Below are 57,316 nucleotides of genomic sequence, written 5' to 3'. Positions count from 1 at the left end.
AAGCCTCGGCGCCGTATTCGGACCGGGGTCTGGTGTACGCGGGCTTCTCGCTCGGCGGATCGATCGCGCAGAACCTCGCGATGGGCGACGAGAAGGCGCGCGGGCTGCTGCTTCTGCACGGCACGTCCGACATCGCCGAGGGCGCGAGCGTGGACGAGCTGCCCGTACAACTGCATGTCGCGGACCCCGACCCCTTCGAGACACACGACTGGCTGAGCGCCTGGTATCTGCAGATGCAGCGGGCGGGCGCCGATGTGGAGATTTATCGCTATCCGGGCGCCGGGCATCTGTACACCGACCCCGAACTGCCCGACTACGACGGGCCGTCGGCGGAGCAGACCTGGCGGGTGGCGCTGGGCTTCCTGGAATCGCTCCACGAGGACTGACGGATGCTGCCCGCCGCGGGTGCGGCGGGCAGCCAGGGCGTGCTTGAGAGGCCTCAGCCCGCCCGGTAGGCGGTCCAGCTGTCCTTCATCCGCTGTACCTGGCCCGCGGTGAACTGGTACATGCAGGAGTCGTACGTGTAGTCCATGAAGTTGTGGATCGGGTCGGCTCCCGTGTTGCGGCTGCAGGAGTCACGGCCGGTCGGGCACTGGTACGCGGCGCTCTTCTCGGACGGGGTGTCGGTGACGTAGTCGCCCTGGCCGTTGCAGCCGCCCTGGAAGGTGTGGTAGAGCCCCATCCAGTGGCCGACCTCGTGGGTCGCGGTGTCGCCCTCGTCGTAGTTGGTGGCGGAGCCACCGGGCAGTGAGGTGTCGAGGACGACGACGCCGTCCATGCCCGGGCTGGAGTTGTACGAGCTCGGGAAGGTCGCCCAGCCGAGCAGGCCGCCGCTGAGGTTGGCGGTGTAGATGTTGAGGGCGCCCGCGCCGCCCTTGCGCAGCGCGGTCTTCATCGCCTTCTCGTTGGTCGAGCCGGAGGCCAGGTTGTACCAGGAGGCGTTGTCCGTGTAGTCCGTGGCGGCCAGCGAGAACTGGAAGGTGGAGTCGGTGTTCCCGGCGCCCTGGCCGGCGTACGCCGCGTTGAGGACCGCCATCTGGTTGCTGACGTCGGTCGCACTGAGCTTGCCGGTCGTTCCGCTGTGGACGACGTGGAAGTAGACCGGGATGGTGGTCGCAGCGGCCGTCGTGAACGCTCTGCCGGTGGCGCGGGCCTTGTCGAGTCTCTTGCGCATGTCCGCGTCCATGGCCTTGGCCTGAGTGGCGGTCACTTCGTTGGGCTCGTCCGCGTGCTGGCTTCCGGGCTTGGCCGCACGGGCGTTGGCGGAAACGCTCGCAGTGTCGGCGCACTCCTGCGCGGGGGTCTTGGCGGCGGCGATCCCGGCGGGTGCGGAGAGTGGGGAGAGCACGAGAGTTCCGGCCATGACCGCGGTACCGATAAATCGGTTGCGCAGACGGGGAGATATTCGGGCAAGCGTGGGCACGTTGACTCCTAGCGGGGGGTGGGCGGAGGTGACTTCCTCGCCACTGCCGGGAGGTTATGTGCGCATGACAGATCTCGATGAGAATCGATCAAGCCCAATCAATCCATAGATCAATTGGGACATCGGGGCGAAATCTTTCAGCCAGGTCCAGACTTTGAGATGGACCGGTAACACGTGGGGTTACCAAGGCGGGTGGTGTGTCCGGATTCGGATGGCGAATTAACACCACCCGCCTGGTGGCGTGATCTGTGCGTAACAGGTCGCCGAGTGGCTGGAATTCGACGGTCAGCGCACCGGCTGGTCGACCCGCTCGACGTGCTGCGTACCGGACAGGGTCCGGTAGGAGCGGGCCCACTTGGTGGTCGCGCCCTGCTGGGTCTTGTCGGAGATGACGTAGTAGTCCATCTGGGAGCGCTCGGCGGTGACGTCGAGGACGCCGTAGCCGTGGTTGTCCATGTCGATCCACTTCACATGGCGGTTGGCCGCCTTGACCGCCGCGGAGGCGATCAGCGAGACCGTGCCGGGTGCGACATGGAGGATGTCGTCGAGGTTGTCGGAGGTCACCGACGTCACGACGAACTCGGTCGCGGCCGACTGCGACAGCGGATACGTCGCCGCCTTGACCGGGACGTCGTTCGCCCACGCCATGTGGATGTCGCCGGTGAGGAAGACTGTGTTCTTGATGCCGCGCTGGGTCAGGTGCGCGAGCAGCTCCTTGCGGTCGTCCGTGTAGCCGTCCCACTGGTCGACGTTGACGGCGAGGCCCTCCTTGGGCAGGCCCAGCAACTCCGCGATCGGCTCCAGGAGATAGGCCGGTACGGAGCCGAAGGCCACCGGCGAGATCATCACCGAGGTGCCGACCAGCTTCCAGGAGGCGTCGGAAGCGGCCAGGCCGGACTTCAGCCAGTCCAGCTGGGCGCGGCCGGTGATGGACCGGTCCGGGTCGTCCACGCCGCCGTTGCCGACCTTCGACTGCTGCGAGCGGAAGGAGCGCAGGTCCAGCAGATGCAGATCGGCGAGCTTGCCGAAGCGCAGGCGGCGGTAGACCGTGCCCTCGGTCGACGCGCGTACGGGCATCCACTCGAAGTACGCCTGGCGCGCGGCCGCGGCGCGTGCCGCCCAGTCGCCCTCGGTGCCCGCCGTGTGGTTCTCCGCGCCGCCCGACCAGGCGTCGTTGGCGAACTCGTGGTCGTCCCAGATCGCGATCACCGGGTGCGCGGCGTGCAGCGTCTGCAGGTCGGCGTCCGTCTTGTACGTGGCGTGCCGGGTGCGGTAGTCGGCGAGCGTGATGATCTCGTTCTTCGGCGAGTGCTGGCGTACGACGTACTTCGGCTCGGGGTAGCCGCCGGTCGCGTACTCGTAGATGTAGTCGCCGAGATGGAGGATCGCGTCGAGGTCGGTACGGGCGGCGAGATGACGGTACGCCGAGAAGTAGCCGGCCTCCCAGTTGGCGCAGGAGACCACACCGAAGCGGACGCCGGGGGTCGTGGCGTCGGTGGCTGGGGTGGTGCGGGTGCGGCCGACGGGGGAGACGCTGCCTCCGGCCGTGAAGCGGAAGTAATAGGCGGTGGCCTGGCGCAGGCCCCTTACGTCCACCTTGACCGTGTGGTCGGAGGCGGCCTTCGAGGTCGTGGCGCCACTGGCGACGATCTTTGTGAAGGCCTTCTCCTCCGCGACCTCCCAACTCACCGCGGTGTCGGGCCCCTTGCCGGAACCGGGCACGGCGTCGGGAGTGGGAGTGATACGCGTCCACAGCAGCACGCCGTCGGGCAGGGGGTCCCCGGAGGCGATGCCGTGCAGGAAGGCCGGGGCTTCGGCGGCGGCGGCCGAAGCGGCGGAGGTGGCGACCGCGATGGCGGGCGCGGCGACGACAGCGGTGGCGGCGGCGGCCTTGACGACCGTGCGGCGGCTGGGAGTTGAGGAGAGTCTACTGGTCACGGCCGATCAGACTACTGATCGGTAGCTCGAATGGAAGAGCGAATGCGAGGGGGAATGGGGAAAGTTCGCCGGGTGGTGGGGCAGGGGTAACGGGGGCGTTGCCTGGAGGGTTGCCGTAGTCGGGCGAAGCGGTGTTTTTCCCCCACCCCGCCCTCCCCCGGACTCCGTCCGGGGGGACCCCCAACCTCCCCGTTCCTCAAACGCCGGAGGGGCTGAAATGTGCGGCCCTGCCGCACATTTCAGCCCCTCCGGGAGAGGTGCGGGGCAAAGCCCGCCGCAGGCGCACCCGCCCCGCCGCTTCGTTCAGCCCTGCAGTGCCTTCGCGAGCGCCGCGTTGTACTGCTCCACCGTCATCGGCGGGTTGTCCGTTCCCTCCGCCGTGACCTTCTTGCCGTTCATCTTCAGCGCCGGCGTGCCCTCGACCCCGCTCTTGCCGAACGCGTCCGACATCCTCATGGCCCAGGCGTCGAAGGTGCCGTCCTCCACGTTCTTCTTGAACTCGGCATTGCTCTTGAGTGCCGGGATCGTGTCGGCCACCTCAAGGAGGTACGAGTCCTTGGCGAACTTGTCGTCGGTCTCCTTGGGGTGCCACTTCGCCGAGTAGAGCGCGGCCTTGTACTCGGTGAAGGCCTCCGGGCTGACGTTGAGCGCCGCGCCCAGCGCGCTCAGCGCGTTCTTGGAGCCTTCGCCCGAGTCGGCGTTGTCGATGAACGTCGCGCCGACGTACTTCAGCTTGTACTTGCCCGCGTCGACGTCCTTCTTCACCGTCGGGCCGACCGCCTGCTCGAAGCTCGCGCAGACCGGGCAGCGCGAGTCCTCGTACAGCTCCAGCGTCTTCTTCGCGGACGCCTTGCCGATGACGACAGTCGTGCCGTTCTCGCCCGAGGTGTTCTTCGGCGCGGTGATGTTCTTCTCGTCCTTCGCCGACTCCCAGTGGCCCGGCTTGTTGGCCTGCATGATCGCGTAGCCGGCACCGCCCGCGATCGCGAGGACCACGATCGCCGAGCCGATGACGATGAGCTGGCGGCGGGTCTTTTCCTTCTTGGCCTGGCGCTCTCGCTCCTGGCGCAGCCGCTCGCGGGCCGCCGCCTTGCTGGCCTGGCTGTTACGTGCACTCATGCTGATTCACTCCGTGTGAGGTCGTACCCGTAAGAGGGATACGGAAAGGGGGGACTGCGGGCTCAGGCGAAGACTGCGGCCGAGCGCGGAGGTCCCCGTCGTCCGACGGAGTGCACCAGCAGGCGGGTGCCGGAGCTGCCGGGGCGGCTGAGCGCAGGGCGCACCGCGCGGCGTACGGACCGGTGTGCCGTGACCACCACCGCGGCCGCCAGCATCAGCGGCCGGAACGCGAACGCGCCCACCGCCCGTACAAGCCCAGCCAGCGCGGACTCGCCGCGCCGCAGCCAGGCCGCGGCCAGCAGCCCGACCGACAGATGCGCGGCGAGCAGCAGCCAGGGCAGGGCCGGGTTGGCGGAGTGCAGCAGGGCCGCCGCCGTGCCGTGGTCGGGGCCGCCGACACCGGGCAGCGCCGTGCCGACACTGCCGCCGCACAGCACATCGAAGCCCACCGAGCGCAGCGACCCGGCGACCGGGCCCCCGCCGGGGCCGTAACAGACGTCCTGGCCGGTGGTGAAGACGGTGTCCGCGGCCAGTTCCAGCGGGACGAGCAGGCTCGCGATCCGCCAGTAGCCGCGCTCCCGGCCGGTGAGGGCGTACACGACGGCGAAGACGCCCGCCGAAAGACCGGCGACGGTGGTCAGCGGCAGCGGCACCCGGGAGAGCAGCACATGGGACGCCGCGGACAGCGTCACGACCAGTGCCGTGAAGACCGCCGCCCGCAGCGCCCTGAGCTGCATCCCTGATACGTCCATCACCGGGAGTGTCCCATGCGTCCCCGTAAGGGACTCTTAAAGGGATCCGGCCGAAAGGATCCGGCCGACCTGAGGGTGTCTCTACAGTCCCGGGATACGACCGTTACGGAACAGGTCCACGAAGATCTGGTGGTCCGCCCGCGCCTGCGCGCCGTAGCTGTGCGCGAACTCGACCAGCAGCTCCGCAAAGCCCTCCTCGTCCGCCGCGATCGCCGCGTCGATGGCCCGCTCCGTGGAGAACGGCACCAGCGAGTGGCCGCTCTCGTCGTCCGCCGCGCCGTGCATCGTCGCCGTCGCCCGGCCGAGGTCGGCGACGACGGCCGCGATCTCCTCGGGGTCGTCGATGTCGGACCAGTCCAGGTCCACCGCGTACGGGGACACCTCGGCCACCAGCTGCCCGGCGCCGTCCAGCTCGGTCCAGCCCAGCCACGGGTCGGCGTGGTCCTGGAGCGCGCGCTGCGAGATCACCGTGCGGTGGCCCTCGTGCTGGAAGTACTCCCGCGCGGTCGCGTCGGTGATGTGGCGGGAGACCGCCGGAGTCTGCGCCTGCTTCATATAGATCACGACGTCGTTCTCCAGGGCGTCGCTGTTGCCCTCCAGCAGGATGTTGTACGAGGGCAGGCCCGCGGATCCGATACCGATGCCGCGCCGGCCCACGACATCCTTGACGCGGTACGAGTCGGGCCGGGTCAGGCTGGACTCGGGCAGCGTCTCCAGATAGCCGTCGAAGGCCGCGAGCACCTTGTAGCGGGTGGCCGCGTCGAGCTCGATCGAGCCGCCGCCGGGCGCGAACCGGCGCTCGAAGTCACGGATCTCGGTCATCGAGTCGAGCAGTTCGAAGCGGGTCAGCGAGCGGGCGTCGCGCAGGGCGTCCAGCAGTGGGCCCTCGGCGGTGTCCAGCGTGAAGGGCGGCACCTCGTCGTTCTTGGCGCCGGTGGCCAGGGCGTGGATGCGCTCGCGGTACGCGGCGGCGTAGACCCGCACCAGCTCGGTGATCTGCTCGTCGCTGAGCGCCTTGGTGTAGCCGATCAGCGCCAGCGACGCGGCCAGCCGCTTGAGGTCCCAGGTGAAGGGGCCGATGTACGCCTCGTCGAAGTCGTTGACGTTGAAGATCAGCCGGCCGTTGGCGTCCATGTACGTGCCGAAGTTCTCGGCGTGCAGATCGCCGTGGATCCACACCCGGCCGGTGCGGTCGTCGAGGAACGGGCCGCCGTGCTGCTCCCGCTCCAGGTCGTTGTAGAAGAGGCAGGCGGTGCCCCGGTAGAACGCGAACGCCGACGCGGCCATCTTCCGGAACTTGACCCGGAATGCGGCGGGATCGGCCGCCAGCAGCTGTCCGAAGGCTGTCTCGAAGACGGCGAGAATCTGCTCGCCGCGCTCTTCGGCTGTGACCTCGGCGGATCGCGGTACCGACATCGCTTGGTGCCTCCTGGTGCATGACAAAAGGGACGGGGTTCCGTCTCCTCCAACGCATGACCGTACTCGGGAGTGCCCGCGGACTGTCAGTGCCAGGACGTAGACTTCCACGCTGTTCCCCCAGACTGTCTGCAACCTGTCGCCCACCGTTATCCGGAGGCATTCCGCCGTGACCAAGCCGCCTTTCACGCACCTTCACGTCCACACCCAGTACTCGCTGCTGGACGGTGCCGCGCGGCTCAAGGACATGTTCGACGCCTGCAACGAGATGGGCATGACGCACATCGCCATGACCGACCATGGCAACCTCCACGGGGCGTACGACTTCTTCCACTCGGCGAAGAAGGCGGGCGTCACGCCCATCATCGGCATCGAGGCGTATGTCGCCCCCGAGTCCCGGCGGAACAAGCGCAAGATCCAGTGGGGCCAGCCCCACCAGAAGCGCGACGACGTCTCCGGTTCGGGTGGATACACCCACAAGACGATCTGGGCGGCCAGCAAGACCGGTCTGCACAATCTGTTCCGGCTCTCCTCGGACGCGTATGCCGAGGGCTGGCTGCAGAAGTGGCCGCGCATGGACAAGGAGACCATCGCCCAGTGGTCCGAGGGGCTCATCGCCTCCACCGGCTGCCCCTCCGGCGAGCTCCAGACCCGGCTGCGCCTCGGCCAGTTCGACGAGGCACTCAAGGCCGCGTCCGAGTACCAGGACATCTTCGGCAAGGACCGGTACTTCCTGGAGCTGATGGACCACGGCATCGAGATCGAGCGCCGGGTCCGCGACGGCCTGCTGGAGATCGGCAAGAAGCTCGGCATCCCGCCGATCGTCACCAACGACTCGCACTACACCTACGCCCACGAGGCCGGTGCCCACGACGCGCTGCTGTGCATCCAGACCGGCAAGAACCTCTCGGACCCGGACCGCTTCCGCTTCGACGGCACCGGCTACTACCTGAAGTCCACCGACGAGATGTACGCCGTGGACTCCTCGGACGCCTGGCAGGAGGGCTGCGCCAACACCCTGCTCGTCGCGCAGCAGATCGACACCGAGGGCTGGTTCGAAGAGCGCAACCTGATGCCGAAGTTCGAGGTCCCCGAGGGCTACACCGAGGTGACCTGGTTCCGCGAGGAGACCATGCGCGGCATGGCCCGGCGCTACCCCGGCGGCATCCCGGACGACCGGCTCAAGCAGGTCGAGTACGAGATGGGCATCATCATCGACATGGGCTTCCCGGGGTATTTCCTCGTGGTCGCCGACTTCATCATGTGGGCCAAGAACAACGGCATCGCGGTGGGCCCCGGCCGGGGCTCCGCGGCCGGCTCGATCGTCGCGTACGCCATGGGCATCACCGACCTCGACCCGATCGAGCACGGACTGATCTTCGAGCGGTTCCTCAACCCCGAGCGCATCTCCATGCCCGATGTCGACATCGACTTCGACGAGCGCCGGCGCGGTGAGGTCATCCGGTACGTCACGGAGAAGTACGGCGCCGACAAGGTCGCCATGATCGGGACGTACGGCAAGATCAAGGCGAAGAACGCCATCAAGGACTCCGCCCGGGTGCTCGGCTATCCGTACGCCATGGGCGACCGGCTCACCAAGGCGATGCCCGCCGACGTTCTCGGCAAGGGCATCGATCTCAACGGCATCACCGACCCCAAGCACCCGCGCTACAGCGAGGCGGGCGAGATCCGGGGGATGTACGAGAACGAGCCGGACGTGAAGAAGGTCATCGACACCGCCAAGGGCGTCGAGGGCCTGGTCCGCCAGATGGGTGTGCACGCCGCCGGCGTGATCATGTCCAGCGAGACCATCACCGACCATGTCCCGGTCTGGGTGCGGCCCTCGGACGGCGTGACCATCACGCAGTGGGACTACCCGAGCTGTGAGTCGCTCGGCCTGCTGAAGATGGACTTCCTGGGCCTGCGAAACCTCACCATCATGGACGACGCCGTCAAGATGGTGAAGGCCAACCGGGCAATCGATCTGGACCTGCTCGCCCTTCCGCTGGACGACCCCACGACGTACGAACTGCTCTGCCGCGGTGACACGCTCGGCGTCTTCCAGTTCGACGGCGGCCCGATGCGTTCGCTGCTGCGGCTGATGAAGCCCGACAACTTCGAGGACATTTCCGCCGTCTCGGCCCTGTACCGGCCGGGCCCGATGGGCATGAACTCGCACACGAACTACGCGCTCCGCAAGAACGGCCAGCAGGAGATCACGCCGATCCACCCGGAGCTGGAGGAGCCCCTCAAGGAGGTCCTCGGCCTCACCTACGGCCTGATCGTGTACCAGGAGCAGGTCCAGAAGGCCGCCCAGATCATCGCCGGGTACTCCCTCGGCGAGGCCGACATCCTGCGCCGCGTGATGGGCAAGAAGAAGCCCGAGGAGCTGGCGAAGAACTTCGGCATCTTCCAGGCCGGCGCCCGTAAGAACGGCTACTCCGACCAGGGGATCCAGGCCCTGTGGGACGTGCTGGTCCCCTTCGCCGGATACGCCTTCAACAAGGCGCACTCCTCCGCGTACGGCCTGGTCACCTACTGGACCGCGTATCTCAAGGCGAACTATCCGGCCGAGTACATGGCCGCGCTGCTCACCTCGGTGAAGGACGACAAGGACAAGTCGGCGGTCTATCTGAACGAGTGCCGCCGTATGGGCATCAAGGTGCTGCCGCCCAATGTGAACGAGTCTCAGTCGAACTTCGCCGCCCAGGGCGACGACGTGATCCTCTTCGGCCTCTCCGCCGTGCGCAACGTCGGTACGAACGTGGTGGACTCGATCATCCGCTGCCGCAAGTCCAAGGGGAAGTACTCCTCCTTCCCCGACTTCCTCGACAAGGTCGAGGCCGTCGTCTGCAACAAGCGGACCGTCGAGTCACTCATCAAGGCCGGCGCCTTCGACGAGATGGGCCACACCCGCAAGGGTCTGGTCGCCCACCACGAACCCATGATCGACAATGTGGTCGCGGTCAAGCGCAAGGAGGCCGAGGGGCAGTTCGACCTCTTCGGCGGGATGGGCGACGAGGCCACCGACGAGCCGGGCTTCGGGCTCGACGTCGAGTTCTCCGACATCGAGTGGGACAAGTCGTATCTGCTCGCGCAGGAGCGCGAGATGCTCGGCCTCTATGTCTCCGACCATCCGCTCTTCGGTATCGAGCACGTCCTGAGCGACAAGGCGGACGCCGCGATCTCCCAGCTCACCGGCGGTGAGCACGCGGACGGCGCGGTGGTCACCATCGGCGGCATCATCTCCGGCCTGCAGCGCAAGATGACCAAGCAGGGCAATGCCTGGGCGATCGCCACGGTCGAGGATCTGGCGGGCTCCATCGAGTGCATGTTCTTCCCGGCCACGTATCAGCTGGTGTCGACCCAGCTCGTCGAGGACACCGTGGTCTTCGTCAAGGGGCGGCTCGACAAGCGCGAGGACATCCCGCGGCTCGTCGCCATGGAGCTGATGGTCCCCGACGTATCGAACGCCGGGACCAACGCCCCCGTGGTGGTCACCATCCCGACGGTGAAGGTCACGCCGCCGATGGTCAGCAGGCTCGGCGAGATCCTCAGCCACCACAAGGGCAACACCGAGGTGCGGATCAAGCTTCAGGGCCCCCGCAAGACGACGGTGCTCCGGCTCGACCGGCACCGCGTCCAGGCGGACCCGGCGCTGTTCGGTGATCTCAAGGTGCTGCTCGGCCCGTCCTGCCTGGCCGGCTGAGGCTTTCCGCTCACCGCACCCGCCCAGGCAAGCACATGCCCACGCAAAGGGGCGCGCCCGTCGTCACGGGCGCGCCCCTTGTGGCTTTGCGGCCTGTCAGTTGTGGCCGAAGCGCCGCTGGTGCTTACGCGCAACATCCGCGGGGCTGCCCTGTGCCTGCGACTGGGGCTGCACATGCGACTCGTACGCGGTCGACTTGGCCTTCTCGCCACCACGCTCTGCGGCCGAAGCGCGGTCCTGTTGACCGCCCTGCTTGCGATTCTTGTTCTTGGCCATGGTGATACCTCCTGTGGGGGATCTCGGGGCCAGGGCCGCGACCAGATTCACATACCAGCCTAACCGTCGCATTTTGGATCACTACGGTGCGTAAAGGGCGCTTGCTCCAGCACAGGTTCGGGTTCCGCCACGCCGATGATCGAGTTCCGGCCGTTAACCCTCCCGTGGTCGGGCAGACTCGAAGGAAACCCGGAACAATCCCCGATCCGGACCCTTCCCCGATCCCGAAGTTCCCGAAAGAGGGTGGAACGCGTGGACCGCTGCGTTGTCCTGGTGGACGCCGGATATCTGCTGGGCGCCGCCGCGAGCCTGCTCGCCGGGGAACCGGCGCGTTCCAGAATCACCGTCGATCACGCCGCCCTCATCCTGGGCCTGCGCGAACTCGCCGAGGCCGATACGGAACGCCCGCTGCTGCGCATCTACTGGTTCGACGGCGCCCCCGACCGCGTACCGCAGCCCGAGCACCGGCGACTGCGCGTGATGCCGAGGGTGACGGTCCGGCTGGGCGCCCTGACCCGCAGCGACGGCCGCTGGGCGCAGAAGGGCGTCGATGCGGCCATGCACGCCGAACTCACCGAACTGGCCAGAAACCGCGCCTGCTCAGATGTGGTCCTGGTGACCGGGGACGGGGATCTGCTGCCCGGGCTGATGTCCGCCAAGGAGCACGGCGTCGCCGTCCACCTCTGGGCGGTGCAGGCCGCCGACGGCGACTACAACCAGTCGGAGGACCTGGTCGCCGAGGCCGACGAGCGCCGCGTGCTCGACCGCGCCTGGATCACCCGGGCGGTACGGGCCAAGGAGCTCACCGGTATCTGCGCCCCCTCACCCGCGCCCCGCCCCGAGATCGCGGCGATCCTCTCCGCGCCGCTGCCCGAGTCGGCGCTCGCGGCCTCGCAGGAGCGCGCCGCCGATGCCGCACGCAACGGCTCGGGGCCCACCCCCTCGGACAACGGCTCCGAGCCCGGCCCGGCCCCCGCCGCCGCCAAGGGTGTCCCCACCCCCAAGGACCTGGCGAGCCTGCGCGCCCCCGGCCAGAACTCCGCCCCCCACCCCGCGAGCGCAACGCTGCGCTGGTCCTCCGACAAGGGCTGGGTCGAGCGGCCCGGCGCCGGCACTGTGGGCGAGCCGCCCGAGACGGCTTCACTGCCGACGCTGGCCCAGCTCACCAGCGCCGAGCAGCGCTGGGCCGACCGCGAGGAGGACATCACCACGGTCGGCGGCGACCCCTTCGAGGTCGGACAGGTCTTCGCCCGGCGCTGGATGGAACGGCTGCCGGAGAGCGGCCATGTGCAGAAGCTGTCCACCATGTACCCGCGGATCCCGCACCGTATCGACGGCGAACTGCTGCGGTACGCGGCACGTTTCGGGCTTCTCGCGCACAAGGACGACCAGATCGACGAGCACGACCGCTATGCGATCCGGGCCGGGTTCTGGCGCGAGATCGACGTACGGGCGGCCGCGGAACACGCCCCCGCGGGGGAATAGCCCCGCCGACCCCTTAGGCTCGTCCCTTGTGAGTACGGTGTGCGCGGTGCGGGATCTGGTCAAGACGTACCCCGCCGCGCGCGCTCGCCGAGGCACCCCCGGGACACCCGAGGTGCGTGCCACGGACGGGATTTCGCTTCAGGTGCGGCGCGGCGAGATCTTCGGGCTGCTCGGACCCAACGGCGCGGGCAAGTCCACTCTCGTACGACAGCTCACCGGCCTGATGCGGCCGGACAGCGGCAGCATCGACGTGCTGGGCCACGATCTCGTACGCCACCCCGAACGGGCATCCAGGCTCATCGGCTATCTCGGGCAGGAATCCACCGCCCTCGACGAACTGACCGTCGCACTCGCCGCCGAGACGACCGGCCGGCTGCGCGGACTGCCCGCACGGCAGGCACGGGCCGAGCGGGACGCCGTACTGGAGGAGCTCGGGCTGACCGAGCTCGCCGCCCGTCCCCTGAAGAGACTCTCCGGCGGACAGCGGCGGCTGGCCTGCTTCGCGGCAACCCTGGTGGGTGAGCGGCCGGTCCTGGTACTGGACGAGCCGACCACCGGAATGGACCCCGTCGCACGGCGCGCGGTCTGGGCCGCCGTCGACCGGCGCCGGGCCGAGAACGGTGCGACCGTGCTGCTCGTCACCCACAACGTCATCGAGGCCGAGACCGTCCTCGACCGGGTCGCCGTGCTGGAACGCGGCCGGGTCATCGCCTGCGACACCCCGACAGGGCTCAAGGAACGGATCGCGGGCGAGGTGCGCGTCGAGCTGGTGTGGCGCGAGCGGGCGCCGCTGGACGTGCCCGAAGTCGCGGCGCTGCGCGCGTCCGCGCAGGAGTCCGGGCGCCGGTGGGTGCTCAGGCTCGCCCCGGACGAGGCACGAGCGGCGGTAGCCGCGGTCACCGGCGGCGCGGCGTTCGCCGCGCTCGACGACTTCACACTGGCCGCGCCCAGCCTGGAGGACGTGTACCTGGCGCTCGGCGGGAACGCGACGAAAGGGCTGGTCAAGGCGTGAGCACCGTGCCCGCGGAGGCGGTGTCCGGACATCCCGAACAGGCCCGGCAGGTCAGCGCCACGAGCGTGGCCCCGGCCGCGCTCGCTGCGCCCCTCGCGCCACGGGCGCGGCTGCTGCCCGCGCTCGGCGCCGTGTACCGTGCGCAGCTGTCACGGGCGCGGGTCGCCCGGATCCCGCTGCTCTTCGTGGCGACCTTCCAGTCGATCGGGATCATGGTCCTCATGCGCGGGGTCGTCGACGGGGGCGCGGAAGCGCGGGCCGTCGTCGCCGGATCGAGCGTTCTGGTCGTCGCGTTCGTCGCGCTCAACCTTCTCGCCCAGTACTTCGGACAGCTGCGGGCCGGCGGCGGCCTCGACCACTACGCCACGCTGCCGGTGCCGCCCGCGGCGGTGGTGCTCGGCGCGGCCGGTGCGTACGCCTCCTTCACCGTGCCCGGCACGGTCGTCACGGCGGTCACCGGCAGCGTCCTGTTCCAGCTGCCACTGACCCATCTCTGGGTGCTCGCCGCGGTCGTCCCGCTCGCCGGCGCGGCCCTCGCGGGCCTCGGCGCGGCGCTCGGACTGCTCGCACCGCGCCAGGAACTGGCCACGCTGCTGGGGCAGTTGGGCATGTCCGCGGCACTGCTCCTCGGTGTGCTGCCGGCCGGCCGGCTGCCCGGGCCGATCTCGTACGCCCGTGATCTGCTGCCGTCGACCTACGGTGTCGAGGCCCTCGCCCGGACCTTCGAGGCGCGCCCGGACTGGGCGGTCGTCGGACTGGATCTCGCCGTCTGCGCGGCCGTGGGTGTCGTCTCGCTGACGGTCGCCACATGGGCCTACCGGCGGGCGGCAGTCCGGTGAGGCACTGTCCCGGGACGCCTGGCACGATGGCGGTGTGACCGCACCTCTGACTCCGCCGCACCAGCCCCCGCACAACGACCCGTGGCAGAAGCCGCCCGCCGGGCCCGGCTTCTACGAGCCCGAGATGCAGGACGTCGCGGACCTGAAAAGGGACACGCGGGACGCGATCCTCGTCGTCGTCGCCCTGACGGTCCTGGGCGTCGCGCTCGGTCTGCTGTGGCTGTGGCTGGCGCCGCGGGTGCCGCTGATCTCCAGCGACAAGGCGGTCTTCCTCAAGGACACGGAGGGCGAGGAGGCGGTGGGCGCGGACGGCACGTTCGCGCTGCTGGCGCTCGGCTTCGGCGCGGTCAGCGCAGCCGCGGTCTTCTTCTTCCGCAGGCGCGGAGGCATCGCACTGGTGGTGGCCCTGGCTCTGGGTGGGCTGTTCGGCTCGCTGCTGGCCTGGGGGACAGGCGAGTGGTTCGGCCCGACGGACGATGTGGTCGCGCATGCGCGGGCGGTGGGGGAGGGCGTGACGTTCGACGCGCCGCTGGAGCTGAAGGCGCGGGGGGCGTTGCTGGCGTGGCCGGTGGCGGCGATGGTGGTTCACCTGGCGCTGACGGCCCTGTTCGGGCCGCGGGACCCGGAGCCGGATTGGCCCTCCGCCGCGTAGGGCCCGGGCCCGGACGCCTGACGCCTGCGGCGGGCCTGTTCCCCACCCCGCCCCTTCCCGAACTGGGGCTCCGCCCCAGACCCCGGTACGCGCTTCGCGCGTGTCCTCAAACGCCGGACGGGCTGAATTTCCGCGGGCGTTTGAGGAGCGGGGGTCCGGGGGCAGCGCACCCGGTTACGGGAAAGGGCGGGTAGGGGAACAAGCCCCGCCGCAGGCGGACCGTCACGCCGGCCGGCGGCCGTGGTTTGCGTGGTGCTTGCGGATGCGCCACTTCCTCTTGCGGGTGCGTTTGGACATGCCGTGTCCTCATTCCCGTAGGGGCGTCCCTACGGTCGTAGCCGAGGATCCGCGCCCCGTCGACCCCCTACGCCCGCCCGATCGGCGCCAGCACCGCCCCCGTCAGCGACGCCAGGTCCGACGGCGCGAGTTCGACCTCCAGGCCCCGGCGCCCCGCCGAGACGCAGATCGTCGCGTGGGCCGACGCCGACGCGTCGAGGACCGTGCGCAGGCGTTTGCGCTGGCCCAGGGGGGAGATGCCGCCGCGGACATAGCCCGTCGTGCGTTCCGCCGCCGCCGGGTCGGCCATCGTCGCCCGCTTCGCGCCCACCGCCGCCGCGAGCGCCTTGAGGTCGAGCTGGCCCGCCACCGGGACGATCGCCACCGTCAGTTCGCCGTCGACGTCCGCGACCAGGGTCTTGAAGACCCGGTCGGGAGGGACGCCGAGCGCCTCGGCCGCCTCGTCGCCGTACGACGGCGACGCGGGGTCGTGGTCGTACGCGTGCACCGTGAAGGCCGTGCCCGCCGCGGTCAGGGCGACCGTGGCGGGCGTGCCGCCGGAGGCGGCCGACTTCTTGGGCTTCTTCGCCACGCGGGCGGCTCCTGTCAGTTGGGGCTCGTCGGCGCCCGGGTCAGGTCGACCGCGGGCAGCGACGGCAGATGGCGGATCACCGCGGTCTCCGAGCGCAGCAGAGTCAGTTCCTCCCGCAGCCGTGTCGCGGTGTCGGGCGCTTGCAGCAGGCGCTGTTTCGCCGGGGTGTCCAGTACGGCCGCGGCCGCCACCAGATACGACACCACCGAGGGCTCGTCCGGCAGGTCCGCCCCCGTGGACAGCGAGCGCTCGCGCGCGCCGGCCAGCCGCTTCTGGTAGCTGCGGAAGGCGCGCAGGACACCTTCGGCAAGGGCCCCCGCGCCGTCCCCGGACTCCTCCGGGATTTCCTCCAGTTCGGCCGTCAGGTACGGGCCGCTCGCGTCGACCGAGAGAAGTTTGACCCGGGTCGTTCCGGTGGCCAGTACCTCGAAGCTGCCGTCGTCGCGCTCGCGGATCGTCGCCGCGTCGGCGATGCAGCCGACCCGGTGGAAGGCCTGGATCGGATCGTCGCCGAAGCCCGCAGCGGGACCGCGCTGGGGCAGCGCGGTCGGGTCGGGCATGCCGGGCGCGGTCGGCGCGACCTCGCGGCCGTCGCGGATGGCGACCACGGCGAAGCGGCGCGGCTCGGACTCGTCCGTCTTCGACAGCTCGCGCATCATGGCGCGATATCGCTCCTCGAACACGTTCAAGGGCAGGACGAGGCCCGGGAACAGTACCGAGTTCAGCGGGAAGAGGGGGAGACGTGCGGTGGTCACAGCGCTTAAGACTAATGGCCCAGAGACCTGCTTCGTCCGGCCCTGGGGCGCAGAGGGGTCATCGAGGCGATCTGGATCCGTACGCCGTCCCGTGTGTGAAGGAACTGGCCGAGCGGGTCATCGGTCACCGAGGTCCAGGGGAAGGACGTCGCATACGGCCCGATCAGCCGGAACTGCTCCAGTGCCTCCGCCCACCGGCCCCGCCCCACCAGCACGTACGCCAGCAGATTGCGCACCTCGGCCGGCCAGGGATCCCCGGCCGCGTAGTCCGCGGAGAGCGCGATCGCCAGATCCGCCGCCAGGTCGATGCGGTCGTCCTGCACGGAGGTGGTGTCCCCGGTGAGCAGCTGGGCGAAGGCAGCCCGTACCGGCAGCGCCCGCACCAGCGAGCCCGGCAGCGCGTCGGCCGCCGCCTGTTCGGCGAAGTCGAAGCACTCGCGGTGCGAGCCGTACCACTGCGCGGACAGGTACTGCAGGGCCGCGACATGACAGCCGTAGTGGTGCGAGGAACGGCGGATCGCCTGCTCCCACAGCAACTCGAAGGCCGTGTGCGTGGCATGGGTGCCGCGGGCGTGGTCGAGCGATATCCGCCACGGCACGGGGTCGTTCGGATCGCCCTTGGCCGCCGCGTCGATCAGGGGTCCGACCTCACGCAGCCGTTCGGTGCTCGCGGGTGACTCCCAGGCCCTGCGGACCGCGAGCTCGGCCTTGACGACGAGCCCGTCGGGATCGCGTGGCGCTGCGGCGAGCCATGTCGTGAGCCACTCCTCGCGGTTGTACGCGAAAGCCGCGAGCCGCGTCACGTACCGGTCGCGGTTCTCCCACTCGGCTGATTCGCGCGTGGTCGCCAGCAGCTTGGCGGCGGGTTCGTACTCCCCGAGCGCCGCAGCGACCAGTGCCGGGCTCAGCCGCTCGTCGGGGGCGTCGAGCAGCACCGCCTCGTCGGGCGCCAGGCCGTCGGCGAGCTGCGGCGTATGACGGATCATGCGCGCGGTGCGAATCAGGGCACGGAGCAATGACATGGTGCGGACCATTGAAAACTGCAGGTCAACAGGCGCGCCAGAGTCCAGCTGTGAAGAGTTCGTAGCGGCCGAATGGTTGTCCTGGCGAAAGCCAAGAGAGCGTAAAGAAAGTGCCTCAGCCGCGACGTAGAAGGCGGGACGCACCGGCCGCGACCGTCGTCGCCAGAATCCAGCCGAGCAGGATCAGCGCCGTCGATGTCCATTGCCAGGCGCCGTCAAGCCTCCAGTAGCTTTCCTGGCCGAGATCGATCACCGGGAGCAGCAGATCCAGAGCATAGAGCGCCGCGTTCCACTGCGGATGCTCGTCCGCCTTCAGCGGCGTCGGATCCACCTGCGCGAAGGCCACCGCTCCCGCCGCCCACAGCACCGCCATCCACAGGGCCGCCCGGCCGGGGCGGTAGCCGTAGGCCACGGTCCAGTCTTGGAGATAGCCCCAGAGCTTGGCGGCCAGCGGCAGCGTCTCGCGCCGGCGGCGCTGTTTGGCGAGCAGCACCTCGCGGGCGTCCGCGTCCTCGCCGCTGTTGCGCAGCACGGTCGCGAGACGTTCGTACGGCTCCGGCGAGTACTCCGGGGTCGCCGAGGCCACCCACTCCAGACGGCGGCTGAGCGGGAATTCCTCGTACGGGACGAGGTTCTCGTAGACGAATCCGCCCATCGCGAGGCCGCCGGGGCCCGGCCAGCTGGCCGCCAGGTCGACCAGCGTCACGATCTTCGCGCCGTTCAGCACGACGCGTCCCTCTTCCGGGCGCTCCGCGTTGAAGCGCAGCTCCGGGGTGACGATCCGGCGCAGCGACAGCTCCTCGCGCGCGTTCAGTACGAAGCGGGCCCGGTGCAGATCGACCGCGTCGCCGAAGCGCCCGTCATCCAGCCGCACCCCGCCGTGGCACCGGAAGGGCTGCAGCCGGGTGCCGCGTGTGGGTGTTCCGGCGCTGCCGATGCCGAAGGGGGGAGTGGCGCCCTGGTTGCCCGTGGACTCGCTCACCCACGCGCCGGTCAGATAGAGGGTCCGCTCCACGCTCAGCTGCGGGGCGTTGAGCGCGCGCCGCTCCCCGGCCGCGCGCAGCCGGCTGCCCCGCAGACTCAGCGAGACCCCGACCTTCGCACCGCGCAGACTGAACTCGCCGTACGTCTCGATCAGTTCGGCCTGTAAGTCCTGTGCGACCGACATGCCGTCCGCGGTGATCGCCCGGCCTCTGCGGTCCGGCCGGACATGGATCTGGTTGATCAGCAGATCGGTGCCGATCTGCGCGTCGGTCAGCCGTATGCCGTGCTCGATCCGGCAGCGCGGCAGATGCAGATCACCTTCGGTGCGCAGCCGGGCCGCCTCGATCCGGGGGATCGCGCAGCCGACCATGCGGACGGTGGTGAAGTGCGCCTCGGGCATCAGTACTTCGCTGTCGAAGCGACAGCCGTTCAGCTCGACATACGGTGCGATGCTGCCGCCCGCGAGCTTGAGCGTGCCGGTGATCTGGACGCCGCGGAGCTTGAGCGCGGCGACCCGGCCGGGCAGCGCGGGCGGACCGCTGAGCAGCAGCCGGGCGACGATGGACGCGCGGACGCTGCGTTCGGGGCCCCAGGGGCGGGGTGAGAAGGGATCGTTCAGCAGGGGGTTGGGATCGCTCAGGTCGTGCGTACTCCCGTTTCTGAAAGCGTTCCACATGTCCACTTCGGTCCGGCTCAGTCCGTCCGGAGGCCCGTCGTCCAGCGGCTCGGTCAATGCCGCTCCTTCGCTTGCTTGGTTCGTACAGCTGTTCTTCCCGCTGAGTGACGGACTGAACGCTAGTGGTCATGAACAACATCGGAAACCAGAGGGGTGGCGCGAAGTGCTTCCTCGAGGAGTGGCAGGTGGGCCCATATCAGCCAGTGATACGGGCGACCACCTGCCGAATCCGTTCTGAGAGAATTGGTTCCGTGATCTCACGAATCGATCTGCGCGGCGACGCCCTCCCCGAGGGGGCCGCTCTGCGTGACCTGCTGCCCCGTGCCGAGTTCGACGTGGAAGCCGCCCTGGAGAAGGTGCGGCCCATCTGCGAGGCCGTGCATCATCGGGGCACGTCGGCGCTGATCGACTACGCGGAGAAGTTCGACGGCGTGAAGCTGGAGCGGGTGCGGGTGCCCGCGGCCGCGCTGGCCGATGCCCTGGAGCGGCTGGACCCCGAGGTCAGAGCCGCCCTGGAGGAGTCGATCAGGCGCGCCAGGATCGTGCACCGCGCGCAGCGCCGGGACGCGCACACCACCCAGGTGGTCCCCGGCGGCACGGTGACCGAGAAGTGGGTCCCGGTCGAGCGCGTGGGTCTGTACGCACCCGGCGGCCGCTCGGTCTATCCCTCCTCCGTGATCATGAACGCCGTACCGGCGCAGGAGGCCGGTGTCGAGTCGATCGCGCTCTCCTCCCCGCCGCAGAAGCCCCGTTTTGAAGGAGATGCAGCTGGGGGGCTTCCGCACCCGACGATCCTCGCCGCCTGCGCGCTGCTCGGCGTCGACGAGGTGTACGCCGCGGGCGGCGCCCAGGCCGTCGCGATGTTCGCGTACGGCACCGAGGAGTGCGCCCCCGCGAACATGGTGACCGGCCCCGGCAATATCTGGGTCGCCGCCGCAAAGCGGTACTTCACCGGACGTATCGGCATCGACACCGAGGCCGGGCCGACCGAGATCGCGATCCTCGCCGACGAGAGCGCCGACCCGGTGCATGTCGCCGCCGACCTGATCAGCCAGGCCGAGCACGACCCGATGGCCGCCGCCGTGCTGGTCACCGACTCCACCGAGCTCGCGGACGCGGTCGAGAAGGAGCTGGAGCCGCAGATCGCGGCCACCAAGCACGTCGAGGACCGGATCGTCCCCGCGCTGAGCGGCAGGCAGTCCGCGATCGTCCTGGTCGACGGAGTCGAGGAGGGCCTGCGGGTCGTCAACGCGTACGGCGCCGAGCACCTGGAGATCCAGACAGCCGACGCCGCCGCGGTCGCGGCGAGGGTCCGCAACGCCGGCGCGATCTTCGTCGGCCCCTGGGCGCCGGTCTCGCTCGGCGACTACTGCGCCGGCTCGAACCATGTCCTGCCCACCGGCGGCTGCGCCTGCCACTCCTCCGGTCTCTCCGTCCAGTCCTTCCTGCGCGGCATCCACATCGTGGACTACACGCGAGACGCGCTCGCCGAGGTCACCCATCACGTCGTGACGCTCGCCGAGGCCGAGGACCTGCCCGCGCACGGCGCCGCCATGAAGGCAAGGTTCGGGTGGAAGGTGCCGAAGGAATGACCGGCATCGACGATCTGCCCATCAGGGACGAACTGCGCGGCAAGTCCCCTTACGGCGCACCGCAGTTGGACGTGCCCGTACAGCTGAACACCAACGAGAACCCGTACCCGCTGCCCGAGCCGCTGGTCCGGCGTATCGCCGAGCGCGTCACCGAGGCCGCCCGCGGGCTCAACCGCTACCCCGACCGGGACGCGGTGGAGCTGCGCACCGAACTGGCCGCGTATCTGACCCGGACCGGGGGGCACCGTGTCGGCATCGAGAACGTCTGGGCGGCCAACGGCTCCAACGAAGTCATCCAGCAACTGCTTCAGACCTTCGGCGGCCCGGGCCGTACCGCGATCGGTTTCGAGCCCTCGTACTCCATGCACGGGCTGATCTCGCGCGGCACCGGCACCGGCTGGATCTCGGGACCGCGCAACGACGACTTCACGATCGACCTCACGGCCGCCGGGAAGGCGATCGCCGAGAACCGGCCCGACGTCGTCTTCATCACCTCGCCCAACAACCCCACCGGCACGGCGGTCGATGCCGATACGGTCCTCGCGCTGTACGAGGCCGCCCTGGCGGCCAAGCCCTCGCTCGTGGTCATCGACGAGGCGTACGTCGAATTCAGCCACCGCCCCTCGCTGCTCCCGCTGATCGAGGGCAGGCCGAATCTCGTCGTCTCGCGCACCATGTCCAAGGCCTTCGGCGCGGCGGGTCTGCGCCTGGGCTATCTGGCCGCACACCCCGCGGTCGTCGACGCCGTCCAGCTGGTGCGCCTGCCGTACCACCTGTCCGCCGTCACCCAGGCCACCGCGCTCGCCGCGCTGGAGCACACCGATACGCTGCTCGGGTATGTCGAGCAGCTGAAGACCGAGCGGGACCGCCTGGTCGGCGAGCTGCGGGCGATCGGCTGGGAGGTCACCGAATCGGACGCCAACTTCGTCCAGTTCGGCCGCTTCGACGACGCGCACGCCGCCTGGCGGAAGATCCTCGACCGGGGTGTCCTGGTCCGTGACAACTCGGTGCCCGGGTGGCTGCGCGTCACCGCCGGCACCCCTGACGAGAACGACGCGTTCCTCGACGCGGTTCGTGAGCTGAAGAAGGAGTACGACGTATGACTCGCGAGGGTCGTGTTGGAAGAGCGGAACGCACCACCAAGGAGACGTCTGTCGTCGTCGAGATCGATCTCGACGGCCACGGAAAGGTCGATGTGTCGACCGGGGTCGGCTTCTACGACCACATGCTCGACCAGCTCGGCCGCCACGGCCTGTTCGACCTCACCGTGAAGACCGAGGGCGATCTGCACATCGACTCGCACCACACCATCGAGGACACCGCCCTCGCGCTGGGCGCCGCCTTCAAGCAGGCGCTCGGCGACAAGGTGGGGATTTATCGATTCGGCAACTGCACGGTGCCGCTGGACGAGTCCCTCGCCCAGGTCACCGTGGACCTGTCGGGCCGCCCGTACCTCGTGCACACCGAGCCCGAGAACATGGCGCCCATGATCGGCTCCTACGACACCACGATGACCCGGCACATCCTGGAGTCCTTCGTGGCGCAGGCGCAGATCGCCCTGCACGTCCACGTCCCGTACGGACGCAACGCGCACCACATCGTGGAGTGCCAGTTCAAGGCGCTGGCCCGAGCTCTGCGGTACGCCAGCGAGCGCGACCCGCGCGCCGCCGGCATCCTCCCCTCCACGAAGGGCGCGCTCTAACCCCATGACCGGCCTCTCCACCATCCTCATCGTCGTCGGGCTCTTCCTCGCCGGCGGTGTGTACTCCTTCTCCAAGCAGAAGATGCCCATGGGCCTGATCGTGCTCCTCGGCATCGGCTCGGTGATGTGTCTCGTCGCCGGTGTCCTGCGGATTCAGGGGATCTGGGAATGACAGCGAGCAAGAAAGTCGTCGTCTTCGACTACGGATTCGGTAATGTCCGCTCCGCCGAGCGGGCGCTGGCCCGCGTCGGCGCGGACGTCGAGATCACCCGCGATTTCGACAGGGCGATGAACGCCGACGGCCTCCTCGTGCCCGGCGTCGGCGCCTTCTCCGCCTGCATGGAGGGCCTGAAAAAGGCCCGCGGCGAGTGGATCGTCGGCCGCAGGCTCGCCGGCGGCCGGCCGGTCATGGGCATCTGCGTCGGTATGCAGATCCTCTTCGCGCGCGGCATCGAGCACGGAGTCGAGACCGAGGGCCTGGACGAGTGGCCCGGCACGGTCGGCCCGCTCAAGGCCCCGATCGTGCCCCACATGGGCTGGAACACCGTCGAGGCGGCCGCGGACAGCCAGCTCTTCGCCGGAGTCGACCCCGACGCCCGCTTCTACTTCGTCCACTCCTACGCCGTGCACGAGTGGGAACTGGAAGTCACCAACCCCGCCATCCGCGCGCCCCAGGTCACCTGGGCGACCCACGGCGAGCGCTTCGTTGCCGCAGTGGAGAACAGCGCGCTGTGGGCGACGCAGTTCCACCCCGAGAAGTCCGGCGACGCCGGCGCCCAGCTGCTGACCAACTGGATCGAGACGCTGTAATGCCGAAGCTTGAACTCCTTCCCGCAGTCGACGTCCGCGACGGCCAGGCCGTCCGCCTCGTCCATGGCGAGTCCGGTTCGGAGACCTCCTACGGCTCTCCCCTCGAAGCCGCCCTCGCCTGGCAGCGCGCGGGCGCCGAGTGGCTGCATCTCGTCGACCTGGACGCCGCCTTCGGCACCGGCGACAACCGCTCGCTGATCGCCGAGGTCGCCGGAGCGATGGACATCAAGGTCGAGCTGTCCGGTGGCATCCGCGACGACGCCTCGCTGGCGGCCGCGCTGGCCACCGGCTGCACCCGGGTCAACCTGGGCACGGCCGCGCTGGAGACCCCCGAGTGGGTCGCCAAGGTCATCGCCGAGCACGGCGACAAGATCGCGGTCGGCCTGGACGTGCGCGGCACGACGCTGCGCGGCCGCGGCTGGACCCGCGACGGCGGCGATCTGTACGAGACGCTCGCCCGGCTCGACTCCGAGGGCTGTGCCCGCTACGTCGTCACCGACATCGCCAAGGACGGCACCCTCCAGGGCCCCAACCTGGAGCTGCTGCGCAATGTCTGCGCGGTCACCGACAAGCCGGTCGTCGCCTCCGGCGGCGTCTCCTCGCTCGACGACCTGCGCGCGATCGCGGGTCTCGTTCCCGAGGGCGTCGAGGGCGCGATCGTCGGAAAGGCGCTGTACGCCAAGGCGTTCACCCTCGAAGAAGCCCTCGCGGCGGTGGCGGAATGACCGGCGTCGTACGCCGTGTCGCATCCGACGGCCCGTGGGAGGAAGCCTTCGGCTACTCCCGGGCCGTGGAACTGCCCAACGGCCTTGTCCTGGTGTCCGGTTGCACCTCCGTGGTCGACGGAGTGGTCCTCGACGGCTCTCCCTACGACCAGGCGATCACCGCTTTCGGTGTGGCCGTGGGCGCGCTGAGGGACCTCGGTCTCGACCGCGAGCACGTGGTGCGCACGCGGATGTACCTCTCCCACGCCCGGGACGTGGAGGAGATCGGCCGCGCCCACAGGGAGCTGTTCGGCACCGTCCGCCCCGCAGCGTCGATGCTCATCGTCTCCGGCTTCGTCGACCCCCGGCTGGTCGTCGAGGTCGAGGTCGAGGCGTACCGAGGAGGTGCCGCATGACACTCGCGGTCCGAGTCATTCCCTGCCTGGACGTGGACAACGGCCGGGTCGTCAAGGGCGTCAACTTCCAGAACCTGCGCGACGCGGGCGACCCCGTCGAGATGGCCAGGCTGTACGACGCCGAGGGCGCCGACGAACTGACCTTCCTCGACATCACCGCCTCCTCCGGCAACCGTGAGACGACGTACGACGTCGTGCGCCGCACCGCCGAGCAGGTCTTCATCCCGCTGACCGTGGGCGGCGGGGTGCGCAGCGCCGACGACGTGGACAAGCTGCTGCGCGCGGGCGCCGACAAGGTGGGCGTGAACACCGCGGCGATCGCCCGCCCCGAGCTGATCCGCGAGATCGCCGAGCGCTTCGGCCGCCAGGTCCTGGTGTTGTCGGTCGACGCCCGGCGCACGCCCCGGGGCAGCTTCGAGGTCACCACGCACGGCGGCCGTCAGGGCACCGGCATCGACGCCGTCGAATGGGCGCACCGGGCCGCCGAGTTGGGTGCGGGCGAGATCCTGCTCAACTCGATGGACGCCGACGGCACCAAGGACGGCTACGACACCGAGATGATCGCGGCGGTGCGGCGGCACGTCACGGTCCCGGTCATCGCGAGCGGCGGCGCGGGCAGGCTGGCGGACTTCCCGCCGGCGATCGCGGCGGGCGCGGACGCGGTCCTCGCGGCCTCGGTCTTCCACTTCGGCGATCTGCGGATATCCCAGGTCAAGGACACCCTGCGAGAGGCCGGTCACCCCGTCCGCTGAGCCGTGTCTACATCCCGAACGGCTTGATCTCGTGCAGCCGCGCGATCGCGTCCTTGTCGCCCTCCAGCTCCACCCGCGCCACGTCCTGCCGCCCGAACGCGAACAGCGTCAGCTCGCTGGGTTCCCCGGTCGCCGTCACCACCGGGGTGCCCCGCTGGGCGACCGCCGTCTGCCCGTCCGCCCGGCGCAGCACCAGTCCGACCGGCGACCTGCGGCCCAGCAGCCGGGCCCCCTTCTCCAGCCGGGACCACAGGGCGTTCTCGAAGACCTGGTCCAGCTGGCGCGGCGTCCAGTCCTCCTGCGCGCGCCGCACATCCTCGGTGTGGACGAAGAACTCGACGGTGTTCGCCGCCTCGTCCAGCTGCTTGATGCCGTACGGGGACATCCGCGGCGGTCCCGTACGGATGAGCTGGATCAGCTCCTCGTAAGGCTTCGCGGCGAATTCCGCCTGTACCCGTTCGAGGCGCGGCTTGAGCGCGCCGATCAGGATCCCGCCCGCGGCGTCCGCCCGCCGCTCACGCACCACTACATGGGCGGCCAGATCCCTGGCCGTCCAGCCCTCGCACAGGGTCGGGGCCTCGGGGCCCACCGATTCCAACAGGTCGGCGAGCAGAAGTCGTTCACGCTTCGCATGGGTCGACATGTCCGCCAGCGTACGGCGGCGGTGGTGGGTCCGCCCAGTGGACGCACCGCCCGTCGTACCCGCGCGGCACGGCACAATGGCCGTATGACCAGCAGTGTCCCCGCAAGCTCCCTCGATCCCGCCGTCGCCGCCCGCCTCAAGCGCGGCACCGACGGCCTGGTTCCGGCCATCGCCCAGCAGTACGACACGGGTGAGGTGCTGATGCTCGGCTGGATGGACGACGAGGCGCTGCATCGCACCCTGACCACCGGCCGCTGCACCTACTGGTCCCGCAGCCGCCAGGAGTACTGGGTCAAGGGCGACACCTCCGGCCATGTCCAGCACGTCAAGTCCGTCGCCCTCGACTGCGACGCGGACACGATCCTCGTCAAGGTCGACCAGGTGGGCGCCGCCTGCCACACCGGGGCCCGTACGTGCTTCGACACCGACGTTCTCCTGGACAAGTAAGGTCGGGCGCCATGGATCTTGAGACCTTCCGCAAGCTGGCCGCCGACCGCCGTGTCATCCCCGTCAGCCGCCGCCTCCTCGCGGACGGCGACACCCCGGTCGGGCTCTACCGCAAGCTCGCCGCCGAGCGGCCCGGGACCTTCCTCCTCGAATCCGCCGAGAACGGCCGCTCCTGGTCGCGCTACTCCTTCATCGGCGTACGCTCCGCCGCGACCCTCACCGAACGCGAAGGCTCCACCCACTGGCTCGGCACCCCGCCGGTCGGCGTCCCCGTCGACGGCGACCCGCTGCAGGCCCTGCGCACCACCGTCGAGACGCTGCACACCCCGCGCGACCTCGCGTCCGGCATGCCGCCCTTCACCGGCGGCATGGTCGGCTACCTCGGATACGACGTCGTCCGCAGGCTGGAGAAGATCGGCCCCGGCGAGCGCGACGACCTGAAGCTCCCCGAGCTGACCATGCTGCTCACCTCGGACCTCGCCGTACTCGACCACTGGGACGGCACCGTCCTGCTGATCGCCAACGCGATCAACCACAACGACCTCGACACCGGCGTCGACGAGGCGTACGCGGACGCCGTCGCCCGCCTCGACGCCATGGAGGACGACCTCGCCCGGCCGCTCGCCTCCGCACCCGCCGCGCTGCCGCCCTCCGAACTGCCCGAGTTCACCGTGCCGTGGGGCGGCAAGGACTACCAGGACGCCGTCGAGGACATCAAGGAGCGCATCCGGGCCGGCGAGGCCTTCCAGGTTGTGCCCTCCCAGCGCTTCGAAACTCCGTGCGGCGCAAGCGCGCTGGACGTCTACCGGGTCCTGCGGGCCACCAACCCCAGCCCGTACATGTACCTCTTCCGCTTCGACGGCTTCGACGTCGTCGGCTCCAGCCCCGAGGCCCTGGTCAAGGTCGCGGACGGGCACGCCATGGTCCACCCGATCGCCGGGACCCGGCCGCGCGGTACGACCCCGCAGGAGGACCAGGCACTGGCCGACGAGCTGATGGCCGACCCCAAGGAACGCGCCGAGCACCTGATGCTCGTCGACCTCGGCCGCAACGACCTGGGCCGGGTCTGCGAGCCCGGCAGCGTCGAGGTCGTCGACTTCATGACGATCGAGCGGTACTCCCACGTCATGCACATCGTCTCGACCGTGACGGGCCGGGTCGCCGAAGGCCGTACCGCCTTCGACGTGCTCACCGCCTGCTTCCCCGCGGGCACGCTCTCCGGCGCCCCCAAGCCGCGCGCGATGCAGATCATCGACGAGCTGGAGCCCTCGCGGCGCGGACTGTACGGCGGCTGCGTCGGCTATCTCGACTTCGCGGGCGACTCCGACACCGCGATCGCCATCCGCACCGCGCTGTTGCGCGACGGCACGGCATTCGTGCAGGCCGGAGCCGGTGTCGTCGCGGATTCGGATCCGGTGGGCGAGGACACCGAGTGCCGCAACAAGGCGGCCGCGGTGCTTCGCGCTGTCCATACCGCGAACCGCCTCACCAGGTGAACGGGCGGTAAGGGATAGTGGGGTATGTGAGTGCTGTACCCGTACCCCAGCCCCGTGCCGCAGCCGCATCCGCCGCCGACAGCAGCCGGCGCAGCCTCGCCGTGGCCCTGCTCCTCGGCGCCGTCGGCGCCACCGTCGTGCTGCTCTCCTCCGGCCGGATCTGGGCCGAGGGCCGGGCCGCCGTCGGCGGCGGCACCCTGCCGCTCAACGCCGAAGGCAGCGATGTCACCGGCGTCCCGACGGCCCTCGCCATCGTCGGCCTGGCCGCCCTTGTGGCCGTCTTCGCGGTCCGCCGCGCCGGCCGGCTGCTGGTCGCCGCCCTGCTCGCCCTCAGCGGCGCGGGCGCGGCGCTCGCCTCCTTCCTCGGTGCCTCCGACAGCGCGGCGCTCGACGAGAAGGCGGCGAGGACGACCGGTGACACGGCTGCCACGGTCGACGCTCTCACCCACACCGCCTGGCCCTATGTGACCGTGGCGGGCAGCCTGCTGATCCTGCTCGCGGGCCTGCTCGCGCTGCGGTACGGCAAGCAGTGGCCGGCCATGTCGGGCCGCTACGAGCGCGACGGCACCCCCCGGCCCCGCAAGGCCGCGGTCGTGGACCCGGACCGTCCCGAGGACCTGTGGAAGGCCCTGGACCGTGGCGAGGACCCGACGCGCTAGGTTCTGTCCGGTCGATCAGGCCGGATCAGTGAGCGGGGTCTGGCATGGGGCGTCGCAAGGCGGAGGATGGAGCCCACGCGGAGCGTAGGCGACTGACGACAACGCAGCGAGGTGCCGTGCCAGGGCACGCGAGCCCGGCAAGATCGACCGGACAGAGCCTCAGCGTGAGCCACCCCACGTCATCGCATGCTGTGGCGTACGGGACAATGAGTGACGAGCTTCGGCTCACCACAGCGCAACGACCCCAGAGCATCTGCAACGAGGAGCAACTCATGGCGGGCAGCAGCCACGGACACACCCCGGCCGCCTGGACCGGTGTCACCATCGCCTTCATCGGTTTCTGCATCGCAGGCGTCTTCATGGTGGCGGCCAACCCGGTCGGCTTCTGGGGCGGCATCGCCGTCGTCTTCCTCGGCGGCATCGTCGGTGGCGCCATGAAGGCCGCTGGCCTGGGCATGCCGAAGGAGACCGAGGCGCAGGCGCGGGCCAGGACGCAGTCGGTCACGGCCACGGCCACGGTCACGGCCACCGCGCAGCCTGCCACCGCGCAGACCTCCGCCTGAGACCGGCACACCACAGCTGAACGAGGAAGGCGCAGCCCGGCACAGCCGCGCTGCGCCTTCCCGTACGAACGGGCAGAATCACGGGGTGGACGCCATGCCTTCCTCGCCCTTCTCCGCCGGACCCGCACCCGGCCCGGCCCCGCTCGCGCGGCGCCTGGCCACGCCCGTGGCCACCCTCGCCGGGGTCGCTGCGGCCTTCGCGTACGTCGGCACGGTCGATCCCAACGAGCCGGGCCACTACCCGGTCTGCCCGCTGCTGCGCCTCACCGGAATCTACTGCCCCGGCTGCGGCGGGCTCCGCAGCGCGCACGCCTTCATCCACGGCGATCTGACCGGCGCTCTCGGCTCCAACGCCATGGCCGTCGCGGGCTACGGAATCTTCGCGGTGGTGTGGGTGATCTGGCTGATTCGCGCCGTACGCGGCGAGCGCATGCGGATCGCCGTCTCTCCCGTCTGGTGGTGGACGCTCGGCGGTGTACTGCTGGTCTTCAGCGTGGTCCGGAACCTTCCATTCGGTTCCGCGCTCGCTCCCTGATCGGGGACCGAAGTCCCAGGTAGTGGGACAGACGTCAACCGGATGCGAGCCCGGAGCCGTGCTGCGGATACCATCGAGATGGCTGATCCTGAACCATCATCACTGTCCCGGAAGGGGGCCGCTCGCGTGAGTGTGCTCGACGAGATCATCGAAGGCGTGCGCGCGGACCTCGCAGAGCGGCAGGCGCGCGTGAGCCTCGACGAGCTCAAGGAGCGCGCCGCCAAGGCTCCTGCGGCCAAGGACGGCGTCGCCGCGCTGCGCGGCGAGGGCGTCCATGTGATCTGCGAGGTCAAGCGCTCCAGCCCGTCGAAGGGCGCGCTCGCCGCGATCGCCGACCCGGCCGGACTCGCCGCCGACTACGAGGCGGGCGGCGCGGCCATCATCTCCGTACTGACCGAGCAGCGCCGCTTCGGAGGATCCCTCGCCGACCTCGAAGCAGTCCGCGCCAAGGTCGACATCCCCTTGCTGCGCAAGGACTTCATCGTCACGGCGTACCAGCTGTGGGAGGCGCGGGCGTACGGCGCCGACCTCGTGCTGCTGATCGTCGCCGCGCTGGAGCAGGAAGCCCTGGTCTCGCTGATCGAGCGGGCGGAGTCCATCGGGCTCACGCCGCTGGTCGAGGTCCACGACGAGGACGAGGTCGAGCGCGCGGTCGAGGCCGGAGCGAAGATCATCGGTGTCAACGCCCGCGATCTGAAGACGCTCCAGGTCGACCGCTCCACCTTCGAGCGGGTCGCCCCCGAGATCCCGGCGCACATCGTCAAGATCGCCGAGTCCGGTGTGCGCGGTCCGCACGACCTGATCGCCTACGCCAACGCCGGTGCCGACGCCGTTCTCGTCGGTGAGTCCCTGGTCACCGGCCGTGACCCCAAGTCGGCGGTCGCCGACCTGGTCGCCGCCGGAGCCCACCCCGCCCTGCGGCACGGGCGGAGCTGACCCAGCGATGACCGTCCGCCGCGCCTGCCGACCGACCACCCCGGGCCGCCGCCCGGGGCTGGCCGGTGCGCGCGCCGGACTGCCTGCGCGCGACCCGCACGCGCCGCTCGCCCGCGGCTGCAAGCCGCGCGGCTGCCGCGCGCCCGCCCGCCGGGTGCACGGCCGCCGGGTGCGGTACGTGATCGGCTCGGAGCCGGGCCAGGTCAACGGCATGCGATGGCGCGGGGCCCGCGCGCGCTAGGCGGTGCCGCTGCGCGGGGCTGTTCCCCTACCCGCCCCTTCCCGTAACCGGGGCTCTGCCCCCGGACCCCCGCGCCTCAATCGCCGGCGGGGCTGAATTATTCAGCCCGTCCGGCGTTTGAGGACATGCGGCCGAAGGTCGCATACGGGGGTCTGGGGGCTTGCCCCCAGTTCGGGAAAGGGCGGGTAGGGGAAAGCCCCCCGGCTCACCCCGGACGCGCGCATACCGTGTCCCTGCACACCAGACTTCTGGGGCATCAGCCCTGACAAGGAGCATGTCGCACATGTCCAGCGACTTCTTCATCCCGGACCCGGAGGGTCACGTCCCCAGCCCCCAGGGCTACTTCGGCGCCTTCGGCGGCAAGTTCATCCCCGAGGCCCTCGTCGCCGCCGTCGACGAGGTAGCCGTCGAGTACGACAAGGCCAAGGCCGACCCCGCCTTCGCCGCCGAGCTCAACGACCTGATGGTCAACTACACGGGCCGCCCCAGCGCGCTGACCGAGGTGCCCCGGTTCGCCGAGCACGCCGGCGGCGCCCGGGTCTTCCTCAAGCGGGAGGACCTCAACCACACCGGCTCGCACAAGATCAACAACGTGCTGGGCCAGGCGCTGCTCACCAAGCGGATGGGCAAGACCCGCGTCATCGCCGAGACCGGCGCGGGCCAGCACGGCGTCGCCACCGCGACCGCCTGCGCCCTCTTCGGCCTCGAGTGCACGATCTACATGGGCGAGATCGACACCCAGCGCCAGGCCCTGAACGTGGCCCGGATGCGGATGCTCGGCGCCGAGGTCATCCCCGTGACTTCGGGCAGCAGGACCCTGAAGGACGCCATCAACGAGGCGTTCCGCGACTGGGTCGCCAATGTGGACCGTACGCACTACCTCTTCGGCACGGTCGCCGGACCGCACCCCTTCCCCGCGATGGTCCGCGACTTCCACCGCGTCATCGGCGTGGAGGCCCGCCGCCAGATCCTTCAGCGGGCGGGACGGCTGCCGGACGCGGCCGTCGCCTGTGTCGGCGGCGGATCGAACGCGATCGGCCTGTTCCACGCCTTCCTCGCCGACGCGGATGTCCGTCTCGTCGGCTGCGAGCCCGCGGGCCACGGCATCGAGTCGGGGGAGCACGCGGCCACCCTGACCGCGGGCGAGCCGGGCATCCTGCACGGCTCAAGGTCGTACGTCCTGCAGGACGAGGAGGGCCAGATCACCGAGCCGTACTCGATCTCGGCCGGACTCGACTACCCGGGCATCGGCCCCGAGCACTCCTACCTCAAGGACAGCGGGCGCGCCGAGTACCGCGCGGTGACCGACGACGAGGCCATGCAGTCGCTGCGGCTGCTGTCGCGCACGGAGGGCATCATCCCGGCGATCGAGTCGGCGCACGCGCTGGCCGGAGCGCTGGAACTCGGCAAGGAGCTGGGCACGGACGGGCTGATCCTGGTCAATCTGTCCGGGCGCGGCGACAAGGACATGGACACCGCCGCCCGTTACTTCGGGCTGTACGACGGCGAGGGGGACGCGAAGTGAGCGGCAACATCGAGCTGTTGAACGACACCCTGGCGCATGCCAGGAACGAGAACCGGGCCGCGCTCATCGCGTACCTCCCGGCCGGCTTCCCGACCGTCGACGGCGGGATCGCGGCGGTCAAGGCCGCCCTCGACGGCGGCGCGGACATCGTCGAGGTCGGGCTGCCGCACAGCGACCCCGTCCTCGACGGCCCCGTCATCCAGACCGCCGACGACATCGCCCTGCGCGGCGGAGTCAAGATCGCCGATGTGATGCGTACGGTCCGCGAGGCGCACGAGGCCACCGGGAAGCCGGTCCTCGTCATGACGTACTGGAATCCGATCGACCGCTACGGCATCGAGCGTTTCACCACCGAGCTCGCCGAGGCGGGCGGCGCGGGCTGCATCCTGCCCGACCTGCCCGTCGAGGAGTCCGGTGTGTGGCGGGAGCACGCCGAGAAGCACGGCCTCGCCACGGTCTTCGTCGTCGCGCCCAGCAGCCAGGACGCCCGGCTCGCGAAGATCACGGCGGCCGGTTCCGGCTTTGTGTACGCAGCCTCGCTGATGGGCGTCACCGGCACCCGCGAGTCCGTGGGCGCACAGGCCCAGGACCTGGTGCGGCGCACCCGCGCCACCACCGAGCTGCCGGTCTGCGTGGGCCTCGGGGTCTCCAACCCCGAGCAAGCCGCCGAGGTCGCCTCCTTCGCCGACGGCGTCATCGTCGGGTCCGCCTTCGTCAAGCGGCTCCTCGACGCACCGGACGACGCCGAGGGCCTGGTCGCGGTACGGGAACTGGCTGCCGAGCTCGCCAAGGGCGTGCGCAGGGGCGCGTAGCTCGTACGAGTGGATCTGGGACCGGGGAGGCGTGCAGCGCCTCCCCGGTTCGTTTGCGGGATGTGAGCGAGAAGAACCAGGAACGGAAGCGGACCGCGCGAGAGCGGATCCAGCAGGAACGCGAGCAGGAGAAGGCGCGTGAGAAGCGCCGGCGGCTGCTGATCGTCTCGGCCGCGGTGGTGGGCGTCCTCGGCCTCGCCGCCGTGATCGGGGTGATCGCGGCCAATGCCGGGAAGAAGGACGGCGGCTCCGACGCCGGTCCGGCGCAGGCGCCCGCGGGCGTGCAGGGCAAGGACCAGCTCGCCATCCCGGTGGGCGCGAGCGACGCCCCCTCGACGCTCACGGTGTGGGAGGACTTCCGCTGCCCTGTCTGCGCCCAGTTGGAAAACGCCTTCCGGGACACGATCCACGAGCTGGAGGCGACAGGCCAGGTCAAGGTCGAGTACCACCTTGCGACCATCATCGACGGGAACCTGGGCGGCAGCGGCTCGCTGCGCGCCGGGAACGCCGCGGCCTGCGCCCAGGACGTCGGCAAGTTCGACGCGTACCACGACGTCCTCTACCAGAACCAGCCGCCCGAGACGGAGGACGGCTTCGGCGAGAACAGCAGGCTGATCGAGCTCGCCGGCAAGGTCGAGGGCCTCGACACCCCCGCTTTCCGCTCCTGCGTGGAGGACGGCACGCACGACACCTGGGTTGAGAAGTCGGCCACAGCGTTCAGGAACGGTGGCTTCAGCGGCACGCCGACCGTGCTGCTCAACGGGGAGAAGGTCTTCCCGGACAAGGGTGGCGAGCGGATCTCCCCGGCCAACCTGAAGAAGTGGGTCGCCGAGGCGAACAAGGGCAAGAAGCCGGGCACCCAGCGGTCCACACCGACACCGAGCGCTCCCGCCTCCTGACCGTTCGCGGCCCCCAGGGTCTGCCGCGACAGGGGCGGGGCTCGTTATCCAGACGTTGCCGGGTGGGTTGCCGTACGTCCCACCCGGCAGGGTAGCGTCGGTCCTGCCATGGAACTTGCCTACATTCCCAGCCCGTCGACCGGAGTGATCCATCTCGGACCGCTCCCGCTGCGCGGCTATGCGTTCTGCATCATCATCGGCGTCTTCGTGGCCGTCTGGTACGGCAACAAGCGGTGGGTCGCCCGGGGCGGCAAAGCCGGCACCGTGGCCGACATCGCCGTCTGGGCGGTGCCCTTCGGTCTCGTCGGCGGCCGGCTCTACCACGTGATCACCGACTACCAGCTGTACTTCAGCGAGGGTGAGAACTGGGTAGACGCCTTCAAGATCTGGGAGGGCGGCCTCGGCATCTGGGGCGCGATCGGCCTGGGCGCAGTCGGTGCCTGGATCGGCTGCCGCCGCCGCGGGATCCCTCTCCCGGCCTGGGCGGACGCCCTCGCACCCGCCGTCGCGTTCGCGCAGGCGATCGGCCGCTGGGGCAACTGGTTCAACCAGGAGCTGTACGGCAAGAAGACCGACCTGCCCTGGGCCCTCAAGATCACCGAGGGTACGAACCGTGAGGCGGGCCTGTACCACCCGACCTTCCTGTACGAGTCGCTGTGGTGCATCGGCGTCGCGCTGCTGGTCATCTGGGCCGACCGCCGCTTCAAGCTGGGCCACGGCCGGGCGTTCGCGCTGTATGTCGCGTCGTACTGCGTGGGCCGGGCCTGGATCGAGTACATGCGCGTCGACGAGGCGCACCACGTGCTGGGACTGCGCCTCAATGTGTGGACATCGATCGTCGTCTTCGTACTGGCGGTGACGTACATCGTGATCTCGGCGAGGGTGCGGCCGGGGCGCGAGGAGGTCGTCGAGCCGGACAGGCACGCGAAGACCGCTCCTGTCGCCGCTGATGACGCTCCGGGTGACGACGCTCCCGCCGATGGCGCTGCGGACGGTGACGCTGGGGACGCCGACCCTGCGGACGGTGACGAGAAGGCCGAGGCGGACGTGGACGCCGACGCGGCTTCCGCCGACGCGGAGTCGGCCAAGAAGGGCTGACCGCGGGGAAAACGCGCGACGAGGCCGCCGGGACCGAAAGGTTCCGGCGGCCTCGTCGCTTTCAGGAACTCCCTTCCCATGAGCCCTCGCGGCGGGCGAGAGCCAGCGTCCGCTGCGCAGCGGCCACGATCGCCGCGTCGACGAAGCGGCCGTCGGGCAGGGCGAGCGCGCCCCCGTCCGTCGCGGCCGCCTTGACGATCTCCTCCGCCGCCTCGATCTCCTCGGGCGTCGGGCGGAACGCCCGCTCGATGACGGGGAGTTGGCGGGGGTGGATGGCTGCCCGGCCCAGGAAGCCGAGGGCGCGGCCGTGGGTGCAGGAGGCGTAGAGGGCGTCGAGGTCGCGGATGTCGGGGAAGACGGACTGGGCCGGGGGCGCGAGACCGGCCGCGCGGGCGGCGACCACGATGCGGGTGCGCGGCCAGTCGAGGGAGGTGCCGTCCCGTACTCCGAGGTCCGCGCGGAGGTCGGCCTCGCCGATGGCGATGCCGTGGACGGCCGGATGGGCGGTGGCGATCGCGTACGCGTGCTCGATGGCGAGAGCCGATTCGAGGAGCGGATAGAGGGGGACGCCCGGGGCGCGGGCCGCGATCCGCCGGATGTCAGTGGCGTGTGCGACCTTGGGAATACGCAGAGCACAGAGGCCCGGAAGTGCGATCAGGGCCTCGATGTCATGGGGGGTGTTGATGCGGACATGGACAGGAAGCCTCTGGGGGGAAGCGAGAAGTTCGGCGGTGGCGGCCAGCGCGTAGTGCTTGCGGTCGGGAGCCACGGCGTCCTCGAGGTCGACGATCACCACGTCGGCGCCGGAGGCGAGTGCCTTGTGCACGACTTCGGGGCGGTCCCCGGGTGCGTACAGATAGGTGAGCGGGGTGGTCATAGGGCGCCCTGGGTGCGGAGTGCGGCGATATCGGCCCGGGACAGGCCGAGTTCGGTGAGGACGGCATCCGTGTCGGCGCCGTGCGGTCGGCCCGCCCAGCGGATGGCGCCGGGGGTCTCGGAGAGCCGGAAGAGGACGTTCTGCATACGGAGGGGGCCGAGCTCGGGGTCGGGGACCTCGGTGATGGTGTCCAGCGCCTGGTACTGGGGGTCTTCCATGACGTCCCGGACGTCGTAGATCGGGGCGATCGCGGCTTCGGCCTTCTCGAAGGCGGCCATGGCCTCGGCGCGGGTGCGCCGGGCGATCCAGCCGCCGACCGCCGCGTCGAGTACGTCGCCGTGCTCGGCTCGTCCGCTGCCGGTGCCGAACCACGGCTCGTCGATCAGATCCGGGCGGCCGACGAGATGCATGACGCGTTCGGCGATGGACTGCGCGGAGGTGGACACGGCCAGCCAGGATCCGTCGGCGGTGCGATAGGTGTTGCGGGGGGCGTTGTTGAGGGAGCGGTTGCCGGTGCGGGTCTGTACGTAACCGAGCTGGTCGTACCAGAGCGGCTGCGGGCCGAGGACCGTCAGGATCGGCTCGATGATCGCCATGTCGACGACCTGGCCACGGCCTGTGAAGGTGCGGGCGGCGAGTGCGGTCATGACGGCGTACGAGGTGGCGAGCGCGGCGATCGAGTCGGCAAGTCCGAACGGAGGGAGGGTCGGCGGACCGTCGGGTTCGCCCGTGATGGAGGCGAAGCCGCTCATCGCCTCGGCGAGGGTGCCGAAGCCGGGGCGGTGGGAGTACGGGCCGAACTGCCCGAAGCCGGTGACGCGGGTCAGGACGATACGGGGGTTGGCGCTGCTCAGCTCGTCCCAGCCGAGCTGCCACTTCTCCAGGGTGCCGGGGCGGAAGTTCTCGATGATGACATCGGCGGTGGTCGCGAGGCTCAGGAGGGTCGCGCGGCCGCCGGGGGTGGACAGATCGAGGGTGATGGTGCGCTTGTTGCGGCCGAGCAGCTTCCACCACAGGCCGACGCCGTCCTTGTCGGGGCCATGGCCCCGGGAGGGGTCGGGGCGGGTGGGGTGCTCGACCTTGATGACCTCCGCGCCGAAGTCGCCGAGCATGGTGGCGGCGAGCGGGCCCGCGAAGAGAGTGGCCAGGTCGAGGACGCGCAGCCCCTGAAGGGGGGAGGGAGCCGGGGGCTTTGGCTGTGCGGTCATGAGGCGTCGATCTCGGGGCGGTACGGCATGGAGGTGGAGGCTCCGGGGCGCTGGACGCACAGGGCGGCGGCCGCGGACGCCCAGGCGAGGGCCTGCTCCATGGGCTTGCCCTCGCCGAGTGCGACGGCCAGCGCGCCGACGAAGGTGTCACCGGCGCCGGTGGTGTCGACGGCGGTGACCTTGGGGGCGGGGACGGTGAACGGCGTCGTTCCCCGGCTCGCGTACAGGCTGCCCGCCGAGCCGAGGGTGATCACCACCTCGGGGACCTGCCGCAGCAGGGCCTCGGCCGCGGCGTGCGGGTCGGCGACGCCGGTGAGCGTGGCCGCCTCGTGCTCATTGGGCACCAACAGGTCGGTGGCGGCGAGCAGTTCGGGAGGCAGGGGCTGGGTGGGGGAAGGGGTGAGCACGGTCCGTACACCGTGGCGGCGTGCGGCTTCGGCGCCGTCGAGCACGGCGCTGAGGGGGAGTTCGAGCTGGAGGAGGAGCGTGTCGGCGGTGGCGATGAGGGCCTCGTCGCCGGGGGCGAGGGAGGTGACGGTGCCGTTCGCACCGGGGATCACGACGATCGAATTGCCGCCTTCGTCGTCGACGACGATGTGGGCGGTGCCGGAGGGGCCCTCGGCGGTGCGCAGGAGATCGGTGTCGACGCCGGAGGAGACGAGGGTGTGCCGCAGGCGCCCGCCGAACTCGTCCGAACCGACCGCGCCGATCATCGCGACATCGCCGCCGGCGCGGGCGGCGGCCACGGCCTGGTTGGCGCCCTTGCCGCCGGGGATCGTGCGGAACTCCCGTCCCGTGACGGTCTCCCCGCGCTTGGGTGCGTTGGCGACGTAGGCCACGAGGTCCATGTTGGTGCTGCCGAGCACCGCGATGACGGTCATGGGCGGAGTACCTCCTGGTGAGTGAGGTGGGCAAGGGTGTCGAAGCCGATGCCGTCGAAACCGGCGACGGAGGTGGCGAGACGGTTCTTGAGCGGGGCGGTCCAGCGGCCGGGGATGGCGTCGGGGCGGCCGGCGAGCAGGCCCGCGAGGGACCCGGCGGTCGCGCCGTTGGAGTCGGTGTCCCATCCGCCGGAGACGGCACGGCAGATGGAGCCGCTGAAGTCGCCGTCGGCGTGGGTGAGGGCGGCCGCGAGGAGGGCGGTGTTGGGGACGGCGTGGACCCAGTGGTAGTGGCCGAGTGCGGCGTGGAGATGGTCCATGACGGTATCGAAGTCCGGTTCGGCGCGGGCGGTGTCGATGCCGAACCGTACGGCCCGTGAGAGGCGGGAGCGCGGGGGAACGACGGTGAGCCCGGCGGCGAGGGCGTCGTGCACACCGGCTGTGCCGCCGGCCGCGGTGGCCAGGGCGGCGGCGATGAACATCGCACTGTAGACGCCGTTCGCGGTGTGGGTGAGGCAGGCGTCCCGGTGGGCCTGCGCGGCGGCGGCCGCGGGGTCGCCGGGGTGTGTCCAGCCGTGGATGTCGGCACGGATGGCGGCGCCGATCCACTCCCGGAAGGGGTTGCGGCGGGCGGCGGTGAGCGGGGGTTCGACGCCGGAGAGGAGATTGCGGTACGCGATGCGCTCGGCGGTGAAGGTGCGGCCGGCCGGGAGTTCGTCGAGCCACAGCTGTGCGAGCTCGGCGGTGGTGAACGCCTTTCCGTGGCGCTGGAGGAGAAGGAGGTTCAGCAGCGGGTAGTTGAGGTCGTCGTCCTCGGGCATGCCGTCGATGTTCTCGGCGAGCGAGGTGGCGGCGGACCGGCGGTTCCAGGGGTGGGCGGCGGCGAGTTCAGGGGGGAGGCCCTTGGCTGTGAACCACGTGGTGAGGGGCCAGTTGCCGGTGGCGCGGGCGAGGGCTCGGATGCCGTCGAGCGGGAGCTTTTCGACGGGCTTGCCGAGGAGACAGCCGACGGCGCGGCCGAGCCAGGCGGCGTGGAGTGCGTCCGCCCCAGGGGTGGGACGCGTCGAGGGCGGGGCGGGCCAGGCGGGGCAGGCGGCGGTGATCAGCGTCAGGGGTGTGGGCTCGTACTCCGTCAACGGGGAGGGAAGCAGGGCCAGTTCGTCCAGCAGCTCGTGCGCCAGGGCGCGCAGGTGCGGGGGCGCGGGGGTGGGGGACGCTCCGGCGCGGGGTGGGGCCAGGGGGCCGCCCGCCCGGAGCCAGCGGCTGCGGATGTCCCGTGCGTCGCGGCCGTCCTCCTCCGCCTGGCGCAGTTCGTGGCCGAGCAGGTCCTCCGGCTGGACCCAGGTGAGGCGCAGGCCCGTCATGGCAGGTCCGTCAGGCGGGCGAACGCCGACTCGTGGGCCCGGCGGCGCTCGCGGTCGCGGGTGAAGATCTCCCGGGCTACCGCGGCCAGCTCCCGCGCCGGGGCGTGCAGGTCGATGCGGCTGGCCTCGGCCACCGTCTTCGCCCAGTCGCTCGGCACCGCGGACTCCCCGTGGAGCGCGCCCGCGATGGCACCGGCCATGGAGGCGATCGAGTCGCAGTCGCGCCCGTAGTTGACGGCGCCGAGGACCGTACGGCGGTAGTCGCCGCCGCCGACCATCAGCATGCCCAGGGCGATGGGCAGTTCCTCGATGGAGTGCAGCCGCGAAGGGCGGCGGGCGGCGAGGGAGGGGGAGCGGTAGTCCGGGCCGACCGTGTCGAAAGGAGCGACCGCGGCGCGCAGTGGAGCCAGTGCCGACTCGAAGTCCGAGTACTGGGCGGCGACTTCGGCGACCGACTCGATCGCCGCCTGCGTACCGTCCTTGGCGAGGGCGAGCGCGGTGTCGATCACCGTGGTGGGGGTGGCGTCCGGGTGGCAGGCCGCCGCGACCGCCGCGGCGAAGACGCCCGCCGCCTCCCGGCCGTAGGAGGACTGGTGGGCGCCGGCGATGTCGACGGCCTCGGCGTAGGCGGCCGTCGGATGGGCCGCGTTGACCAGGCCCACCGGAGCCATGTACATCGCCGCGCCGCAGTTGACGATGTTGCCGACGCCTGCCTCGCGCGGGTCGTTGTGGCCGTAGTGAAGGCGGGTCACCATCCACTTCTCGGCCAGGAACACGCGGTGCAGGGGCAGCGCCTCAGCCTCCAGCTCCGGGATCCAGCGGGGGGTCGAGATCAGGTCCGGGACCAGCTGGTCGGCGACGGCGTACGCGTCGAGATGGTCGCGGACGGTCGCGTACACGCGGACCAGGGCGTGCGTCATCAGGGTGTCGTCGGTGATGTGCCCGTCGCCCTTGTGGTACGGCGCGATGGGGCGGGCGGTGCGCCATTCGTCGCCGTGCCACGGGCCGACGATGCCATGGACGCGGCCGCCGTGCCGCTCCACGATCTGCTCGGGGGAGTAGCCCTCGACCGGGCCGCCGAGCGCGTCACCGACCGCCGCGCCGATCAGGCTGCCCGTGATCCGGTCATCGAGTGTGAGCGTCTCGAGTGTCGTCGTCATGTCGGAATTGTCCACCCGGGGCGGTCAGTTCCGTGTGTGCGAGCAGCCCGGCGAGTTCGACGAGATCCGTCCCGGCGAGGCGGGGGAGAGCGCAGCCGGCGAGGGTCCGGCAGGCGTCGCGCCAGGTGGCCGGGACGGAGTCACCGCCGCCGAGCGCGCCGGTCAGCGCACCGGCGAGGGCAGGGGCGGAGTCGGCGACACGCGACAGACAGGCGGCGGCGGGCACGGCCTCGGCGACCCGGCCGCGGGCGGCCACTGCCAGGGCGAGGGCGACGGGGACGGTCTCGGCGGCTGCGATGCCGTAGCTGTAGACGTGGTCGACGATCTGGTGCTCCAGGAGGGGCACGAGTTCGAAGGCGCCCGTCGCGTGGCGGGCGAGCTTGACGGCGTGGTGGGCGTTGCGGCCGATCTCGGTGGCGTCGGGGAGCTCGGCGAGTGCGGCGTCGACGGCGGCGTCGACGGATGCCCCGCCGAGCGCGGCGGCGACGGCCGCGGCCATGGCGCGGGCGCCGTGCACTCCGTCGCCGTCCTGGGTGTAGCGCGCGTCGAACTCGGCGAGCTCGGCGGCCGCGGCCGGGTCCCCGGGGTGGACAACGGCGAGGACCGAGGCGCGTACGCAGGCGGCGTCGTCGAAGTAGTGCGGGTTGTCGTGGCCGGTGGCGGGCGGACGCAGTCCGGTGGCGAGATTGCCGAGTCCGGCGCGTACGGAGATACGGGCGCGGAGGGGGAGCACGGCGGACTCGACCTCGGGGGCGCGGTCGGCGGCCGCGGCGACCTCGCTGGCGAGCGAGTTCCAGGCGAGATCGACGGCGGCCCGCATCCGGCGGCCGGGGGCGAGCCCCGCGAAGAGGTCCCCGGCGGCGGTGAGCACGGTCTCGGCGGCGAAGGCGGCCCATTCGGCGTCGTCGGAAGGGCCGAGGCGGAGGGGTTCGGGAGGCTGGTTGAGGGCGATGGGTACGGGGAGGGTGGTGGTGGCGTTCTGCTCGGCGAAGGTATCGAGTTCACGGGTGAGCCGCCGGGTCCACTCGGGCATCCGCGCGGCCCGATGCCGCGCGGCGGGCCACCCGGCGGCGTCCCCGGCGGCGAGTCCGAGGAGCAGCCCTTCGATGGGCCGGGCCGGGGGCCTTTCCCGCACCCCGTCCCTTCCCGGCTGCGACAGGTGCGCCTCCGCCGCGCGGGCGGGCAGGCCCACGGGCCCCCGATGGGTGCTCGCGGCGCCGCCCGAGCGGGCCGGGGCGTCGGCCGGTGCTTCACGCAAGGCCTGCAGACCGGCCGGGCTGGCCGGTGCGCTGCTTGCCGCTTCGGGCGAGCGGACTGCGCTGTCCGCGGGCGCAGGCGATGCTGCGCCCGACCGGAGCGCTTCCGGGGCTGCCGGTGCCCGGCCCGAGGCGATGCCAGGCGCTTCGCGCGAGCCGCCCGCGGCGGCCGGCGCGGTGGTGCCGCCTGTCGCGCCGATTGGCGCTTGGCGCGGGCGGGCGGGGTCGTCCACGGTGGGCGCCGTGGCCGCGCCGTGCGGACCGGCCAGGGCCGTCGTACCGCCGGAGCCGCCCCGCCCGACCGCGGTGTCGCACCGCGCCTCACCGGGTCCCGGCGGACCGGCGGGGGCCGTCGTGGCACAGGAGCCGCCGGGCCCGGCCCCCGCAGTCGCGCCGCAGCCCGTGCCGCCCAGGTCGCCCGCGGCCGGTGGCCCGCCCTCCGCCGTCATCGCGTCACCTGGGCGTCGTCGTCCGGCGTCAGAAGTTCCGCGATGTCCAGGACGTGGTAGCCCCTCATCGACGGGAGGCAGCTCCCGCGGACCGGGCCGATCGCCGAGGACCACGCCGGGGGGATGGCCGACGCTCCCGACAGGGCGCCGGCAAGGGCGCCCGCCACCGCCGCCGTCGTGTCCGCGTCGCGGCCCATGTTGACCGCGGTCAGGACCGACGTACGGAAGTCTCCCCGGGCCGCCGCGAACGCGCCGAAGGCCAGGCCCACCGCCTCCGGGGCCAGGTCCGTCCACGGGTAGCCGCCGATCACCACCGCCGAGCGGACGGAGCGTTCCATCGCCAGGGTGTCCGCGTGGGTGCGCTGGGCCGCCACCACAGCGCGGCGCAGGGAGCGGGCCGTCCAGGAGTCCATGGGGACGACGGACAGCGCGGCGCCGATCACCGAGGCCGGGCCGCCGCCCGCCATCGCGGCCGCCACACCCGCCGCCACCGCCTGGCCGCCGTAGATGCCCTCGCCGTCGTGGCTGACGCAGCCGTCGATCGCGACCAGTCGCGCCGCCTCGGCCGGGTGGCCCGCCGCGAAGACCCCGAACGGCGCCGCACGCATCGCCAGGCCGTCGCTCCATGCGTGCCGGTGCTGGGCCGAGATGGGGGCGGCGAGCCCGCGCCTGAGATTTTCCAGGGTGCCGCGTTCACTGAAACCCGCACCCCGGAACGGGCCTTCGTCCAGATCCGCGATCCAGTGGTGCCACGCGTTCTCGACGTGCGCGACGGTCAGCGCCGAGCCGTGCCGGGCCAGCAGCAGTCCCGAGAAGATCGCGTACTCCGTGTCGTCCGTGCCTGCTGGGTCGTCGCTCACGAAGCCTTCGATACGCCCCCATCTGCGGCGGATCTCGGACGGCCGCATGTTCTCGGCGGGTGCGCCGAGCGCATCGCCCACCGCGAGGCCCAGCAGCGCACCACAGGCCCGATCGCGCAGAAGCGAGGCATTACCGGCCGGATCAACGGGATTGCATGCAATCAACTCCATGGGGCGGGCCCCTTTCGCGCGCACCGAGCCTGTTCCTGCATCTGTGCCACGCGCGGCGCGCGACGAGTCTGAGAAACATCCCTGTCACCCGCTCGATGTCACCCGCCGGACTCCAGGTAAGTACGGCCTGCCTTGCTGGCGCGGCCCTTACATCGTGCGTATTTTCGAGGGTGTCGGAGGGGGCACGGACCATCAAGTCCGCTGCCGGAAAAGGGGAGAACTGTGTCCATCATCGAAACCGGGGCGACGCTTCACGCGGCGCACCGCGACAACCACACCCACCGTGACGTCAACGGCGGCTGGCTGCGACCCGCGGTCTTCGGTGCGATGGACGGACTCGTGTCCAACCTCGCCCTCATGACCGGTGTGGCCGGCAGCGTGGTGTCCCAGCAGACGATCGTCATCACCGGTCTCGCGGGTCTCGCCGCCGGCGCGTTCTCCATGGCCGCCGGCGAGTACACCTCCGTCGCCTCGCAGCGTGAGCTCGTGGAGGCCGAACTCGACGTCGAGCGGCGGGAGTTGCGTAAGCACCCCGTCGACGAGATGGAGGAGCTGGCCGCCCTCTACGTCGCCCGTGGCGTCGAGCCCGCGCTCGCCCGCGAGGTGGCGATGCAGCTCTCCAGGGACCCCGAGCAGGCGCTGGAGATCCACGCCCGCGAGGAGCTCGGCATCGACCCGGACGACCTGCCGTCGCCGACCGTCGCCGCGGTCTCGTCCTTCGGCTCGTTCGCTCTGGGCGCGCTGCTGCCCGTACTGCCCTACCTCCTCGGAGCGACTGCCCTGTGGCCCGCGCTGCTGCTCGCGCTCGTCGGGCTCTTCGCCTGCGGCGCCCTCGTCGCCCGCGTCACCGCGCGCAACTGGTGGTACAGCGGACTGCGCCAGCTGGTCCTGGGCGGAGCGGCCGCCGCTCTCACCTATGGACTCGGCGCGCTCCTCGGCGCGGCAATCTGAGGCGCCCCGAATCTGACGCGCCCCGCTCCTCGGCTCCCCACCGGCTCCTCCGCCACCACCCGGCCCGCGTGCGCCCCGGCGCCCGCGGGCCAAAAGTTGTGACGTACGCCCTCTACGAAAACCGCCGCAGGTGCGACACTATGCATGGCGCTACATAAGTTGCCGTTACTCCGCGGTTTCGAGCCCTTAACCACCGGGCATGAGCCGTAGGCGCGGCGGGCAATGAAGCCTGCTCTGCGAAGGGTCCACTGACACCGATCTGTCCGTGTGTGACCCACCTCCACCGCCTTGGGCGGTGTCCGCATGTTGGAATGACCTATCCACTTTCCGAGAAGCACTCCATCATGTAACCTGCACGAAATTTCGCAGAGGGCCAACGTCGTCCCTCGGCAGTGAACATGCCACGACGACGACGGGAGAGCCGATGCGTTCCGACGCCTGGTCGCCCATGGACGGTCGCCCCGCCCCTCAGGGGATGTACGACCCCCGTAACGAACACGACGCCTGCGGCGTCGGGTTCGTGGCCACCCTCACCGGTGTTGCCAGCCATGAGCTGGTAGAACAGGCGCTGACCGTCCTGCGGAATCTTGAGCACCGCGGCGCCACAGGCTCCGAGCCCGACTCCGGCGACGGAGCGGGCATCCTGCTCCAGGTCCCGGACGCCTTCCTCCGCGAGGCCGCGGATTTCGAGCTCCCCGAGGCCGGCTCGTACGCCGTCGGCATCGCCTTCCTGCCCGCGCAGGACAGTGACGACGCCGTCTCACGGATTGAGACGATCGCCGCCGAAGAAGACCTGAACGTCCTCGGCTGGCGCGAGGTCCCCGTCACTCCGGACCTCCTCGGCAGCGGCGCCCGCGCCACCATGCCGGCCTTCCGCCAGCTCTTCGTGAGCGACGGCACCAGCACGGGCATCGAGCTCGACCGCAAGGCCTTCGTGCTGCGCAAGCGCGCCGAGCGCGAGGCCGGCGTCTACTTCCCCTCGCTCTCCGCCCGGACGATCGTCTACAAGGGCATGCTCACGACCGGGCAGCTGGAGCCCTTCTTCCCGGACCTCTCCGACCGGCGCTGCGCCACGACCGTCGCGCTCGTCCACTCGCGGTTCTCGACGAACACCTTCCCGAGCTGGCCGCTCGCCCACCCGTACCGTTTCGTCGCGCACAACGGCGAGATCAACACGGTCAAGGGCAACCGCAACTGGATGCGCGCCCGCGAGTCGCAGCTCGTCTCCGACCTCTTCGGCTCCGAGAAGCTGGAGCGGATCTTCCCGGTCTGTACGCCGGACGCCTCCGACTCCGCCTCCTTCGACGAGGTGCTGGAGCTCCTCCACCTCGGTGGCCGCTCGCTGCCCCACTCGGTGCTGATGATGGTCCCCGAGGCGTGGGAGAACCACGACTCCATGGACCCGGCCCGGCGCGCCTTCTACCAGTACCACTCCACGATGATGGAGCCCTGGGACGGCCCGGCCTGCGTCACCTTCACCGACGGCACCCAGGTCGGCGCGGTCCTGGACCGCAACGGACTGCGCCCCGGCCGCTACTGGGTCACCGACGACGGACTCGTGGTCCTCTCCTCCGAGGTCGGCGTCCTGGACATCGACCCCGCCAAGGTCGTCCGCAAGGGCCGCCTCCAGCCCGGCAAGATGTTCCTCGTCGACACCGCCGAGCACCGCATCATCGAGGACGACGAGATCAAGTCCTCGCTCGCCGCCGAGAAGCCGTACCGCGAGTGGCTGGAGGCCGGTGAGATCGAGCTCGAGGACCTGCCCGAGCGCGAGCACATCGTCCACACCCACGCCTCGGTCACCCGCCGCCAGCAGACCTTCGGCTACACCGAGGAGGAGCTGCGCGTCATCCTCGCGCCCATGGCCAGGACCGGCGGCGAGCCTCTCGGCTCCATGGGCACGGACTCGCCGATCGCGGCCCTGTCCGAGCGCCCCCGGCTGCTCTTCGACTACTTCACCCAGCTGTTCGCGCAGGTCACCAACCCGCCGCTGGACGCCATCCGCGAGGAGCTCGTCACCTCGCTGCACTCCTCGCTGGGCCCGCAGGGCAATCTCCTGGAGCCGACCGCGGCCTCCTGCCGCAGCGTCACCCTGCCCTTCCCGGTGATCGACAACGACGAGCTGGCCAAGCTCATCCACGTCAACGCCGACGGCGACATGCCCGGCATGACCGCCGCGACGCTCTCCGGCCTCTACCGCGTGAGCGGCGGCGGCGACGCCCTCGCGGCCCGTATCGAGGCGATCTGCGCCGAGGCCGACGCCGCCATCGAGGACGGCGCCCGGCTGATCGTCCTGTCCGACCGGCACTCCGACGCCGAGCACGCGCCGATCCCGTCGCTGCTGCTCACCTCGGCCGTGCACCACCACCTCATCCGCACCAAGCAGCGCACCCAGGTGGGGCTGCTGGTCGAGGCCGGTGACGTCCGTGAGGTGCACCACGTCGCGCTCCTCATCGGCTACGGCGCTGCCGCCGTCAACCCGTACCTCGCGATGGAGTCGGTCGAGGACCTGGTCCGCGCCGGCACCTTCATCGAGGGCATGGAGCCCGAGCAGGCCATCCGCAACCTGATCTACGCGCTGGGCAAGGGCGTCCTGAAGGTCATGTCCAAGATGGGCATCTCAACCGTCGCCTCCTACCGCGGCGCGCAGGTCTTCGAGGCCGTCGGCCTCGACGAGGCCTTCGTCGAGAAGTACTTCAACGGCACCGCCACGAAGATCGGCGGCGCCGGTCTCGACGTCGTCGCCAAGGAGGTCGCGGCCAGGCACGCCAAGGCCTACCCCGCCTCCGGCATCGCCGCCTCGCACCGCGCGCTGGAGATCGGCGGCGAGTACCAGTGGCGCCGTGAGGGCGAGCCGCACCTGTTCGACCCGGAGACGGTCTTCCGGCTGCAGCACGCCACGCGCACCAAGCGGTACGACGTCTTCAAGAAGTACACGGACCGGGTGAACGAGCAGTCCGAGCGGCTGATGACGCTGCGCGGCCTCTTCGGCTTCAGGTCCGAGGCCCGGCAGCCGATCTCCATCGACGAGGTCGAGCCGGTCAGCGACATCGTCAAGCGCTTCTCCACCGGCGCGATGAGCTACGGATCCATCTCCCGCGAGGCGCACGAGACCCTCGCCATCGCCATGAACCAGCTGGGCGGCAAGTCCAACACCGGTGAGGGCGGCGAGGACGCGGACCGTCTGTACGACCCCGAGCGCCGCTCCTCCATCAAGCAGGTAGCCTCCGGCCGCTTCGGTGTGACCTCCGAGTACCTGGTCAACGCGGACGACATCCAGATCAAGATGGCGCAGGGCGCCAAGCCCGGCGAGGGCGGCCAGCTGCCCGGCCACAAGGTCTACCCGTGGGTCGCCAAGACCCGGCACTCCACCCCGGGCGTCGGCCTCATCTCCCCGCCGCCGCACCACGACATCTACTCCATCGAGGACCTGGCTCAGCTGATCCACGACCTCAAGAACGCCAACCCCCTCGCGCGAATCCACGTGAAGCTGGTGTCGGAGGTCGGTGTCGGCACGGTCGCCGCGGGCGTCTCCAAGGCGCACGCGGACGTCGTCCTCATCTCCGGCCACGACGGCGGCACGGGCGCATCCCCGCTCACCTCGCTGAAGCACGCGGGCGGCCCCTGGGAGCTCGGCCTCGCCGAGACCCAGCAGACCCTGCTGCTCAACGGACTGCGCGACCGCATCGTCGTGCAGACCGACGGCCAGCTGAAGACCGGCCGCGACGTCGTCATCGCCGCGCTGCTCGGCGCCGAGGAGTTCGGTTTCGCGACCGCGCCGCTCGTCGTCTCCGGCTGCATCATGATGCGCGTCTGCCACCTGGACACCTGCCCGGTCGGTATCGCCACCCAGAACCCGGTGCTGCGCGACCGCTTCTCCGGCAAGGCCGAATACGTCGTCAACTTCTTCGAGTTCATCGCCCAGGAGGTCCGCGAGCTCCTCGCCGAGCTGGGCTTCCGTACGATCGAGGAGGCCGTCGGCCACGCCGAGCTGCTCGACACGGACCGGGCCGTGGACCACTGGAAGGCGCAGGGACTCGACCTCAAGCCCCTCTTCTACGTCCCCGAACTGCCGGACGGCGCCGTGCGCCACCAGCTGATCGAGCAGGACCACGGTCTGGAGAAGGCCCTCGACAAGGAGCTGATCCAGCTCGCCGCCGAGGCGCTGAACGCGGACTCCGCCGAGGCCGCCCAGCCGGTCCGCGCGCAGATCGCGATCCGCAACATCAACCGGACCGTCGGCACGATGCTCGGTTACGAGGTGACGCGGAAGTTCGGCGGTGCGGGCCTGCCCGACGACACCATCGACATCACCTTCACCGGCTCGGCCGGCCAGTCCTTCGGAGCGTTCCTCCCACGCGGTGTGACGCTGCGGCTGGAGGGCGACGCCAACGACTACGTCGGCAAGGGCCTCTCCGGCGGCCGCGTCGTCGTCCGCCCGGACCGGGGCGCCGACCACCTCGCCGAGTACTCCACCATCGCGGGCAACACCATCGCGTACGGTGCGACCGGCGGCGAGCTGTTCCTGCGCGGCCGCACCGGCGAGCGCTTCTGCGTCCGCAACTCCGGTGCCACGGTCGTCTCTGAGGGCGTGGGCGACCACGGCTGCGAGTACATGACCGGCGGTCGCGCGGTGGTTCTCGGTGAGACGGGACGTAACTTCGCGGCCGGCATGTCCGGCGGTGTCGCCTACGTCATCGACCTCGACCGGGACAACGTCAACTCCGGGAACCTGCAGGCGATCGAGTCGCTCACCGAGTCCGACAGGCTGTGGCTGCACGATGTCGTGCGCCGCCACGAGGAGGAGACGGGCTCGACCGTCGCGTCGAAGCTGCTGGCCGAGTGGTCCGTCGCGGTGGACCGCTTCAGCAAGATCATCCCGACCACGTACAAGGCAGTGCTCGCCGCCAAGGACGCCGCTGAGCTCGCCGGTCTCTCCGAGCAGGAGACCACCGAGAAGATGATGGAGGCGGCGACCAATGGCTGACCCCAAGGGCTTCCTGACCACCGGCCGTGAGGTCGCCAAGACCCGTCCGGTGGGCGAGCGGCTGAAGGACTGGAACGAGGTCTACGTTCCGGGCTCGCTGCTGCCGATCATCAGCAAGCAGGCCGGACGCTGCATGGACTGCGGCATTCCGTTCTGCCACAACGGCTGTCCGCTCGGGAACCTGATCCCCGAGTGGAACGACTACGCCTACCGCGAGGACTGGCAGGCGGCGTCCGAGCGGCTGCACGCCACGAACAACTTCCCGGAGTTCACCGGCCGCCTGTGCCCCGCTCCGTGCGAGTCGGCCTGCGTCCTCGGCATCAACCAGCCCGCCGTCACCATCAAGAACGTCGAAGTCTCCATCATCGACAAGGCCTGGGACACGGGCGACGTCAGGCCGCAGGCGCCGGACCGCCTCTCCGGCAAGACGGTCGCCGTCATCGGCTCGGGCCCGGCGGGCCTGGCCGCCGCCCAGCAGCTGACCCGGGCGGGCCACACCGTCGCCGTGTACGAGCGCGCGGACCGCATCGGCGGACTGCTGCGGTACGGCATCCCCGAGTTCAAGATGGAGAAGGTGCACATCAACCGCCGCATCGAGCAGATGCGCGCGGAGGGCACCAAGTTCCGTACCGAGGTCGAGATCGGCCGCGACATCGACGCGGCGAAGCTGCGGCGGCGCTACGACGCGGTGGTCATCGCCGCAGGTGCGACCGTCTCGCGCGACCTGCCCGTGCCGGGCCGTGAGCTGAGCGGCATCCACTTCGCGATGGAGTATCTGCCGCTCGCCAACAAGGTGCAGGAGGGCGACTTCGTCGCCCCGCCGATCACCGCGGAGGGCAAGCACGTCGTCGTCATCGGCGGCGGCGACACGGGCGCGGACTGCGTGGGCACGGCACACCGCCAGGGCGCGGCCTCGGTCACCCAGCTGGAGATCATGCCAAGGCCGGGCGACGAGCGTGCGGCGGGTCAGCCGTGGCCGACCTTCCCGATGCTCTACAAGGTGACCTCGGCGCACGAGGAGGGCGGCGAGCGGGTCTACTCCGTCTCGACGACGCACTTCGAGGGCGACGAGGACGGCAACGTCCAGTACCTGCACCTCATCGAGGTGGAGTTCGTCGACGGCAAGCTGACCCAGAAGCCGGGCACGGAGCGCAGGATTCCTGCGCAGCTGGTCACCCTGGCGATGGGCTTCACGGGCACGGACCGGGCGAACGGCCTGGTCGAGCAGTTCGGCCTGGAGCTCGACGAGCGGGGCAACGTCGCGCGGGACGCGGACTTCGCGACGAACGTCGACGGTGTGTTCGTCGCGGGCGACGCCGGCCGGGGCCAGTCGCTGATCGTGTGGGCGATCGCCGAGGGCCGCTCGGCGGCGCGTGGTGTGGACCGCTTCCTGACGGGGGCGAGTGAGCTTCCGGCTCCGATCCGTCCGACGGACCGTGCGCTGACGGTCTGATCTCCACCTGAAGAGACGTCCCGTACAAAGGCGTACGGAACTGACTGCGGCGCCTGCCCTGTCCCCGACCGGACAATGGGTGGGCGCCGCGGTGTGTCTCCACGACGGGGAGCGGGCCCGGAGGGCTCCCCGCCCTCAAGGACTCATGTAAACGAATGCAAGTCTTGCAGTAGCCTTGCGGTCATGGCGAAACGACTGGTCGAGGTGGCGGAATACGCCGGGGTGAGTGAGGCGACGGTCAGTCGCGTCCTCAACGGGAAGCCGGGGGTCGCGGAGTCGACCCGGGCCGCGGTGCTGAGCGCGTGCGACGTCCTCGGGTACGAGCGGCCCCGGCAGCTGAGGGAACGGGGCAATCGCCTGGTCGGGCTGGTGGCCCCGGATCTGACCAACCCCGTGTTCCCGGCGTTCTCCGAGGTCATCGGCTCCACCCTGGCGCAGCGGGGGTTCACGCCCGTGCTGTGCACCCGCACCTTCGGGGGTGTGTCCGAGAGCGACTATGTGGACCTGCTGCTGGAGCACCAGATCTCCGGCGCGGTGTTCGTCTGCGGCCTCCACTCGCACATCAAGGCGGACCACAGTCACTACGAACGGCTGCTGGAGCGCGGACTGCCCGTCATCGGGGTGAACGGGATGGCGGAGGGGCTGAGTTTCCCGTCCGTGTCGACCGACGACGGGATGGCGGCCGAGCTGGCGGTACGTCATCTGGCCTCCCTGGGGCACCGGCGCATCGGGCTGGCGCTGGGGGAGTACGACGATCATGTGCCCGCCGTCCGCAAGAAGACGGCGTTCATCACGGCGATGCGCGAGCTTTGCGGCGTGCGGGACCCCGAGCCATTCGTCACGCACACGATGTACTCGCTGGAGGGCGGCGCCGCGGCAGCGCAAAGACTCATTCAGCAGGGCGTCACGGCCGTGGTGTCCGGCAGCGACCTCATGGCCCTCGGTGCCGTCCGGGCGTTGCAGCGCATGGGACTCGACGTGCCGGGCGACGTCTCCGTCGTGGGGTTCGACGACTCGACGTTCATGCCGCTGGCCAACCCCCCGCTGACCACGCTGCGCCAGCCGGTCGAGGCGATGGGCAGGGCCGCGGTGTCACTGCTGGCGAGCCGGATCGCCGGCAAGAGCAACAGCAACAGCAACGAGGAGCTCCTGTTCGAGCCCGAACTGGTGGTGCGGAGCAGCACCGCGGTCGCGCGCGGCTAGCGAAGTCAGTGGTGGGACCACCCCACCGGAAGAGAAGGCGGCGTCCTCCGGGACGTCGCCTTTTGCATGGAGGTCATCACAAATGACGGCTGCTTACATAGAAAATGTTAAATGACTTGCGAGTATCTGTAGACTCCCTTGCGCCTCGCTGTTTAGTCTCACTGCACCTTGGCGGAGGACGACCGCCGGGAGCCGCACAAAGGAGATCAACATGAGGCACCTGCTGCTGAGAGCCTGCGTGGTGAGCACGGCTGCGGCCGTTCTGGCCGCATGCGGGAGCGGGGGTACCCAGGAGCGAACCGCGGGCGGAAACAGCATGGACAGCTTCAAGGGCCGCGGACCCATCACCCTGGCGGGCGGCAAGGACAACACGGGTGTCCTCGCCAAGATGCTCGACAAGTGGAACAAGAGCCACCGCAAGGAGCAGGTGCGTTTCATCGAACTGCCCGACAACGCCGACGACCAGCGCCAGCGGATGATCCAGAACGCTGAGCTGAAGTCCGGCGAGTTCTCCGTCCTGAGCCTCGACGTCGTGTGGACGGCCGAGTTCGCCGCCAACCGCTGGGTGGCCGAGCTGCCCAAGGACAGGTTCGAGGCCGGCAAGTACCTGGGGCCCACGCTGGAAGGCGCCTCCTACCTCGGCCGCCTCTATGCCGCACCGTGGACCTCCGACGGCGGCTTGCTGTACTACCGCTCCGACCTGCTGAAGCAGGTGGGCGCCCAGCCCCCGCGCACCTGGGCGGAGATGGAGCAGACCTGCCAGAAGGTCCTGGCGCTTCCGCAGGGCAAGGGCATGTCCTGCTACGCGGGCCAGTTCGACAAGTACGAGGGCCTGACGGTCAACTTCTCCGAGATGATCGACGGCGCGGGTGGCTCCGTCGTCGACAAGGACGGCAAGCCGACCGTCGACTCACCCGAGGCGCTCAAGGGCCTCAGCTTCTTCACGGACGCCTACAAGAGTGGCCTGATACCGAAGAAGGCCATCACCTTCAAGGAGGAGGAGGGCCGGCAGGCGTTCCAGCAGAGCCGGCTCGTCTTCCACCGGCAGTGGCCCTACCAGTGGTCCCTGGCCAACGCCAAGGACGGCTCCTCCAAGGTCGCGGGCAAGTTCGGGGTCGCCCCGCTGCCGGGCCTGAACGGACCGGGCGTCTCCAGCCTGGGCGGACACAACTTGGCGGTCAGCAGGTTCGCCGAAAACAAAGCCACGGCCCTCGACTTCATCACCTTCATCACCAGCGAGCAGTCCCAGCGCGAGAATCTGCTGCTCAGCTCCAACGCGCCGACCATCGCGTCCCTGTACGACGACCCGGCGATGATCGCGAAGTACCCGTACCTGCCGGTGCTCAAGAGCTCGATCCTGGGCGCAGCACCCCGGCCGCGCGTGGTGCGCTACGGAGACGCGACGGCGGCGATCCAGGGCGCGGCGTACCGGGCACTGCAAGGCGGCACACCGCCGGCGGCGGTACTGAAGGAGCTCCAGGAACGCCTGGAGAAGATCGCGAAGCCGTGACCCGGCTCCGCGCGGAGCCGCCCCTGACACGGCTCCGCGCGGTTCCTTCGCCTGCCCTTTCCCCGCCCCGCTGAGGTGACCTCCGATGTCCAGCCTGACGGCACCGCAACGCCCTGCCACCCTGGCGCCCAAGGCGCCCCCCGCCCCCGGCCCGTCCCGAAAACGCGGCACAGGCCGGCTTGCCGCACTGCTTGTGTCCCCAACGCTCCTGGTTCTCGCACTGGTTGCCGGATACCCGGTGCTGGCGGCCTTCCGCGAGTCCCTGTTCAGTGAGAAGCCGGGCCTGGACAGCTCCGGATTCGTCACGGAGGGCGAGCAGTTCACCGGCCTGACGCACTACACGGAGATCTTCGGCGGGGAGGCGGGCAAACAGTTCTGGAACGCCTTCTCCAACACCACGCTCTTCACTGTCACGACCGTGCTCATCGAGACCGTGCTCGGCGTGGCGATGGCCTTGGTGATGAACCGCGCGGTACGCGGCAGAGCCCTGGTCCGGGCCGGCGTACTGGTGCCCTGGGCCATCCCCACCGTGGTCTCCGCCCTGCTGTGGCAGTGGATCTTCCAGGCCGACGGTGCGGCAAACGCCCTGCTGGGGCAGGAGATCCTGTGGACCACGGACGGGATCCAGGCGGCCGTTGCGGTGATCGTGGCTGACACCTGGAAGACCGCGCCGTTCGTAGGGCTGCTGGTACTGGCCGGTCTCCAGCTGATCCCGGGAGAGGTGTACGAGGCGGCGCGCGTGGACGGCGCGAACCGCCTGCAGGAGTTCCTCCGCATCACCCTTCCCATGATCAGGCCGGTGCTGCTGGTGGCAGTGCTGTTCCGGCTGCTGGACGCGCTGCGCATGTTCGACCTGCCGTACGTCCTCGTCGGCGCGCACAAGGAGTCGGTGGAGACGCTGTCGATGCTGGCGTTCGACGAGGCGGCCAACACCCGTTACGGGCCTGCCTCCGCCTACGCGGTGATCCTCTTCCTCTATGTCGCCGTGGTCGCCTTCGTCTTCGTCAGGCTCCTGGGCGCCGACGTGTTCTCCGAGCAGCGGGCCACGAAGCGCGACCGCCGCGCCCGGCGGGCAACGACGAAGGGAGCGACGGCATGAGCGCCACCTCGACCACCGTACGGATTCGGCCCCGGCGACGATTCACCACACCGGCCGTGCTCGCCTTCACCGGCGTCGCCGCGATCATGACCTACTGTCTGGCGCCGTTCTACTGGATGGTCGTCTCCAGCCTGAGGCGCAGCTCCGATCTGTTCGACAAGACCCCGATCCCCTCGCCGTGGTCGCTGGAGAACTACCGAGCGGTGCTGAGGCCGGGGACGGGCTTCGGGCGGGCGCTGCTCAACAGCCTGCTGGTGGCCGGCATCACCACGGTGCTCACCCTGGTGATCGCGGTGTTCACCGCCTACGCACTGGCCAGGCTGGAGTTCCGCTTCAAGAACGCAGTGCTGGCCGTGATCATCGCGACTTCCATGTTCCCGGGGATCGCCCTGGTCGTGCCGATGCTGAAGCTGTTCTCCGGCACGCTGCACTGGGTCAACACCTACCAGGCGATGATCGTGCCGTCGATGTCGTTCGCACTGCCGCTGGCCGTGTGGAACCTGACCGCGTTCTTCAAGCAGCTTCCGCGCGAACTGGAACAGGCCGCGATGGTGGACGGTTGTACTCCAGGACAGGCGTTCCGCAAGGTCATCATGCCGCTGACCGCGCCAGGCGTGTTCACCACCGCGATCCTCACGTTCATCGCCGCGTGGAACGAGTTCATCATCGCCGTCTCGATGGTGAACAAGAACTCGATGCAGACCGCCACGGTCGCGATCTCCCGCTTCGGAGGGTCGACCGGGTTCGACATCCCCTACGGCACCAAGATGGCGGCCGGCGTCGTCGTCACGGTGCCGCTGGTGGTCCTCGTACTGATCTTCCAGCGAAGGATCATCGCGGGACTCACCGCGGGCGCCGTCAAGTAACCGGCCCCCGCCCGCCCCTCACCTACGTTCTTTCGAGGAGAAACACCGTGGCTCCTGCCCGGACCCCCGCCAACTGGTGGCGCGACGCCGTCATCTACGAGGTGTACATCCGCAGCTTCGCCGACGGCAACGGCGACGGTGTCGGTGACATCGCCGGCCTGCGCCGGCGCCTTCCCCACCTCGCCCGGCTCGGCGTGGACGCGCTCTGGCTCAGCCCCTGGTACCCGTCCCCCATGGCCGACGGAGGCTACGACGTCGCCGACTACCGGGACATCGACCCGGCCTTCGGCACCCTGGACGACGCACAGGCCCTGGTGGACGAGGCGCACGCGCACGGGCTGCGCGTCCTCATCGACATCGTGCCGAACCACACGTCGTCCGAGCACGCGTGGTTCCGCGAGGCACTGGCCGGCGGCCCCTCGTCACCGGCCAGGGACCGCTACATCGTCCGGCCCGGTCGAGGCCCCAGCGGCGACCTGCCGCCCAACGACTGGAGCAGCGTGTTCGGCGGCCCCGCCTGGACACGGATCACCGAGCCCGACGGCTCACCCGGGCCGTGGTACCTGCACCTTTTCGCACCCGAGCAGCCGGACCTCGACTGGGACAACGCCGAGGTGCGCGCCGAGTTCGAGTCGATCCTGCGCTTCTGGTTCGACCGTGGCATCGACGGGGTGCGCATCGATGTGGCGCACGGCCTGGTCAAGGCGCCGGGGCTGCCGGACCTCGGCTCGCTCGACGCCAAGCTCCTCGACGGAGTGGGCGCCGGTGACCACCCGCACTGGGACCGCGACGAAGTCCACGAGATCTTTCAGGGGTGGCGCGCTGTCGCCGACGCGTACGGCGAGACCCGTGCCTTCGTCGCGGAGGCATGGGCAGGCACTCCGGAGCGGCTGGCCCGCTATGTCCGCCCGGACGAGCTCCACACCGCGTTCAACTTCGACTATCTGATGGCTCCCTGGCGGGCAGGCCACCTGCGCCGGGTGATCGACGAGTCGCTTACCGCGCTCGGCGCGGTGGGTGCGCCCGCCACCTGGGTGCTGTCCAACCACGATGTCGCCCGGCATGTCTCCCGCTACGCCAGGCCGCAGCCCGAGGGGCAGCAGCGCTCGCTGTCCCAACTGGACCGGTCGGCCGACCTGGAGCTGGGCACCCGCCGGGCCCGCGCCGCCGCCCTGCTCACGCTCGCCCTGCCGGGGGGTGCCTATCTGTACCAGGGCGAGGAGCTGGGCCTGTGGGAGGTCGAGGATCTGCCGGAGGACGTACTCCAGGACCCCACGTGGGAGCGCTCCGGCCACACCGACCGAGGGCGTGACGGCTGTCGTGTCCCGCTGCCGTGGAGCGGTGACTGCCCGCCGTTCGGCTTCAGCCCCGACGCCACCACCGCGGCGCCGTGGCTGCCTCAGCCGGAGGCGTGGAAGTCCCTGACCGCGGAGGTTCAGGACGGCGACCCCGCCTCCATGCTGAACCTCTACCGGTCGGCGCTGAGCGCGCGCCGGAGCAACCCCGCCCTCGGCGACGGCACGCTGACCTGGGAGAGCGCCCCGGACAGCGACGTTCTCTCGTTCCGCCGTGAGCCCGGCTTCCGGTGCGTGGTGAACCTCTCCGACAAGCCGGTGGCCCTGCCCGCCCACAGCGGGGTACTGCTGGCCAGCGGGACGCTGGACGGTGACCGGCTGCCGAGCGACACCGCGGTATGGCTGGCGCTCTGAGAAGACGGGCAGGCCGGGCCGGATTCTCCGTCGTGACGGGAGACCGGCCCGGTCGGGGTCCGGTGACGTAGCCTCAACTCTCCCGTCCCCTCGCACGAACGGAGCCCCGCATGGCGGCCATCAGCCTCGCCAAGGTCGAGGAGAAGGCGCCCGCGCTCGTCAGCCTCTACAAGAGCGCGGGCGTATCGCTGCAGAAGCACGGGCTGAGCGGGCAGCGTGCCGCCGTCTATCTGGTGCTGGACTACTCGGGCTCCATGAAGGACTACTACAAGGACGGCAGCGTCCAGGCGCTCGCCGACCGGGTGCTCGGTCTTGCGGCCAATCTGGACGACGACGGCTCCGTGCCGGTCGTCTTCTTCTCCACGGACATCGACGCGGTCACGGACATCGCCCTCGACAACCACCGCGGCCGGGTCGACGAGATAGTGGCGGGCCTCGGGCACATGGGCAAGACCAGCTACCACCTGGCCATGGACGCGGTCATCGACCACTACGTCGACAGCGGCTCGACCGCCCCCGCGCTCGTCGTCTTCCAGACGGACGGCGGACCGATCAG

Annotated in this window: 52 protein-coding genes (2 of these 52 only partly in view); 34 read left to right on the top strand and 18 right to left on the bottom strand. The window is 70.4% G+C overall.

The features are described from left to right. Positions 1-386 carry the 3' portion of a dienelactone hydrolase family protein gene (locus tag OG741_RS10815; RefSeq protein ID WP_405596593.1) on the top strand. The gene continues 193 nt to the left of window position 1, outside the view, so 386 of the gene's 579 nt are visible here — the last part of the coding sequence; the start codon falls outside the window, past its left edge; the stop codon is at positions 384-386. A gap of 53 nt (positions 387-439) precedes the next feature. On the opposite strand, the gene OG741_RS10810 is transcribed toward OG741_RS10815, so the two are convergent. From OG741_RS10810 to OG741_RS10790, 5 genes are all read right to left on the bottom strand, one after another. Further along, positions 440-1,363, bottom strand: coding sequence for a zinc metalloprotease (locus OG741_RS10810; RefSeq protein ID WP_405596591.1), 924 nt, complete (start codon positions 1,361-1,363; stop codon positions 440-442). Between the two features lie 345 nt (positions 1,364-1,708). Then, positions 1,709-3,361 carry an alkaline phosphatase D family protein gene (locus tag OG741_RS10805; protein ID WP_405596590.1) on the bottom strand — a complete coding sequence of 551 codons (1,653 nt, stop codon included), beginning with the start codon at positions 3,359-3,361 and terminating at the stop codon, positions 1,709-1,711. A gap of 303 nt (positions 3,362-3,664) precedes the next feature. Further along, the gene (locus OG741_RS10800; protein ID WP_405596588.1) at positions 3,665-4,480 is read right to left on the bottom strand and encodes a DsbA family protein; all 816 of its coding nucleotides are present in this window, start codon (positions 4,478-4,480) and stop codon (positions 3,665-3,667) included. Between the two features lie 62 nt (positions 4,481-4,542). Then, a complete protein-coding gene (locus OG741_RS10795; RefSeq protein ID WP_405596587.1) occupies positions 4,543-5,232 on the bottom strand; it encodes a hypothetical protein in 690 nt (229 codons plus the stop codon). A gap of 81 nt (positions 5,233-5,313) precedes the next feature. Continuing rightward, positions 5,314-6,648 (bottom strand): DUF2252 domain-containing protein, encoded by a 1,335-nt coding sequence (locus tag OG741_RS10790; RefSeq protein ID WP_405596585.1) that lies wholly within the window; start codon positions 6,646-6,648, stop codon positions 5,314-5,316. Between the two features lie 169 nt (positions 6,649-6,817). Here OG741_RS10790 and dnaE point away from each other — a divergent pair, with 169 nt between their 5' ends. After that, complete coding sequence (gene dnaE / locus OG741_RS10785; protein ID WP_405596584.1) at positions 6,818-10,357, top strand: DNA polymerase III subunit alpha; 3,540 nt, start codon at positions 6,818-6,820, stop codon at positions 10,355-10,357. Between the two features lie 96 nt (positions 10,358-10,453). Here dnaE and OG741_RS10780 read toward each other — a convergent pair whose 3' ends face one another. Next, positions 10,454-10,633 (bottom strand): hypothetical protein, encoded by a 180-nt coding sequence (locus OG741_RS10780; protein ID WP_266477406.1) that lies wholly within the window; start codon positions 10,631-10,633, stop codon positions 10,454-10,456. A gap of 252 nt (positions 10,634-10,885) precedes the next feature. Between OG741_RS10780 and OG741_RS10775 the strand changes: the two genes are divergently transcribed. Genes OG741_RS10775 through OG741_RS10760 form a run of 4 tightly spaced genes read left to right on the top strand, consistent with a single transcriptional unit; the run spans position 10,886 to position 14,621 of the window. Next, positions 10,886-12,118, top strand: coding sequence for an NYN domain-containing protein (locus tag OG741_RS10775; protein WP_405596583.1), 1,233 nt, complete (start codon positions 10,886-10,888; stop codon positions 12,116-12,118). Positions 12,119-12,155: 37 nt separating this feature from the next. Further along, positions 12,156-13,130: an ABC transporter ATP-binding protein gene (locus OG741_RS10770; protein ID WP_405605506.1), complete on the top strand. Its 975-nt coding sequence runs from the start codon at positions 12,156-12,158 to the stop codon at positions 13,128-13,130. Further along, on the top strand, positions 13,127-13,969 hold the full coding sequence (locus OG741_RS10765) for an ABC transporter permease (protein WP_405596581.1): 843 nt from the start codon (positions 13,127-13,129) through the stop codon (positions 13,967-13,969). The genes OG741_RS10770 and OG741_RS10765 overlap by 4 nt, the downstream gene beginning before the upstream one ends. A gap of 34 nt (positions 13,970-14,003) precedes the next feature. Then, on the top strand, positions 14,004-14,621 hold the full coding sequence (locus tag OG741_RS10760) for a hypothetical protein (RefSeq protein ID WP_405596580.1): 618 nt from the start codon (positions 14,004-14,006) through the stop codon (positions 14,619-14,621). A gap of 364 nt (positions 14,622-14,985) precedes the next feature. On the opposite strand, the gene ybaK is transcribed toward OG741_RS10760, so the two are convergent. From ybaK to OG741_RS10740, 4 genes are all read right to left on the bottom strand, one after another. Continuing rightward, positions 14,986-15,489 carry a Cys-tRNA(Pro) deacylase gene (gene ybaK, locus OG741_RS10755; RefSeq protein ID WP_405596579.1) on the bottom strand — a complete coding sequence of 168 codons (504 nt, stop codon included), beginning with the start codon at positions 15,487-15,489 and terminating at the stop codon, positions 14,986-14,988. A 14-nt stretch (positions 15,490-15,503) separates the two neighbouring features. Continuing rightward, a complete protein-coding gene (locus OG741_RS10750) occupies positions 15,504-16,244 on the bottom strand; it encodes an LON peptidase substrate-binding domain-containing protein (protein ID WP_266477410.1) in 741 nt (246 codons plus the stop codon). A gap of 11 nt (positions 16,245-16,255) precedes the next feature. Then, positions 16,256-17,278: a hypothetical protein gene (locus tag OG741_RS10745; RefSeq protein WP_405596578.1), complete on the bottom strand. Its 1,023-nt coding sequence runs from the start codon at positions 17,276-17,278 to the stop codon at positions 16,256-16,258. A 103-nt stretch (positions 17,279-17,381) separates the two neighbouring features. Then, positions 17,382-18,983, bottom strand: coding sequence for an oxidoreductase (locus tag OG741_RS10740; protein WP_405596577.1), 1,602 nt, complete (start codon positions 18,981-18,983; stop codon positions 17,382-17,384). 194 nt (positions 18,984-19,177) lie between these two features. On the opposite strand from OG741_RS10740, the gene hisD reads away from it, so the two are divergent. Genes hisD through hisF form a run of 8 tightly spaced genes read left to right on the top strand, consistent with a single transcriptional unit; the run spans position 19,178 to position 24,902 of the window. Further along, positions 19,178-20,518 carry a histidinol dehydrogenase gene (hisD, locus tag OG741_RS10735; protein ID WP_405596575.1) on the top strand — a complete coding sequence of 447 codons (1,341 nt, stop codon included), beginning with the start codon at positions 19,178-19,180 and terminating at the stop codon, positions 20,516-20,518. Then, positions 20,515-21,621 carry a histidinol-phosphate transaminase gene (locus tag OG741_RS10730; protein WP_405596574.1) on the top strand — a complete coding sequence of 369 codons (1,107 nt, stop codon included), beginning with the start codon at positions 20,515-20,517 and terminating at the stop codon, positions 21,619-21,621. Before hisD ends, OG741_RS10730 begins: the two co-directional genes overlap by 4 nt. Then, positions 21,618-22,220 carry an imidazoleglycerol-phosphate dehydratase HisB gene (gene hisB, locus OG741_RS10725; RefSeq protein ID WP_328678833.1) on the top strand — a complete coding sequence of 201 codons (603 nt, stop codon included), beginning with the start codon at positions 21,618-21,620 and terminating at the stop codon, positions 22,218-22,220. Before OG741_RS10730 ends, hisB begins: the two co-directional genes overlap by 4 nt. Before the next feature lie 4 nt (positions 22,221-22,224). After that, a complete protein-coding gene (locus OG741_RS10720; RefSeq protein WP_175258652.1) occupies positions 22,225-22,392 on the top strand; it encodes a hypothetical protein in 168 nt (55 codons plus the stop codon). Continuing rightward, positions 22,389-23,030, top strand: a complete 642-nt coding sequence (hisH, locus tag OG741_RS10715) for an imidazole glycerol phosphate synthase subunit HisH (protein ID WP_328678838.1) — start codon at positions 22,389-22,391, stop codon at positions 23,028-23,030. Before OG741_RS10720 ends, hisH begins: the two co-directional genes overlap by 4 nt. Beyond that, positions 23,030-23,755: a bifunctional 1-(5-phosphoribosyl)-5-((5-phosphoribosylamino)methylideneamino)imidazole-4-carboxamide isomerase/phosphoribosylanthranilate isomerase PriA gene (gene priA / locus OG741_RS10710; RefSeq protein WP_266477418.1), complete on the top strand. Its 726-nt coding sequence runs from the start codon at positions 23,030-23,032 to the stop codon at positions 23,753-23,755. The genes hisH and priA overlap by 1 nt, the downstream gene beginning before the upstream one ends. Beyond that, positions 23,752-24,150 carry a RidA family protein gene (locus tag OG741_RS10705; RefSeq protein WP_405596572.1) on the top strand — a complete coding sequence of 133 codons (399 nt, stop codon included), beginning with the start codon at positions 23,752-23,754 and terminating at the stop codon, positions 24,148-24,150. Before priA ends, OG741_RS10705 begins: the two co-directional genes overlap by 4 nt. After that, positions 24,147-24,902 carry an imidazole glycerol phosphate synthase subunit HisF gene (gene hisF, locus OG741_RS10700; protein WP_405596570.1) on the top strand — a complete coding sequence of 252 codons (756 nt, stop codon included), beginning with the start codon at positions 24,147-24,149 and terminating at the stop codon, positions 24,900-24,902. Before OG741_RS10705 ends, hisF begins: the two co-directional genes overlap by 4 nt. Before the next feature lie 7 nt (positions 24,903-24,909). Here hisF and OG741_RS10695 read toward each other — a convergent pair whose 3' ends face one another. Further along, positions 24,910-25,545, bottom strand: coding sequence for a TIGR03085 family metal-binding protein (locus OG741_RS10695; RefSeq protein WP_405596569.1), 636 nt, complete (start codon positions 25,543-25,545; stop codon positions 24,910-24,912). An 84-nt stretch (positions 25,546-25,629) separates the two neighbouring features. On the opposite strand from OG741_RS10695, the gene hisI reads away from it, so the two are divergent. The 11 genes from hisI to lgt all read left to right on the top strand — a co-directional run bounded on the left by hisI (position 25,630) and on the right by lgt (position 34,756). Next, positions 25,630-25,992, top strand: coding sequence for a phosphoribosyl-AMP cyclohydrolase (gene hisI, locus OG741_RS10690; RefSeq protein ID WP_266477423.1), 363 nt, complete (start codon positions 25,630-25,632; stop codon positions 25,990-25,992). Between the two features lie 11 nt (positions 25,993-26,003). After that, positions 26,004-27,488, top strand: a complete 1,485-nt coding sequence (locus OG741_RS10685) for an anthranilate synthase component I (RefSeq protein ID WP_405596568.1) — start codon at positions 26,004-26,006, stop codon at positions 27,486-27,488. A gap of 17 nt (positions 27,489-27,505) precedes the next feature. Continuing rightward, positions 27,506-28,147, top strand: coding sequence for a TIGR02234 family membrane protein (locus OG741_RS10680; protein WP_389369814.1), 642 nt, complete (start codon positions 27,506-27,508; stop codon positions 28,145-28,147). Between the two features lie 272 nt (positions 28,148-28,419). Next, positions 28,420-28,710, top strand: a complete 291-nt coding sequence (locus OG741_RS10675) for an HGxxPAAW family protein (RefSeq protein ID WP_405596567.1) — start codon at positions 28,420-28,422, stop codon at positions 28,708-28,710. 94 nt (positions 28,711-28,804) lie between these two features. After that, entirely contained in the window at positions 28,805-29,245 is a 441-nt protein-coding gene (locus tag OG741_RS10670) for a DUF2752 domain-containing protein (protein WP_405605504.1), read from the top strand. A gap of 126 nt (positions 29,246-29,371) precedes the next feature. Further along, positions 29,372-30,181: an indole-3-glycerol phosphate synthase TrpC gene (gene trpC / locus OG741_RS10665; RefSeq protein WP_266477427.1), complete on the top strand. Its 810-nt coding sequence runs from the start codon at positions 29,372-29,374 to the stop codon at positions 30,179-30,181. 7 nt (positions 30,182-30,188) lie between these two features. Then, positions 30,189-30,422: a tryptophan biosynthesis modulator TrpM gene (gene trpM / locus OG741_RS10660; protein ID WP_405596566.1), complete on the top strand. Its 234-nt coding sequence runs from the start codon at positions 30,189-30,191 to the stop codon at positions 30,420-30,422. 283 nt (positions 30,423-30,705) lie between these two features. After that, on the top strand, positions 30,706-31,947 hold the full coding sequence (gene trpB, locus OG741_RS10655; RefSeq protein WP_405596565.1) for a tryptophan synthase subunit beta: 1,242 nt from the start codon (positions 30,706-30,708) through the stop codon (positions 31,945-31,947). Beyond that, positions 31,944-32,759: a tryptophan synthase subunit alpha gene (gene trpA, locus OG741_RS10650; RefSeq protein WP_405596563.1), complete on the top strand. Its 816-nt coding sequence runs from the start codon at positions 31,944-31,946 to the stop codon at positions 32,757-32,759. The genes trpB and trpA overlap by 4 nt, the downstream gene beginning before the upstream one ends. A gap of 62 nt (positions 32,760-32,821) precedes the next feature. Next, positions 32,822-33,658: a DsbA family protein gene (locus tag OG741_RS10645; protein ID WP_405596561.1), complete on the top strand. Its 837-nt coding sequence runs from the start codon at positions 32,822-32,824 to the stop codon at positions 33,656-33,658. 108 nt (positions 33,659-33,766) lie between these two features. Beyond that, complete coding sequence (lgt, locus tag OG741_RS10640; RefSeq protein ID WP_405596560.1) at positions 33,767-34,756, top strand: prolipoprotein diacylglyceryl transferase; 990 nt, start codon at positions 33,767-33,769, stop codon at positions 34,754-34,756. 61 nt (positions 34,757-34,817) lie between these two features. Here the strand turns inward: lgt and OG741_RS10635 are convergent, their stop codons facing one another. The 7 genes from OG741_RS10635 to OG741_RS10605 all read right to left on the bottom strand — a co-directional run bounded on the left by OG741_RS10635 (position 34,818) and on the right by OG741_RS10605 (position 42,982). After that, positions 34,818-35,633, bottom strand: coding sequence for an HpcH/HpaI aldolase/citrate lyase family protein (locus tag OG741_RS10635; protein ID WP_405596558.1), 816 nt, complete (start codon positions 35,631-35,633; stop codon positions 34,818-34,820). Continuing rightward, positions 35,630-36,841, bottom strand: a complete 1,212-nt coding sequence (locus OG741_RS10630) for a CaiB/BaiF CoA transferase family protein (RefSeq protein ID WP_405596557.1) — start codon at positions 36,839-36,841, stop codon at positions 35,630-35,632. The genes OG741_RS10635 and OG741_RS10630 overlap by 4 nt, the downstream gene beginning before the upstream one ends. Then, on the bottom strand, positions 36,838-37,722 hold the full coding sequence (gene rbsK, locus OG741_RS10625) for a ribokinase (protein ID WP_405596555.1): 885 nt from the start codon (positions 37,720-37,722) through the stop codon (positions 36,838-36,840). Before rbsK ends, OG741_RS10630 begins: the two co-directional genes overlap by 4 nt. Further along, positions 37,719-39,086: an ADP-ribosylglycohydrolase family protein gene (locus OG741_RS10620; RefSeq protein WP_405596553.1), complete on the bottom strand. Its 1,368-nt coding sequence runs from the start codon at positions 39,084-39,086 to the stop codon at positions 37,719-37,721. The genes rbsK and OG741_RS10620 overlap by 4 nt, the downstream gene beginning before the upstream one ends. Next, positions 39,083-40,246: an ADP-ribosylglycohydrolase family protein gene (locus tag OG741_RS10615; protein WP_405596552.1), complete on the bottom strand. Its 1,164-nt coding sequence runs from the start codon at positions 40,244-40,246 to the stop codon at positions 39,083-39,085. Before OG741_RS10615 ends, OG741_RS10620 begins: the two co-directional genes overlap by 4 nt. Then, positions 40,212-41,504, bottom strand: a complete 1,293-nt coding sequence (locus tag OG741_RS10610; RefSeq protein ID WP_405605502.1) for an ADP-ribosylglycohydrolase family protein — start codon at positions 41,502-41,504, stop codon at positions 40,212-40,214. The genes OG741_RS10615 and OG741_RS10610 overlap by 35 nt, the downstream gene beginning before the upstream one ends. Before the next feature lie 443 nt (positions 41,505-41,947). Beyond that, positions 41,948-42,982 (bottom strand): ADP-ribosylglycohydrolase family protein, encoded by a 1,035-nt coding sequence (locus OG741_RS10605; protein ID WP_405596550.1) that lies wholly within the window; start codon positions 42,980-42,982, stop codon positions 41,948-41,950. Between the two features lie 222 nt (positions 42,983-43,204). On the opposite strand from OG741_RS10605, the gene OG741_RS10600 reads away from it, so the two are divergent. From OG741_RS10600 to OG741_RS10560, 9 genes are all read left to right on the top strand, one after another. Then, on the top strand, positions 43,205-43,933 hold the full coding sequence (locus OG741_RS10600; RefSeq protein WP_405596548.1) for a VIT1/CCC1 transporter family protein: 729 nt from the start codon (positions 43,205-43,207) through the stop codon (positions 43,931-43,933). A 424-nt stretch (positions 43,934-44,357) separates the two neighbouring features. Continuing rightward, on the top strand, positions 44,358-48,920 hold the full coding sequence (gene gltB, locus OG741_RS10595; protein WP_405596547.1) for a glutamate synthase large subunit: 4,563 nt from the start codon (positions 44,358-44,360) through the stop codon (positions 48,918-48,920). Further along, positions 48,913-50,373 (top strand): glutamate synthase subunit beta, encoded by a 1,461-nt coding sequence (locus OG741_RS10590; protein WP_405596545.1) that lies wholly within the window; start codon positions 48,913-48,915, stop codon positions 50,371-50,373. The genes gltB and OG741_RS10590 overlap by 8 nt, the downstream gene beginning before the upstream one ends. Before the next feature lie 183 nt (positions 50,374-50,556). Next, a complete protein-coding gene (locus OG741_RS10585) occupies positions 50,557-51,576 on the top strand; it encodes a LacI family DNA-binding transcriptional regulator (protein WP_405596543.1) in 1,020 nt (339 codons plus the stop codon). A gap of 211 nt (positions 51,577-51,787) precedes the next feature. Next, the gene (locus OG741_RS10580) at positions 51,788-53,086 is read left to right on the top strand and encodes an ABC transporter substrate-binding protein (protein ID WP_405596542.1); all 1,299 of its coding nucleotides are present in this window, start codon (positions 51,788-51,790) and stop codon (positions 53,084-53,086) included. A gap of 85 nt (positions 53,087-53,171) precedes the next feature. Beyond that, on the top strand, positions 53,172-54,185 hold the full coding sequence (locus OG741_RS10575; RefSeq protein ID WP_405596540.1) for a carbohydrate ABC transporter permease: 1,014 nt from the start codon (positions 53,172-53,174) through the stop codon (positions 54,183-54,185). Then, a complete protein-coding gene (locus OG741_RS10570) occupies positions 54,182-55,051 on the top strand; it encodes a carbohydrate ABC transporter permease (RefSeq protein ID WP_405596539.1) in 870 nt (289 codons plus the stop codon). The genes OG741_RS10575 and OG741_RS10570 overlap by 4 nt, the downstream gene beginning before the upstream one ends. A 47-nt stretch (positions 55,052-55,098) precedes the next feature. Next, positions 55,099-56,760: a glycoside hydrolase family 13 protein gene (locus OG741_RS10565; protein ID WP_405596538.1), complete on the top strand. Its 1,662-nt coding sequence runs from the start codon at positions 55,099-55,101 to the stop codon at positions 56,758-56,760. A gap of 110 nt (positions 56,761-56,870) precedes the next feature. Further along, positions 56,871-57,316, top strand: partial view of a vWA domain-containing protein gene (locus tag OG741_RS10560; RefSeq protein ID WP_405596537.1) — the 5' portion only. 274 nt of this gene lie beyond the right edge of the window; 446 of the gene's 720 nt are visible here — the first part of the coding sequence; it begins with the start codon at positions 56,871-56,873; its stop codon lies off the right edge, out of view.

Source organism: Streptomyces sp. NBC_01410 (genome assembly GCF_045040195.1).
Taxonomy (GTDB): Bacteria; Actinomycetota; Actinomycetes; order Streptomycetales; family Streptomycetaceae; genus Streptomyces.
Note: the sequence above shows the minus strand (reverse complement) of the source record. Positions and strands in the feature narration are given on the sequence as shown.

Coding starts and splice junctions, on each gene's coding strand:
- OG741_RS10810 (WP_405596591.1), bottom strand. CDS start 1,363: ATGGCCGGAACTCTCGTGCTCTCCCCACTCTCCGCACCCGCCGGGATC.
- OG741_RS10800 (WP_405596588.1), bottom strand. CDS start 4,480: ATGAGTGCACGTAACAGCCAGGCCAGCAAGGCGGCGGCCCGCGAGCGG.
- OG741_RS10795 (WP_405596587.1), bottom strand. CDS start 5,232: ATGGACGTATCAGGGATGCAGCTCAGGGCGCTGCGGGCGGCGGTCTTC.
- OG741_RS10790 (WP_405596585.1), bottom strand. CDS start 6,648: ATGTCGGTACCGCGATCCGCCGAGGTCACAGCCGAAGAGCGCGGCGAG.
- OG741_RS10780 (WP_266477406.1), bottom strand. CDS start 10,633: ATGGCCAAGAACAAGAATCGCAAGCAGGGCGGTCAACAGGACCGCGCT.
- OG741_RS10745 (WP_405596578.1), bottom strand. CDS start 17,278: ATGGTCCGCACCATGTCATTGCTCCGTGCCCTGATTCGCACCGCGCGC.
- OG741_RS10730 (WP_405596574.1), top strand. CDS start 20,515: ATGACCGGCATCGACGATCTGCCCATCAGGGACGAACTGCGCGGCAAG.
- hisB (WP_328678833.1), top strand. CDS start 21,618: ATGACTCGCGAGGGTCGTGTTGGAAGAGCGGAACGCACCACCAAGGAG.
- OG741_RS10720 (WP_175258652.1), top strand. CDS start 22,225: ATGACCGGCCTCTCCACCATCCTCATCGTCGTCGGGCTCTTCCTCGCC.
- hisH (WP_328678838.1), top strand. CDS start 22,389: ATGACAGCGAGCAAGAAAGTCGTCGTCTTCGACTACGGATTCGGTAAT.
- priA (WP_266477418.1), top strand. CDS start 23,030: ATGCCGAAGCTTGAACTCCTTCCCGCAGTCGACGTCCGCGACGGCCAG.
- OG741_RS10705 (WP_405596572.1), top strand. CDS start 23,752: ATGACCGGCGTCGTACGCCGTGTCGCATCCGACGGCCCGTGGGAGGAA.
- hisF (WP_405596570.1), top strand. CDS start 24,147: ATGACACTCGCGGTCCGAGTCATTCCCTGCCTGGACGTGGACAACGGC.
- OG741_RS10695 (WP_405596569.1), bottom strand. CDS start 25,545: ATGTCGACCCATGCGAAGCGTGAACGACTTCTGCTCGCCGACCTGTTG.
- hisI (WP_266477423.1), top strand. CDS start 25,630: ATGACCAGCAGTGTCCCCGCAAGCTCCCTCGATCCCGCCGTCGCCGCC.
- OG741_RS10685 (WP_405596568.1), top strand. CDS start 26,004: ATGGATCTTGAGACCTTCCGCAAGCTGGCCGCCGACCGCCGTGTCATC.
- OG741_RS10675 (WP_405596567.1), top strand. CDS start 28,420: ATGGCGGGCAGCAGCCACGGACACACCCCGGCCGCCTGGACCGGTGTC.
- OG741_RS10670 (WP_405605504.1), top strand. CDS start 28,805: ATGCCTTCCTCGCCCTTCTCCGCCGGACCCGCACCCGGCCCGGCCCCG.
- trpM (WP_405596566.1), top strand. CDS start 30,189: ATGACCGTCCGCCGCGCCTGCCGACCGACCACCCCGGGCCGCCGCCCG.
- trpB (WP_405596565.1), top strand. CDS start 30,706: ATGTCCAGCGACTTCTTCATCCCGGACCCGGAGGGTCACGTCCCCAGC.
- lgt (WP_405596560.1), top strand. CDS start 33,767: ATGGAACTTGCCTACATTCCCAGCCCGTCGACCGGAGTGATCCATCTC.
- OG741_RS10635 (WP_405596558.1), bottom strand. CDS start 35,633: ATGACCACCCCGCTCACCTATCTGTACGCACCCGGGGACCGCCCCGAA.
- OG741_RS10630 (WP_405596557.1), bottom strand. CDS start 36,841: ATGACCGCACAGCCAAAGCCCCCGGCTCCCTCCCCCCTTCAGGGGCTG.
- rbsK (WP_405596555.1), bottom strand. CDS start 37,722: ATGACCGTCATCGCGGTGCTCGGCAGCACCAACATGGACCTCGTGGCC.
- OG741_RS10620 (WP_405596553.1), bottom strand. CDS start 39,086: ATGACGGGCCTGCGCCTCACCTGGGTCCAGCCGGAGGACCTGCTCGGC.
- OG741_RS10615 (WP_405596552.1), bottom strand. CDS start 40,246: ATGACGACGACACTCGAGACGCTCACACTCGATGACCGGATCACGGGC.
- OG741_RS10605 (WP_405596550.1), bottom strand. CDS start 42,982: ATGGAGTTGATTGCATGCAATCCCGTTGATCCGGCCGGTAATGCCTCG.
- gltB (WP_405596547.1), top strand. CDS start 44,358: ATGCGTTCCGACGCCTGGTCGCCCATGGACGGTCGCCCCGCCCCTCAG.
- OG741_RS10590 (WP_405596545.1), top strand. CDS start 48,913: ATGGCTGACCCCAAGGGCTTCCTGACCACCGGCCGTGAGGTCGCCAAG.
- OG741_RS10585 (WP_405596543.1), top strand. CDS start 50,557: ATGGCGAAACGACTGGTCGAGGTGGCGGAATACGCCGGGGTGAGTGAG.
- OG741_RS10580 (WP_405596542.1), top strand. CDS start 51,788: ATGAGGCACCTGCTGCTGAGAGCCTGCGTGGTGAGCACGGCTGCGGCC.
- OG741_RS10575 (WP_405596540.1), top strand. CDS start 53,172: ATGTCCAGCCTGACGGCACCGCAACGCCCTGCCACCCTGGCGCCCAAG.
- OG741_RS10570 (WP_405596539.1), top strand. CDS start 54,182: ATGAGCGCCACCTCGACCACCGTACGGATTCGGCCCCGGCGACGATTC.